Raw genomic sequence first — 55,533 nt, 5'->3', positions numbered from 1 at the left:
CACCGCGGAGGGCAGCCTCGCGCACGTCACCCCGCGCGAGCTGACGGCCGGTGAGATCGAGTCCACGGTCAAGGACTTCGCGGCGGCGGCCGTACGGGCGATGGCGGCCGGGTTCGACGGTGTGGAGATCCACGGCGCGAACGGCTACCTCATCCAGCAGTTCATCGCCGAGAACACCAACCGCCGCACCGACCGGTACGGCGGCTCCCTCGAAGGCCGCCTGCGCTTCCCGCTGGACGTGGTCCACGCGGTCGCCGAGGCGGTCGGGCCGGAGCGCGTCGGGCTGCGCGTCTCGCCGGACAACGACGAGAACGAGATCGCGGAGGCCGATGCCCGTACGACGTACCGCGAACTCGTCGACCGCGTCGAGCCGTTGGGCCTGGCGTACCTGCACGTTCTGGAGCGCGGCCGGTACGGCGCCGTCGCCGACCTGCGTACCCGCTGGTCCGGCACGCTGATCGCCAACCACAACGGCCCGGCGGCCAGCGACCCGGTGGCCCAGGCCCGGCTGGTGGCGGAGGGGCACGCGGATGTGGTCGCGTTCGGCCGCCTCTTCATGTCCAACCCGGACCTGCCCGCCCGGCTGGCCTCCGGCGAGCCCCTGGCCCCGCCGCCGAACCGGCGCGTGTACGGCGGGGGAGCGGACGGCTACACGGACTACCCGACGGCCGCACAGGCGAAGTTCGCCGCCGTGTAGGGGCGTCGGGTGGTACGGGGAAGGGGTGGCCCGGTACGGGGGTCCCGACCGCCCCTTCCCCGTACCGGTAACCCCATGGCGGTAACCCCGTACCCGTAACCCCGTGCCGGACGTCAGGCCGCGGACCGGCGCAGGTCGGCGAAGAACGCCCGGACGTCGCCCACCAGGGCCTCCGGCGCCTCCATCGCCGCGAAGTGGCCGCCGCGCTCGAACTCCGTCCAGCGCACGATGTTGTTCGCGCGCTCGGCGAGGTGGCGCAGGACGATGAAGTTCTCCGCGGGGAAGGCCGCGAACGCGGTCGGCACCGGCGACGGCTCCGGCGGCCTGCCGCCGTACGGGCCGTGGGCGCGCTCGTAGTACAGGCGCGCGGAGGAACCGGCGGTGCCGGTCAGCCAGTACAGCATCACGTTGGTGAGGAGGTGGTCGCGGTCGACCGCCTCCTCCGGCACGTCCACGGAGTCCGTCCACTGCCTGAACTTCTCCACGATCCAGGCGAGTTGGCCCACGGGTGAGTCGGTGAGGCCGTACGCGAGGGTCTGCGGGCGGGTCGACTGGATGTCCGCGTACCCCTGCTCGTCCCGCGTCCACGCCCGCATCCGCTCCCAGGAGGCGAGGGTGCGCGCACGCTCGGCCGGTGCCAGCGCGGCGAGTTCGTCCTCGGTCGGCTCGGACGACGCCCCCGCGCCGGGGATCATGTTCAGGTGGACGCCGATGACGTTCCCGGGCCGCAGCCGGCCCAGCTCGCGGGAGATCGCGGAGCCCCAGTCGCCGCCCTGCGCTCCGTAGCGCGCGTACCCCAGCCGCTCCATCAGCTCACCGAACGCGCCCGCCACGCGCACGTGGTCCCACCCCGGCTCCGGGGTGGGCCCGGAGAGACCGAAGCCCGGAATGCTCGGCAGGACCAGGTGGAAGGCGTCCCCGGGGTCGCCGCCGTGCCCCCGGGGATCGGTGAGCGGCCCCACGACCTTCTCGAACTCCACGACGGAGCCGGGCCAGCCGTGCGTCACGATCAGCGGCGTGGCGTCCGGCTCGGGCGAGCGGACGTGCGCGAAGTGGACGTTCGCGCCGTCGATCGTGGTGGTGAACTGCGGCCACTCGTTCAGCCGGGCCTCGGCCGCGCGCCAGTCGTACGCGTGCCGCCAGTGGTGCGCGAGGTCGCGCAGGTACCCGAGCGGCACGCCGTACTCCCAGCCGACCCCCGGCAACTGGTCCGGCCAGCGGGTCCGGTCCAGGCGGTGGCGCAGGTCCTCCAGCTCACTCTCGGGGACGGAGAGGCGGAAGGGCCGGATCCCGGCGTCGGAGTGAGGTGTCGTCATGGTGCGGGAGCCTACGCGGGCCCTGTTCGGAGGGGGTGCGGCGGTGACGGCGGCCGTGTCAGGCCGGTGACAGGCGGGCGACAGGCGGTGCCGTGAAAGTAGGGCCATCGACAGCGCACGGACCGCCCACGAGGGGCGGGCCGGCCTGCGGGACACGGGAGTTCACGACCATGGCGATCAACCTCACCGCCCAGGACAAGGCCACCCTCCGCACCGCCGCCTACGGCGCCGTGGCGCTGCTGGCCGCGACGGGCGCGGCGCACCGGATCGCGGCGAAGGGCAGCATCGCCCTCGCCTCCGCGACCGGCCCGGTGGGCCACGTACTGGCCGAGAAGTCGGGGAGCATCAGGTTCGAGGGGAAGACGGTGGCGGCGATGGCGGACCAGGTGCTGCCCGCGCTGACGGAGTCGATGCGGCTGCTGAAGGCTCAGGACGCGGCGGACGCCGCCGACTTCCGGGCCACGGTGGTCCGCGCCCTGGAGACCGGCGCGCAGGCGGGCAAGGGCGCCTCCGGCCCCGTACTCGCCGACATGACCGACAAGATCACCTCCGCCCTCGACGCCGCCTGACGGCGGTCGCGGTGGCCCGCGCGTGCGGAGGCGCGGTGGGGCCGGATCCCGAGCGGATACGGGGTCCGGCCCCACCACGTACGGCCCCTGAAGCCGCCTCAGGATCCGTGCGCGCGCCGGTTCCGCGCTCGGCGCGTGCGCCGTGGAAGCGGCGGTGCATGGGGGGCCTTACGTCCTTTCGGGTGGAGTCCGGCATGGAAGGCCTGCGCCTGGGTAGGCGCGCCCCGATGCTGGCTGCTTCCGTGGCCGGCGACACGACGTTCGAACCCTGGACGCGTGGGAGGGGACACGACATGACGCTCACCATCGCGGCCACCGGCCGCGGCACCCGGTCCGGGGCGCTGCCCGAGATCGCCGATCCGTCCCGGATGCCGACGAGTGACGCCCGCACGCTGTCCCGGCAGTTCTTCGCCCGGCTGTCCGCGCTGGAGGAGGGCACGCCCGAGTACAGCTACGTGCGGAACACGCTGATCGAGATGAACATGTCCCTCGTGCGGTACGCGGCCGGACGCTTCCGGAGCCGTGGCCCCGAGGAGATGGAGGACATCGTCCAGGTCGGCATGATCGGCCTGATCAAGGCGATCGACCGGTTCGAGCTGACCCGCGAGGTCGAGTTCACCACCTTCGCCATCCCGTGCATCGTCGGCGAGATCAAGCGGTTCTTCCGCGACACCACCTGGGCCGTGCACGTGCCGCGCCGCCTCCAGGAGGCCCGCGTCGAACTGGCCAGGGCCACCGAGGAGTTGCGCACCCGCCTGGGCCGCACCCCGTCGGTCAAGGAGCTCTCCGAGCTGATGTGCCTGGCCGAGGACGAGGTCCGCGAGGCCCAGGTCGCCTCCAACGGGTACAACTCCCACTCCCTGGACGCCACGATGAGCGCCGGCGAGGACGGGGAGACCGCCCTGCAGGACTTCATCGGCATCGAGGACCAGGCCCTCGGGCTCGTCGAGGACTTCCAGTCGCTCGCCCCGATGATCGCCGAACTCGGCGAGCGCGACCGGTACATCATCCACCTGCGGTTCGTGGAAGAACTCACCCAGGCCCAGATCGGCGAGCGCCTCGGCGTCTCCCAGATGCAGGTCTCGCGGCTGCTCTCGCGCACCCTGTCGCACCTGCGCGAGGGACTGCTCGTCGTCCAGTGAGCGTGCGGAGTGCCTCGCTCACCCGTCGGTGAGCGGGGCGGCCGGACCCAGGAGTCTTGTTCACCCGTCGGCGAGCGAACCCGCCGGACCCAGCGTCTTGCTCACCCGCCGGCGGGCGAACCTGCCGGACCCAGCGCCAGCTCGGCCGTCACCTGCTTCCCCGTGCCCAGGGGCACCACCCGCAACTCCCCGCACAGGCGCACCACCAGGTTCACGCCGTGGCCGCCGATGCGGAGGGGGTCGTGGGCCCGGGGCGTGGGCGGGTGGGCGGAGCCGTCGCGTACGGTGATCCGCAGGACGCCGAATCCGCGTCCGGCCTCCGGCAGTTCCCCGGAGGGGCGGACCAGCTCCAGGTCAAGGCCGCCCGGGCCGGGGGCGTGGCGAAGGGCGTTGGTGACGAGTTCGCTGACGACGAGCTGCGCGTCCTGGCTCGTGCGCCCCTCGGAGCCGTACCCGGCCCGCGCGAGCAGGGCCCGCACGGCGTCGCGCGCCTCGGCTATCAGGGGCTTGTCGGCGGCCCAGACGGTGCTGTGCCGCAAGGGGGTGCCCAGCAGCGGCCGGTGGGCGGCGCCGGTCATGGGGGCGGCGGCCACGGGGCGTGTCCCGTGGCTCGTTCCCTGCCGTGTGGTCATGTGGTCCTTCTCGTTCGCCGCTCGCGCACACCCGCCGGCGCGACGCGGACGAGGCGTCGCGGTCAGCTGGTGGGCGAGGGGCCGGTGTCGGCCACCGTGAAGTGCTCCAGCGTGCCGCTCAGCGACAGCAGGCGGCTCACGGTCGGCGGCAGCGGGCCCAGGAGGATCAGCTCGCGGCCCGCGGCCTCGTGGCGGCGCAGGGCGCCGAGGAGCGCGTTGAGGAGCATGCTGTCGGCGAAGGAGACCCGCGAGAGGTCGACGGCGGTGGTCGGCAGCCCGGCCCGGTCGGCGGCCTCCCAGGCCGCCTCGAACTCTTCGCTGTCGTCCTGGTCCGTCTCCCCGCGCACGGTGACGAGCAGCACCTGATCGCGGCGGGTGACGTGCACCTTCGGGTTGGGCAACGCATGCATGGCGGCATCCTCGCATCCGCCCGCGCCGCTCCACCAACCCGCACCCCGGTACGCGTACCGGACGTCACTTCCGCACCGGGTGCTACCGGTGCGGGTTGCCCTGGTCCGGGTCGTCGTCGATCGTCTGCCAGGACTTTCCCCGCTGGTCGGGGGCCGAGCCCGCCGCGGGGTCGGCGCGGACGTCGCGCGCCGCGCGCTGCCGGGTGCGACGGCTGCCGTACACGAAGGCGGCCAGGAGGGCCACGACAACGACCACGCCGATGACGATGAGCCAGAGCGAGGTGCTGGAGCTCGAGGCCAGTTCGAGCTGTCCGTGGGATCCGAGGGACCCGAGGGAGAGGTTCATTCTCCCCTGGTAACCGGATCGGCCCCGTTCATCCCTTTAAGGGGCCAAATGGACCAGCGGGGCCCGGGGCCGGGTCCAGGGCCCGGCCCCGTTCAGATCCCCGTCCTTGTCCCCGCCGGAGCCGCCGGAGTCGCCGTGGCCGTCAGGACCAGGACCGCCTGGTCGTCGTCCCCCTCGGATCCGCCGGTGAAGGCCCGCACCGCACGCGTCACGGCGGCGATCACGCTCTCGGGATCGGCCGGGCGCGAGGCGTCCAGGACCTCCAGCAGCCGTTCCTCGCCGAACTGTTCACCTCCGGGCGCACGCGCCTCGGTGATCCCGTCGGTGTAGAGGACCAGGCTCTCGTCCCGCCGCAGGTGCAGCCGGACCGTCTCCAGGACCGGCCGCGGGGTCACGCCGAGCAGCGGGCCCTCGCCGATGACCGGACGGGGTGCAGCGTCCTCGGTCAGGTGCAGCGGCAGCGTGTGTCCCGCCCGGACCAGGTCGAGGTCGAGGCCGTCGTCGGCCCCCTGGGTGAAGTGGCCGTAGACCAGGGTGACGAAGCCGGTGCCGTGGCTCTGCGGCCGGTCGGACAGCGCCTTGTTGACCGCCTGCACGACGGCCTCGGGTCCAGGGAGCAGCGGCGCCACGGCGCGTGCGGTGTGCCGCACCAGCGCGGTCGTCGTGGCCGCCGTGGCGCCCCGCCCGCAGACGTCGCCGAGCATGAACGCCCAGCCGCCCGCCGGCAGCGGGAACACGTCGTAGAAGTCGCCCCCGACCTCGAGGCCCTCGCCCGCCGGGTGGTAGTACGTCGCGATCTCGGCGCCCGGGGGCCGGGGCACCTCGGACAGCAGCAGCCCGGCCTGGAGGTCGCGGGCCAGGGCGACGCGCTGGGTGTGCTGGTGGGCGTTGAGCGCCGCCGAGGCGCCGCGCCGGGCCAGTTCCTCCGCGAGGGCGACGGTGTGGCCGTCGAAGGAGTCCGCGTCCGTCGTCAGCAGGGTGAGCGTGCCGAAGACGCGGCCCCGGTCGCGCAGCGGGACGCACAGGTAGCCGGTGACCCCCAGGTCGTGCCAGGGGCCGGGCCCGGTGGGCGTCCGGCGCGCGACCTCGCTCAGCCCGGAGGCCAGGACGCGTGCGACCGCGTCGTCGTCGGCGTCGTACACCGGGATGTGCGCGGCGAGCAGCGCGTCCTCCCGCTCGGAAGGGGCGCTGACCGCGATCCTGCGCAGCCGCCCCGCCTCCACGACGTCGACCGCGCACAGCGGCGCGAGCCGGGGCGTGCACAGCGCGGCAAGGCGGCGCAGCGTCTGCTCGTGGTCGAGGTCGGCGGTCAGGACGGTGCTCGCGTCCAGCAGGAACGCCAGGTCGGCGCGGGCGGCGGCCTCCTTGGCCTCGGCGGCCCGGCGGGCCCGCTCCGCCTGGTGGCGCTCCACCGCGAGCGCGGCGGTCTCGGCGAACACGCGGGCCAGCGCCAGGTCCGCGGCCTGCGGCGCCCGGGGCACGCGGTGGTACATCGCGAACGTGCCGAGCAGCGAGCCGTCCCGGGCCAGGATCGGCGTCGACCAGCAGGCGGCCAGCCGCGCCCGCTCGGCCAGCGCGCGGAAGTCGTCCCAGAACGGGTCCGTGGCGATGTCCGCGACGATCACGGGCGCCCGGCGGTGCGCGGCCGTCCCGCAGGAGCCGACGCCCTCGCCGGTGGCGATGCCGTCGATGGCGCGGTTGTAGAAGTCGGGCAGGCTGGGCGCCGCCCCGTGCCGCAGGTGGCGGCCGTCGGCGTCGGCGAGCAGGACCGAGACCAGGACCTCGTCGGGCGCCAGGTCCTCGATGGCCCGGGCCATCCCGTCCAGTACGCCCTCCAGCGGGGCCTGCCGCGCGATCTGCTCCAGCAGCACCCGGTGCTCCGCGGTGAGCCGCTGGGCCTGGATGAGCTGGGTGGTCTCCACGCCGATGAGCCGTACGCCGATCACGTTCCCGCCCTCGTCCAGGCGCGGCTCGTAGGTGAAGTCGAAGAACGCCTCGCGGGCGTCCGCCCCTTCGCCGAGCACCACCCGGGCGTTGCGGCCCGCGTGCGGCTCGCCGGTGCGGTAGACCCGGTCGAGGAAGGACAGGAAGCCCTGCGGCGCCAGTTCCGGCACCAGGTCTCCCAGGGGCAGCCCGGTGCGGGCGCGCTCCGGTCCCCCGATGGCGGCGAAGAAGGCGGGGTTGGCCGCTTCGACGAGGTGGGCGGGCCCGGACAGTGAGGCGAACACGGCCGGGGAGCGCCCGAACAGGGCCCTCAGGTCGTGCTCGGCGCCGGTGGACGCGCCCTCGCCCGGCGCGGCGACCACCGGGGCCGACGGGGACATCGGGGCCACTGGGGTCAGGGTGAGGCCGGGAGCGTGTCGCTCCCCGGGGGCCTGCGTCATGGTCGTCCTACCTTCCACTCGCCACCGGCGACGCGGAGGGAGTGCCCCCTTCCGGGGACCTCACTCCGTCCGCGCCGGGGGCGCTCGCGGCGAAGGCCAGCGCCTCGCGCACCGTGGCGTGCACCGGGATCACCTGGTCGAGGCCCGTCAGGTCGAAGACCCGCGCCACGGACGCCGGAACCGCCGCCAGGCGCAGCGCCCCGGTGCGCGAGCCGAGCCGCTGGTAGACGGCGATCAGGCAGCTGATGCCGGAGGAGTCGCAGAAGGCGAGCCCCGTGCAGTCGACGACGACCAGCGCGGGATCCGCGCCCGCGGCCTCCAGCGCGCCGAAGGCGGTGTCCCGCAGCCGCACGGCGCTGTCGAGGTCCAGCTCGCCGTGCACCGCCAGCACGCAGGAACGCCGCGGGTCCTGTCCCGTCCATCCGACCCGCACCGAGAGCATCCCGGCTTCCTCCCACCCGCTCCGACCCGCGGGAGCGCTCCGACCTGCAAGAAACGACGCTGGCCGACTCGGACCGGCCCGACCGACCCGATGATAGGGGCGCGTCGCGGCGGTGCCCTACGGCACCTTGCTCGCGCCCGGGCGGCCGTGCAGCGGCGGCTGGAAGCACGCCGTGACGTCCTTGCCGCGCGGACAGCGGTACATCATCCACTCGTCGGCGACCGCGTCCACGAGCATCAGCCCGCGCCCGCCCAGTGCCGACTCCCCGGCGTCCTTCTGCTCGGGCATCTCGGGCGAGGAGTCGTGCACGGTCACGTGCAGGCACTCCTCGTCCCAGGTCAGGATGAGCTGGGCGTTGCTGCGGGCGTGCACGTGCGCGTTGGTGACCAGTTCCGACACGGCCAGCACGACCGAGTCCAGCAGGTCCGGCGCCGTACGCTCCCAGCCGAGTCCGGCCAGGTGGTCCCTGGTCCAGTCGCGGGCCACCTTGACCCCGCTGCTGATGGGCAGGGAGCGCGCCCATCCGACAGCCCTCAGAGACGACTCTTCTGCCATGGGGTGCCTCCTTCCCTCGCGTGAGTGGTCCCCCCACGCCTGCCCCGTGAACGGAGGACGCAACATCCGAAGAGGTGTGGCTTTGGGCACGGGTGTGGTCCGGTGGCGCGCGGGCGCACGGGCTTCCCGTCCCGGCGCCCCCAAATGGCCGCTTTTGTCGTTTGTCGGTAGGTTCGCTGGTGTTGTTCCCGGACTACGGAAGGAGCCTGTCCCATGAGTGGCGACAGCGCGATGGACAAGGTCAAGGGCAAGGCCAAGGAGTGGGCGGGCAAGGCCACCGGCGACGACCGGATGGCGGCCGAGGGCCAGACCGACCAGGCCAAGGCCAAGGCGAAGGATGCCGTGGACAAGGCCAAGGAGCGCGTCGAGGGAGTCGTGGACTCCCTGCGCAACAAGCGCGACGATTCCTGACGACGTCCACGACGTCCGCGACGACTTCTGACGGCGTCCGTGCGACGACCTGACGACGTCCGTAGGACTCGGCCCGTACGACACACGTCCCGTGGGGCGGCTGCTCGTACGGGCAGGTGGCGGCCCGGCCCGTGAGGCCGCGGGCCGCCACCCGTCACGCCCCCGGCCCCACCCCGGCACGAGAGGACAACACCATGGCCTTCTTCTGGTTCCTGCTGCTGGTCGCCGTCGTCCTGGGCTTCATCGGCGTCCTGGTCAAGGGCCTGCTGTGGCTGCTCTTCGTGGGCATCGCCGTGTTCCTGATCGCGCTGTTCCTGCTGCGCGGGCGTGGACGCGGACGGCGGGCGAGGCGCTAGTACCGTAGGCCCAGCGCCGGGCCTACCGAGCCGTGCGCGGCCTCAGCGGTGCGCTCGGCGACGGCGGTTCGCCGCTCACCTTCGTGATGATGTCCGCCGCCACCTCGCGCAGCTTCACGTTCCGGTTCTGCGAGGTGCGGGTCAGGATCTCGAAGGCCCGCCCGGCGGTGCAGCGCTGCTGGCCCATGATGATGCCGAGCGCCTGGTCGATGACGCTGCGCGAGTCCAGCGCCGCCTGGAGGTCCTCGCTGAACTCCACCTGGGCGTCGATCTTGAGCGCGATGCCCAGCGCCCCCGCCGCGTACCCGGCGAAGACGGCGGCCTGGTCGCGGACCGCCGGGGTGAAGGCCGCCACGTTGCGCGCGTACAGGTTCATCACGCCGGTGGTCTCGTTGCCCGGCGGGACCAGCGGCAGCGCGAACATGCTCCGCACCCCGTGCTCCGCGGCCCGCTCGGTGAACGAGCCGAACCGGTCCTCCGCCCGGATGTCGTCGATGTGGTGCGGTCTCCCGGTGCGCAGCGTCTGCAGGCAGGGGCCCTCGTCGACCGCGTACTGCTGCTGGTCGAAGGCGAGGACGAGCGCGTCGCTGGCGGCGGCCGTGGTGTAGCGGCCGTCCGAGCGCAGGGTGATCGAGCAGTGCACGGTCTCGACGGGCAGCGTGTCGGCCGTCAGCCGCACCAGGTCGTCCAGGAAGACCTGGAGCCGGTCCGTGTCCAGGAGCAGGTCCTGGAGCTTGGTGAGCGCCTCCTCGGCCCGGACGGCCGGGGTGGTCATCGACGGGTCGGTCATCGGCGCGGCTTCCTCTGCGGGGTGTGACGGGGTGTGGCCGGGGTGACGGCTGCGCGGGGTGCTGCGGGCGGGTACGCCCGCGCGCGTCCGCGCGGACGCGCGGCTCTGCGGGAAGGGTAACCCCGCCGGTACGGAACGGGGACTCCGAGCCCCGAACACCTCCGTGACGCGGTAGACAGGAATTGCGCCGCTGTTACGGGGCAGGCAGAAAACAAGCGCGTGAGCAGGGGGCTTCGCGCGCGTGTTCGGCACGACGACGGTCCGGGTAGGGCCTGGGCAAGGCCTGGGGGCGGGCCCGCACGAGGGGACGGGTGTGGTGTGAAGCACATGGGTACGGAAGACGGCGACGAGGCGGGCCGGACGGCCGGTGCCGCGCCGCCTCCCGCGGCGGCCCTGTCAGGGGTGTTCGCCGCCGACCCGGAGGTGGGCGGCGACCTCGCCGCCGTCGACTGGTCGGCCACGCCGCTGGGGCCGCCGGCGGAGTGGCCGCAGAGCCTGCGGACCGCGGTGAGCATCCTGCTCTCCTCGCGGTTCCCCATGTGGATGGCCTGGGGCGAGGAACTGACCTTCTTCTGCAACGCCGCCTACCGGCGCGACACCCTCGGCCGCAAGTACCCCTGGGCACTGGGCCGTCCCGCGAACCAGGTGTGGGCGGAGATCTGGGGCGACATCGGCCCCCGCATCGACGCCGTCCTGGGCACCGGCGAAGCCACCTGGGACGAGGGGCTGCTGCTGTTCCTGGAGCGCTCCGGCTACACCGAGGAGACGTACCACACCTTCTCCTACAGCCCGCTCCGCGACGACACCGGCGACGTCGTCGGCATGCTCTGCGTCGTCAGCGAGGACACCGAGCGGGTGATCGGCGAGCGCCGCATGGCCACGCTGCGCGACCTGGGCTCCGACCCCAGCGTGATCCGCACCGAGCAGGAGGTCCTGGCCTTCGCCGACCGCCAGCTGGAGCACAACCGCAAGGACCTGCCCTTCACCCTGACCTACCTGTACGACGACGGCGACGGCGCCACCGAGGCCCGGCTGCGCGGCCGCAGCGGCATCGCCGCCGAAGGACCCGCCACGCCGCCCGCCCTGACCGTGCGCGGCCCGGCCGGCGTCTGGCCCGCCGCCGCCCTCGCCGAGGGCGAGCCCGTCCTGGTGGAGCTCACGGGCGAGCCGTTCCGGGGCCTGCCCGGCGGCGACTGGCGCGAGCCGCCCGTACAGGCCCTCGCCGTACCGCTGCTGCGCCCCGGCGACACCCCGTACGGCTTCTTCGTCGCCGCGCTCAACCGCTACCGCGCCCTCGACGACGCCTACCGCGGCTTCGTCGAACTGACCGCCGGGCACATCGCCTCCGGCATCGGCAGCGCCCGCAGCTACCAGGCCCAGCAGCGCAGGGCCGAGGAACTGGCCGAACTCGACCGGGCCAAGACCACGTTCTTCTCCAACATCAGCCACGAGTTCCGCACCCCGCTCACCCTGATCATGGGGCCCGTCGAAGAGCTGCGCGCCCGGGTCCCCGACACCCAGGACGGCGTCCGCGCCGAACTCGACGCCATCCACCGCAACGGCCAGCGCCTGGGCAAGCTCGTCAACACGCTCCTGGACTTCTCCCGCATCGAGGCGGGCCGCATGCAGGCGCGCTACGAGCCCGTCGACCTGGCCGCCGTCACCGCCGAACTCGCCAGCGTCTTCCGCTCGGCCGTGGAGAAGGCCGGACTCGACTTCACCGTCGACTGCCCGCCCCTGGACGAGCCCGTCCACGTCGACCGCGGCATGTGGGAGAAGGCGGTCCTCAACCTCCTCAGCAACGCGCTGAAGTTCACCTTCGACGGCGCCATCCGCGTCACCGTCGGCCGCGAGGCCGGCCACGCCCTGGTCACCGTCACCGACACCGGCGTCGGCGTGCCCCGCACGGAGATGCCGCGCCTCTTCGAGCGCTTCCACCGCATAGCGAACGCCCGCTCCCGCTCCGACGAGGGCAGCGGCATCGGCCTTGCCCTGGTCCAGGAACTCGTCGGCCTGCACGGCGGCACCATCACCGCCGACAGCACCGAGGGCGAGGGGACCTCCTTCGCCATCCGCATCCCCTTCGGCACCGCGCACCTCCCCGTCGGCTCGGTGGTGCCCGAGGCCGACCGCCCGGTCGTCACGGCCACCGCCACCCCCTACGTCCAGGAGGCGCTGCGCTGGCTGCCGCTGGGCGAGAGCGAGGAGGAGACCGACACCGCCGCCGGCGGGCCCCCGCCGCCGTCCGACGCGCGGATCCTCGTCGCCGACGACAACGCCGACATGCGCGGCTACCTCACCCGCATCCTCACCGGCGCCGGCTACCAGGTCACCACCGTCACCGACGGCGCCGACGCGCTGCGCGCCGTCCGCCGCGAGAGCCCCGACCTCGTCGTCAGCGACGTGATGATGCCCCGCCTCGACGGCCTGGAACTCGTCGCCCGGCTGCGCGCCGACACCCGTACCGCCTCCGTGCCCGTCCTGCTGCTCTCCGCCAGGGCCGGCCAGGACGCCTCGATCGAGGGGCTGCGGGCCGGAGCCGACGACTACCTCGTCAAGCCCTTCGCCGCCGCCGAACTCCTCGCCCGGGTCCGGGCCAACGTCGAACTGGCCCGGCTGCGCAGCCACCACGTCCGCTGGCGCACCGCCCTGATCGACTCGCTCCAGGAGGCGTTCTTCGTCTGCGACGAGTCCGGGGCGGTCATCGAGATCAACGCCGCCTTCTCCGACATGCTCGGCTACGGCCCCGAGGACCTGCCGTACGTGCCCGTCCACCCCTGGTGGCCCGACGCCGCCGGCGACCCCGACGCGTACCGCGAGGTCGAGGAGGCCTTCGGCGGGCTCCTGGAGCGCACCCAGGGCTCGTACACCATCCCCGTCACCCACCGCGACGGCCACCGGCTGTGGGTCGCCGTCACCTACAACAAGGCCCAGGACCCCGACACCGGCGGCCGCGTCACCGTCGGCACCTTCCGCGACGTCACCGCCGAGCACTACGCCGTCCAGCGCGAGACCGCCCTCGCCACCCTGACCACCGCCCTGTCCGGGGCCGCCAGCCTGCCCGACGCGCTCGCCGCCGTCCTCGCCGAGCTCAAGACGCTCTGGCGCGCCCGCGGCGTGACCGCCGCCGTCTTCGAACGCGCCGGCCGGCCCGTCCTCACCACCACCGACCCCGGCGTCACCTGGGCCGACCTGCCCCCGGAACGCCAGGACCGGCTCGCCGCCCTGTGCTCGGGCCCGCCGCTCACGGCCGTCGCCCACGAATCCGGGGCCGGCATCCAGCTCGAACACCCCGAAGGGCCCTTGTCCCTCTGGATCGACCTGGGCGAGCACCGGCCCTTCACCGACGAGGACCGGCTGCTGCTCTCGCTGCTCGCCGGACACCTCGCCCAGGGCCTGGTCCGCGCCCACCAGATCGACCAGCAGCGCGAGACCGCGATCGCCCTGCAGCGCGCCATCCTCGGCCCGGCGACCCTGCCCACCGGATTCGCCGTGCGCTACGAACCGGCGACCCGGCCCCTCGAAGTCGGCGGCGACTGGTACGACACCGTCAACCTGCCCGAGGGGCGCATCGGCATCGTCGTCGGCGACTGCGTCGGACGCGGCCTGGAAGCCGCCTGCGTGATGGGGCAGCTGCGCAGCGCCTGCCGGGCCCTGATGCTCCAGGACCCCAGCCCCGCACGGGCGCTGATGGCCCTGGACCAGTTCGCCGCCGGAGTGCCCGGGGCCCACTGCACCACCGTGTTCTGCGGCGTCCTCGACCCGGCCACCGGACAGCTCACGTACTCCAGCGCCGGACACCCCCCGGGCATCCTCGCCCACCCCGACGGCACCACGCTCCTCCTGGACGAGGGCCGCTCGCTGCCGCTGGCCGTACGCCCCGGGCGCGAACGCCCCGAAGCCGTCTGCACCCTGGGCGCCCGCTCCACCCTGCTGCTCTACACCGACGGACTCGTCGAACGCCGCAGGCGCCCGCTCAACACCGGCATCGAGCAGGCCGGCGACGCCGTGCAGCGTGGCCGCGAGACACCCGTCGACACCCTGGCCACCGACGTCATGCGGCGCCTGGCACCCGCCGACGGTTACGACGACGACGTTGCCCTGCTGCTCTACCGCCACCCCGCCCCGCTGGAGCTGTCCTTCCCCGCCGACTCGGCCCAGCTCGCGCCCGTGCGCAAGCTCCTGCGCAGCTGGCTCGCCCAGTGCGAGGTCTCCACCCTCACCGTGCAGAACGTCCTCGTCGCCGCCGGAGAAGCCTGTGCCAACGCCGTCGAGCACGGCCACCGGCACAACCCCGGCGAGGCCGTACGCCTACGGGCCGAGGCCCTCGTCGACGCGCTGCGCCTCACCATTGCCGACAGCGGCCGCTGGAAGGACCCCGTCCCCGAACCCGACGCCCACCGCGGCCGGGGCCTGGGCCTGATGAGGGCCCTCGCCCAGCACGTGACCATCACCCCCGGCCCCCTGGGCACCACCGTCGACCTGGAAGTGAGGATCGCCTGATGTCCACACCGCTCACCCTCACCCCGGACCGGCACCCGGACGGCACCCCCCGGCTGACCGTCAGCGGCGAGATCGACATGAGCAACGCCGCCTCCCTCGCCGACGCCATCGACGGCGCGCCCGGCCCCCTCGTCGTGGACCTCACCGACGTCGAGTACCTCGACAGCGCGGGCCTCAGCGTCCTCTTCGCCCACGCCGAACGCCTCGAACTCGTCGTCACCCCGCTCCTGGAACCCGTCCTCACCGTCTCCGGGCTCGCCGCCCTGGCCAAGGTCCGCGGCGCGGACGGCGACGGACCCCCGGGCCCGTGACCACCGCCCCGCCGCGGCGTGCCGGGCGCGCGCGGGGCGGGACTTTCGCAGCACGCCACGCCACGCCCCGGCCCGGCCCCGCACGTCAACACCGGGGGCCGGGCCCCACGGGCCCCCGGCCCACCGAACGGCGGCCCCACCGCTACCGTGCACCACAGAGCAGCGCCGCCCAGCCCCACGACAGGAGTGATGGCACCGTGCCCGACACCCTCGGCCTCGCCGTCCGCCACACCGGCGAACGCACCGCCGTCCTCACCGTCACCGGAGACGTCGACCTGCACACGGCCGGCACCCTGCGCGCCTACGCCCAGGACGTCGTGCAGGCGGGCGCCCCCGAACTGGTGCTGGACCTGGCCGGGGTGGACTTCGTGGACTCCACCGGGCTCAGCTCCCTCATCGCCCTGCTGCACACCACCCAGGGGGCGGGCGGCTGGCTCCGCCTCGCCGAGGTGCCCGGCCGCCTGATGCGCATGGTCACCATGACCGGACTCGTTCAGGTGATGCCCGTCCACACCACCGTCGAGGACGCCCTCGCGGGCCGTACGCCCCACGTCGTCACCGGCGACGACATTGACGGTTCCACCCCGTCGGACTGACGCGACCCGGCCCCGCGCCGGTGCCCCCGGCGGACGCACGCCCGCGAGAGGCGGCCACGCGCTCCCGTACGCGTCCCAGGCCCCCGGACCCGTAGGGAACACGGCCCCGGCCGTGCCATGCTCGGACCATGACTGACCGCGAGGAGCCTGCCGAGGCGGCACCGGTGAGGAGCGCCTGCGCCCCGCCGTCCGCCGACGGCCCGTTCTCCTCCCGCCACTACGTCTTCCCCCGGCAGTCCGACGCCCCCGCCGAAGCCGCGCCCGCCACCCGCGCGTCCGCCGTCCAGGAGGTCCTCGACGGCCTGCCCGGCTCGGCGATCTTCCTGGCGCCGGTGTACGGGGACGACGGGGGAGTGAGCGACTTCCGGATCCTGGCGGCTACCCCCGACGCCGTCGACATCGGCGCCCGGCGCGGCAAGGAACTCGTCGGCCTCAGCGTCCTGGAGACCTACCCCACCGTCGCCGGGACCGAAGTGTGGCAGGGCTACCTCCAGGCGCTCGCCGGAGCGCGCTACGAAGGAGAGCCCTTCGAGTACGAGGAAGTGCTCGCCGGCATCCCGCGCCTGTCCCGCTTCGCCGTGCGGGCCACCCCCTGCCAGGGCGGCCTCATCGTCTCCTGGGTCCGCCTCGACAACGGCGAACGCGAACAGCGCCGGCTCACCGTCATGCAGCGCCTGGGCCACATGGGCTGGGCCGACTGGGACCTCGTGCGCAACGTCATCAGCTGGTCCGAGGAGGTCTACGCCATCTTCGGCCGGGACCGCGCCCTGGGCCCCATGACCCTGGAGGAGATGCCCGCGCACGTCCTGCCCGAGGACCTGCCCGCGCTCGGCGGGACCGTACGCCGCCTGCTCGCCCACGGCGAAGCAGTCGACCACACCTTCCGCGTCAACGACCCCGGCGGCGACGGCACCCGGTACGTGCGCATCGTCGCCGAGGGCGTCGCCGACGCCCGCGGCACCACCGTCGAGGTCCACGGCTTCTTCCAGGACCGCACCCTGGAGAAGCGCGCCGAGGAGCAACTGCGCGCACAACAGCGGGCCGCCCTCGCCCAGCGCGACGTCCTCGTGGCCGAACGCGCCCTCGCCGCGCGCCTCCAGCACGCCCTGCTCCCGGTCTCCCAGCGCTCACTGCCGCTCGCCGGACTCACCGTCGACGTCGCCTACCAGCCCGTACAGGAAGGCCTCAACGTCGGCGGCGACTGGTACAGCGCCGTCGAACTCCCCGACGGCAACGCCCTGCTGGTCGTCGGCGACGTCGCCGGACACGGCCTCGACGCCGTCGCCACCATGGCCCAGCTCCGCTTCACCGCCAAGGGCATGGCCGTCACCGGCACGCCCCCCACCGTCATCCTCGACCGCCTCAACACCCTGCTGCTGCACACCTCCGTACGCGACTTCACCACCGCCACCATGGTCCTGGGCCACTACGACCCGGCCGCCTCCCGGCTCACCTGGGTCCAGGCCGGGCACCCGCCGCCGCTGCTCCTGCGCGACGGCCGGGCCCGCTACCTGCCCGCACCCTGCGGCCTGCTCCTCGGCGCGGCCCCCGCACCCCGCTACGAGGCCGCCACCCTGCTCCTGCGCCCCGGCGACCACCTGCTGCTCTACACCGACGGCCTGGTCGAGCAGCCCCGCGAGTACCTGGACGACGGCCTGGCCCGGCTCGCCCGCACCGCCGAGGCGTGCGCCGCCGACTCCCGCTTCCTGGACGGGATCCTGGACGCCCTGGTCACCCCGGACGACCGCCGCGACGACATCTGCGTGCTGCACGTGAGCGTGTGAGGCACGTCAGGGTGTGAGGCACGTGAGCGCGTGAGGCCCGTCAGGGTGTGAGGCACGTCAGCGCGTGAGGCCCCGGCCCGCGCGTCGACGCGGACCGGGGCCGGACCTCCGCCGGTGAGCGCCTCAACTCCCCGTGCTGCGCAGGTTCTCGCGCACCTTGGCGATGGCGAAGCCCCAGCCCTGCTGCACCGTCGGCTTCGCCGGCACGGCGATCTCGTCCGGGTTCGTCAGCACGTCCAGCAGCACCGGACCCGGCTCGGCGAACGCGAGGCGGACCGCGTCGTCGAGCTCCTCCGCGCGCTCCACCCGGATGCCCCTGATCCCCATCGCCTGCGCCACCGCCGCGAAGTCGGGGTTGTCCAGGACGGTCCCGAACTCCGGCAGACCCGCCTGCTCCTGCTCCAGCTTCACCATGCCGAGACGCTGGTTGTCGAAGACCACCAGCTTCACCGGCAGCCCCTCGGTACGGATCGTCATCAGGTCACCGAGCAGCATCGACAGGCCGCCGTCCCCGCAGAACGCCACGACCTGCCGCTCCCGGTCGAGCAGCTGCGCCCCGATCGCCTGCGGCATCGCGTTCGCCATCGACCCCAGGTTGTACGAACCGATCAGCCGCCGCGACCCGCGCATCTCCACGAACCGCGACAGCCACACCGTGGCCATGCCTGTGTCCGAGGTGAACACGGCGTCGTCCGCCGCCGCCCGGTCGAGCGCGGCGGCCAGCGCCTCCGGGCGCACCAGGTGCGAGCGGTTGTCGAACGCCGAGCGCACCTTGCCGACCAGACCCCGGTCGTGCCCCGGATCGGCCAGCTTCGCCTGCCCGTGCCGCCACTGCGTGAACTTCTCCCGCGCCGACTCCAGGTGCTTGCGGTCCTCCCGCGCCGCGACCCGCGACAGCAGCCCGCGCACCGTCGGACCGACGTCCGCGACCAGACCCACGTCCACCGGCACCCGGCGCCCGATGTGCTCGGCGACCTGGTCGACCTGCACGACCTTCTTGCCCTCCGGGTACCAGTCCCGGTACGGGAAGTCCGTGCCGAGCAGGAGCAGCGTGTCCGCGTGGTCCATCGCCCAGGCCGCCGCCGGGTTCCCGATCAGGCCCGTCTGGCCCACCTGGTAGGGGTTGTCGCCCTCGAACCCCTCCTTGGCCTTCAGCGTCAGCACCATCGGCGCCGCGAGCCGCTCCGCCAGCGCCAGCACGTCCGCCCGCGACTCCCGCGCGCCCCGGCCCACCAGCAGCGTCACCTTCCCGCCCGCGTCGACGAGCCGCGCCGCCTCGTCGAGCGCCGGGTCATCGGGCCGCGTCGCGGAGTCCGCCACCGACAGGCGCACCGGCCGGTCCGTGGGCAGCTCCTGGTCCCCGATGTCGCCCGGCACGGTCAGCACGGCCACCCCGCGCCGCCCGATCGCCGTGCGCACGGCCACCTCCAGCAGCCCCGGCAGCTGCTCGGCGGAGGTGACCGTGGCCCGGAACACCGCGACGTCCTTGAACAGCAGGTCGTTGTCGACCTCCTGGAAGTAGTCGGTGCCGATCTCGGCGCGCGGCACCTGCCCGGCCACGGCGAGCACCGGGGTGCCGCTCTTGGCGGCGTCGTACAGGCCGTTGAGCAGGTGCACGGAGCCCGGCCCCACCGTCCCCATGCACACCCCGAGCGCGTCGCCCAGCTGCGACTGGGCACCGGCCGCGAAGGCGGCGGCCTCCTCGTGGCGGCAGCCCACCCAGTCCACGGAGTCGGAGGAGCGGATCGCGTCGGTCAGCGGGTTGAGCGCGTCGCCGACGACGCCGAAGACGTGCCGGACACCGAGCTCCTCGAGGGTGTCGACGAAGAGACGGGCGACGGTACGGGCCATGGGGGTTCCTCAGGTAGTAGGGACACAGCTTGAAGCCCACCGGCTTGCCCCGGCCGGTTCGCGCATCCGCGCCAGGAACCGCACCAGCTCGCGCGGGGTGGTGAACTCCCGGTGGTACGGCGGCGAGACGACCGTCTCACCCTGCGGCACGCCGCGCACCCGCGCGATGCTGCGCGTGTCACGGTCGAAGGGGCGGCCGTCGAAGTGGCGCTCCACGAAGTACTGCTGGAGCTCGGGCCGCACCGCCTCCAGGAGGAAGCGGGCGTACCCGAGGACCGGGTAGTCGCGCACGCGGCCCCGAAACGCATCATGCCGGACCGAATCTCCCGGATCGGGCGCCTGATGCCCGTCGTCCGGGTCACACCCGGTGACCCGGACGACGGGGCACGGACGCCCGATCAGCGCGTACCACGGCCGGTGAACAGGGGGATCAGTGCGTACGACGACCGGTGAACAGGCGGTACAGGAGCAGCACGATCACCGAGCCGATGATCGCGGCGATCCACGTCGACAGGTGGAAGAACCCGTTGATCGAGTGCACGCCGAAGATGACCTTGCCGAGCCAGCCGCCCAGCAGACCGCCGACGATGCCGATCAGCATGGTCACGAGGCAGCCGCCCGGGTCCTTGCCCGGCATGAGGGCCTTGGCGATGGCGCCCGCGATGAGGCCGATGAGAATCCAGGCGATGATGCCCACGGTGTTTCCTTTGCTGTCGAGGGCCCGGTGACCTTTCCGCCGGGCCGCTGCCGACCGGACGCTCCACGCGGAGGCCCGGCAGCACACGGATAACCGTTCGAGCCCCGCTCATTCGGGACCATGGTCCCGACTTCCGCCAGGGCCCGCCGAATCCACCCGTACGGCCCCCGGAAGCCGCTGCGCTACCCGACGCCCGCGCCGTCCCGGCCGTCCTGACCGTCCCGGTCCGACGGCGCCCTGCGCACCACGAGGACCGCCCGGTCGTCCTCGTGCTGCGTGGCCCGGGCGCACGACATCAGCGAGTCCGCCACGTCGTCCGCCGACGCGCCCGCCGACGCCTCCACCGTGCGGCAGGCCAGCGCGATGCCCGCGTCCAGGCTCAGCCGGGGACCCTCCACCAGACCGTCCGTCACCAGCGCCAGCGTCTCGCCCGGCGCCAGGAACCCCCGCGTCAGCGGATAGCGCGTCCCGTGGTCCACGCCCAGCGGAAGCCCGCCCGGCGTGTGCGGGGCCGACGTGCCGCCCGCCCCGCACAGGATCGGCGGAACGTGCCCGGCCCTCGCCGACAGCATCCGGCCCGACGGCTCCACCAGCGCGTAGAAGCACGTCGCGAAACCCGTCGCGCCCATCTGCAGCATCAGCTCGTTCGTCCGCTCCAGGACGCTGTCCGGCGAAGGGTTCTCCCACGCGTACGCGTGCATCGCCGTCCGCACCTGACCCATCAGCGCCGCCGCCTGGATGTGGTGGCCCTGCACGTCACCGATCACGCACGCCACCCCGCCGTCCGGCAGCGCGATCACGTCGTACCAGTCCCCGCCCACGTCAAGACCCTCGTTCGCGGGCACGTACCGCGCCGCGACCTCGAAACCGTCGACCGCGGGCAGCGTCGACGGCAGCATCGTCCGCTGCAGCGCCCCCGCCAGCTCCAGCCGCGCCGCACTCAGCCGGATCCGCTCCCACGCCTGCCCGGCCAGCTCCGCGATCACCTCAAGCAGCGTGCGCTCGCGCTCACCGAGCCGGTGCGCCACGTCGTACGTGATCACCCAGCCGCCCAGCGGCCTGCCCCGCTCCGCCGCGAACGGCACCATCACGAACGACTCCGCCGTCGTCGCGTCCAGCAGGCCGTGCGCCTGCGGCCAGGCCGCCCGGTACGCCTCCCGCGACCCGATGACCTCGATCCGTCCCGTACGCACCGCACGGGCCAGCGGCTTCGGCGCGTCCAGGCGCATCCCGTCCAGCGAACGGGCCATCGCGAGGTCGATGCCGTCCCCGAACGTGACCCGCATCCGCCCGCGCTCCACGAACGCCAGCAGCGTCCCCGTACCGGCGAACGCCGGCGCCACCCGGTGCAGGATCGCGTCGGTCAGCTCCTCCTCCGACTTCGCCGCCACGAAGGCCGCCGCCAGCTCCCGCACCAGCCGGCTCTGCAACCGGTGCTCGCGCGTCAGGCTCTCCTCGCGCTCGACCGCGTCCGTGTGGTCCACCGTGTGCCCCGCGATGCGCCGCGCGCCGTCGAACCCCAGGCGCACCGAGCGCGACACCGTGCCGAGCCAGCGGTAGCCGCCCCGGCCGTCGGGATAGCGGAACCGCACGTCGGCCACCTCGCGCTCGCCCCGGCGCAGCGACCAGAAGACCGACTCCACCCGCGCCACGTCCTCCGGGTGCACCCGCGCCAGCATCCTGCGCAGCGGAAGCGGCCCCGACCGGGCCTGCCCGTCGCGGTCCGGCGACTTCGCGATCCACCAGAAGCGGTCGCGCTCCTCGTCGTACGCCCACACCGACTCGCCCCGCAGCCCCGACACCGCGTGCAGCACCGCCGCGTCCTCCCAGGCGGCCGCCGACGGGCGCTCCAGCCCCACGGCCACGACCAGACGCCCGCCCGCACCACCCTCCACGACCCGCGCCGACACCGGACACAGGACCGCCTCCAGCGAGCCCCGCAACAACAGGGGCCGCGGACCCACCGGGGCGCCCGCCCGCGCGGTGGCGGCGTCGTGCAGCAGCCGCTCCACCGCCTCCGCGTGCCCGTCAGGGGCCAGCGCAGACAGCGGCAGCCCGACCAGCTCACGCGGATCGGACCCGAGCAGCTCGCCGACCCCGGGCCCCACCTCGACGACCACCCCGTCGCCCTCGGCCCCGGCCACGCACTCGACCAGGAGGTGGGGCGCGGGGGGTTCCGAAACCGGTCTCTGCGAGTGGTTCGTACGAGCGGTGAGCGCGGGCGCGGGTGCGGGTGCGGGTACGTGGGCGTGTGCGGGTGTTGCGGACCGGAGGTTCATGTCGTGCCGTCCAGGAGGATCGAAGGTGGACGCGACCACCCACTCAAACGGACGGCCCCGCACCGCACCCACGGGCTTACGTCCGTACCGTGACCAGCCGAACGACCCCCGTTTCCGGGCCCAAGGTCCCGTGACGGGGGCCGGTGGCGGGGCGTCTTCCACGGAACGGGTTCACGCGGGCCGCCGTCCCCTCGCCGGTCCTCCGGTGGCCCACCGCACGCGCTGGTACGCGCGCGGTGGGCCACCGGGAACGGGATCAGCCCGCCTTCGGCGTCACGTAACCGCTGATCTGCTGGGCGGGATTCGCCCAGCTGCCGACCTTGTACGACTTCCAGACGCGCTTGCTCACGCTGCCGTTCCCGCCGCCCTGGTTCCCGCCGTACACGGTGATCTGCTCACCCTTGACGGCCACCACGATGGCCACGTGGTCGTCGCTGACCTTCGCGGTCTGCTGGTTGTACAGGATCGCGTCGCCGACCTTCGGCGTCGCGTGCATCGGCGCGTAGTTCTTGAAGCTGGAGGCCAGGTCGTTGAGCTTGATCATCTTGCCGCCCACGCCGTTCTTCCACCACACCCAGCCGACGAAGTCGGCGCACCAGGCGTGCGCGGCCTTGCCGTTGCCCGCGCAGCTGCCCGTCTGCTTCGTGCCCCGGCCCCAGTAGCTGCCCTTGCCGTTCTTGCCGCACGGGCCGGCCCCGTTCTGGCCCACGGCCATGTCCGCGATCTTCGAGCCGAGCGAGGCGGCCTGGGCCGTACCGGAACCCGTGACGGATATCGCGCTACCGGCGAGGAGGGCGATCGCGATGCCCCGTGCCGCGTGCGAAGTGAGCGTACGCATGACTGCTCCATGGGTCGTCAGCCGTCGCGGGGACGGCCGGTTCGAGTGGGATGCCGAAACCCTCGGCGGAGCGACGGGGCCGGGCCAAGAGAATCCGTGTCCGGGACAGTTCGGAACGTCCTCGGACAGCGTCCGGGCAGGTCAGCGAGGTGAGCGGGACGGAGCTGCGTCGGCGTGAAGGTGTGACGGACCCTCAAGACGCCCTACGGAGAAGGGAATTGACGGCAGCAGCCAGCCCGCGGTGGAGCCTGGCCCGATAGCGCCTTGATCCGCCTCCGCGCACCGGGGCAGGCTGACGGCGGGCCCCGACCGGGACGGCCGGGCCCTCCGGAGGACGGACGGGGGAGTGGTGACGGATGAAGCGCCGGGAACGGTCGCACCCGACCGACTGGAGTCGCCCGCCGACTTCGTAGCCGGGCTGCGCCGGCTCAAGGACGACGCGGAACTCACCTACCGGGCCATCGAACACCGCTCCCACGCCCACGGCCGGGTCCTGCCGTCGAGCACCATCGCCAGCGTCCTCCAGCGCACGTCACTGCCGCGCCGCGAATTCGTCGAGGTGTACGTGCGCACCTGTACGGGAGACGCCGCGGAGGCCGACCGCTGGGTGGCCGCGCGCGCCCGGCTCATCAGGGCGGAACGGGCCGGGCACCCGGCAGCCGCACCGGACGGAGCGGATGGAGCGGACGGAGCGGATGGAGCGGTTGACTCAAGAGGGCGGCGGGCCAAGGCGCGCGGCGCCCGCCCGGTCGTGCGGCGGGCGCTCACCAGCGGAGCCGTACTCGCCTTGATGCTGGCCCTCAACGCGTCGGGCGGCGCGGCCCCCACGGCCGACCCCCTGCCCGCGCCGGCCGACGGCCCGTACGTCATCCGCGCCGTTCGGTCCGGACTCTGCCTGACGGAGGCGCCGAAAGGAGGCTACGGAGAGGTCCTGCAGGGGCGCTGCCAGGACGTCTTTCCGCCGATGCGGCTGGAGCGCGCGGGCGGGGACACGTACCGCATCCACACCGAGCACCCGCAGTTCGGGCCGGGCTGCATGGGGGTGAAGGGCGGGGCGACCCAGCCGGGGCCCCACGTCTACGACGACTACTGCTCGGGAACGGGATCGGCCACCGACCTGGACCTCGTGGCGACCGCGGGCGGCTACCGGCTGCGCTGGAGGCACAGCGGCCTGTGCCTCGCCGTACCGGGCAAGGCACAGGAGCAGGCACAGGCACAGGCGGGGGCCGGTGCCGCCCGGGCACGGGCGTCCCAGTTGCCCTGCGACGAAGCAGGACACGATAAAGGAACGGAGAACGTCTTCGCCTTCGTACGACGCGAGTGAACGCGGGTCGGCCTGTACGCACGGCGCCAGTGAACGACGCCGATCAGGGCGCGGCCGCCGGTCAGCCCGCTTCGGCCCCCTGCACGATCCGGGTCAGGTCCTCGCGCGACCAGCCGGTGAGGGACGAGACCTCCGCCCAGGCGTCGAGGTCGTCGCGCGACTCGCCCAGGGCGGCCCCCACCTCCGTCTCCAGGTCGGTGCGGGCGGCGTCCAGGGCGGCGACGGCGTCCTGGTAGCGCTGGAGGGCAAGTTCGATCTTCGCGGTGTCCACGCGGACATTGTGCCCGGCCCGCGCCGCCTCCCACGCCCCCGGACCCCGGCCCCGACGTGGCGAGCGACACACAGCGCACCCCCGCGCACCCCGCATGCGGCACCCCCGCGCGTGGCACCAGCACCGGCATGCAGGTGATACGACCGTCGTCGCCGCTCCTCATCGCCCGACGACACCTCCACGCCGCCGCGCAGTCGATCGGCCGCGCCCGGTCCGGGCCCGGCCGGGAACGCGACCTGGCCGCCCAGGCGGCCAAGGCCGCCCTCGCCGCCTGCCTCGCCTGGGCCGTCGCCGGCTGGTGGCTCGACGCACCCATGGCGTTCGTCGCCCCCTGGACCGCGATCGTCCTCGTCGAGTCGACCGTCTACCGCTCCATCGCCCACGGACTCCAGCAACTCGGCGCGATCGCCACCGGCACCGTCGTCGCCACGACGGCCGCCCTCCTGCTGCACTCCACCATGCTCGCCATGGCCCTCGTCCTGCCCGCCGTCGTGCTCGTCGGCAACTGGCGCCGCCTCGGCAACCAGGGCGTCAACGCCGCGACCGGTGCCCTGTTCGTCCTCGTCAGCGGTCCCGTCGGCATCCCCAGCTCCGCCGCCCGCCTCGCCGAAGCCGTCTTCGGAGCCGCCGTCGGCATCGCCGTCAACGCCCTCGTACGCCCACCCGTCTACCTCCGCGACACCCGGGCCGCACTGCGCGACGCCACCCGGGAGGCCCACGACATCCTGCTCGCCGTGGCCGACGGACTCGCCGGGGACCGCTGGGACACCGGCGAGGCGAGCGCCGTGCACGAGCGAGCCCTGCGCCTGTACCGCCTGGTCGAACAGGCTCACGAGGCCATCGGCCACGGGCGCGAGAGCCTGCGCGCCAACCTCCGGGGCGCCGCCGACGGCCAGTGGACGCCCGACGAGGACTACGACGACGCCGTCCTCGTCCTCGACTACGCGGCCGTCCACACCGCGGGCGTCACCCGCACCCTCCTCGAAGTCACCCGCGGCGACGGCCCCACGGCCCGCCCCCACCCCCAACTCGCTCGCCACTACGCCGACTTCCTCCGCCAGAGCGCCCGGGCCCTCGACCTGTACGGCCGCAGCCGCTTCGGACACCACGGAGACGAGGAACTCCACAGCGCGGTCGAGGACCTGAACCGCACCCTCGACGGGCTGCGCCTCCAACTCGCCCAGGCCACCATGTCCGGCCTGGAGGACATCGCCACGTACGGAACCCTCCTCGCCCACGCCCACCGCCTCGCCACCCAACTGGCCACGCCGCGCGCCTGACGTCAGGTCCCGTACCCCGACCGCCTCAGGCCACGACAGAAGCGCTGTCCCCCGTGGTCTCGAACGCGTCCAATGTCCCCGTGACCTCCATCAGCCGCTTCAACGCCCACGGAACGTGGGCGAGCACGACGTGACGCAGGCGGAGCGTCGCCAGGAGGTGGTTGAGGAGCGGGGAGTCGCAGGCGCTCAGGTGCCTCAGCTCGAAGACGATCGGCCCGTCCTGCGCACCCAGCCCGCGAGCGGTGGCGGCGGTCAGTTCGGGCAGGTCGTAGTACGTGAAGCAGCCGTGCAGCTCGATGATCCAGACGGAATCCTTCCGGTAGGAGGCGACGACGGCGGATGGAAGCATGGGGAACCGGCCTTCTGTGCGCGGCCGTGGCGGACCGAACGGCACGCCACGCACCGGTACGAGCCACCCACTCTCGCGCAGATCCCGGCGATGGTGCCCGGGGCATGTGCCTTGTTCGTCCTATCCGGTGAGATGGGGAAAGCGCTTGCGGATGGCGGGTGTGCGGTGACGTACGGGGCCGGCGCCGCCGAGGGCAGGGAGGTCGAGGAAGGCTGAGGGCCCAGGTCCCGGCCGACGTGCCGGCCGGGACCCGGAGTGGCTCAGTCGGCCTGCTTGCCGGGCTGGTTGTCGGCCTGCTTGGGCAGGCAGAACATCAGGGCCCACATCAGGGCGAGCAGGCCGCCGACCCACCACAGCACGGTGACGAACGCGTCGCGGTTGACCGCGCCGTCGTGGGAGCCGCCGGTGACGGCGAAGAACACCACGGCGGTGAGCGCGGTGCCCAGCGCGATGCCCAGGTGGATGGCGGTGTTGAACAGGCCCGAGGCCGAGCCTGCGTCCTCGTGCGGGACCCTGGCCAGCGACAGATCGGCGAGCGGGCCGGAGACCATGCCCAGGCCGAAGCCGATCAGTACCACCGGAGCGGTCATCGCCAGCAGGGTCAGGTCGGCCTGGTGGCTGGCGATCTGGAGCCCGTAGGCGACCATCGCGGCGGTCGCGATGAGGGCTCCGGCCTGCGGCAGACGACGGGCGAGACGTCCGGCGGTCTTCGCCGCGATGGTCGCGCCGCCCAGTTCTCCCACGGAGAGCAGCACGAAGGCCACGGCCGCCTCAAGCGGGCTCATGCCCAGTCCGCGCTGCAGGTACAGCGTCCAGGTCATGAAGAACAAGCCGCACAGCAGGCCGTGCATCAGGTCCGTGGCCATGCCCCCGGAGAACTGCCTGACCCGGAAGAGGGACAGGGTCACCAGCGGGGCGTTGCCCTGCCTGCGCCGCTGGTGGCGCAGGAAGACACCGAGGCAGAGGAGGCCGGCGGCGAGCATGGCGAAGCACCACAGCGCCCAGCCGTGGGCGTGGCCTTCGGTGAGCGGGAAGAGGACCAGGACGATGGCCAGACCGGACAGCAGCATGCCGGTCAGGTCGAGCCGGTCGGCCTTCCGGACGGTCGACTCGGGGATGAATGTGCGTCCCAGGAGGAGTACGGCCAGTCCGACGGGCACGTTGACCAGGAAGATCGGCCGCCAGGACAGCCCGAACAGGTCGGCCTGGGTGAGCACGCCGCCCAGGACCGGGCCCAGGACGTTGGCGATGGCCAGGACGGCCCCGTACAGGCCGAACGCCTTGCTGCGGTCGTGGCCCTCGAAGGTGACGTGCATGGTAGCCAGGACCTGCGGGATCATCACGGCCACGCCGACGCCCTGGAGCAGGCGGGCGCCGATCAGCACGCCAGGACCGGTGGCCAGGCCGCACAGCAGCGAGGCGGCGGTGAACACGACGGTGCCGATCAGCAGGACCCTACGCCGGCCGTAGCTGTCACCGAGCCGTCCGCAGGTGATCAGCCCGACAGCGACAGGGAGGGAGTAGGCGGTGGTCAGCCACTGCACCGCGGTCGGACCGGCACCGGTCGACTCCTGGATCGCGGGCAGGGCGGTCAGGACGACCGACTGGTCGAGCATGTTCATCAGCTCGGCGGTCAGCAGCACCAGGAGGGCGATCCAGGCCCCCATGGCCATCTTCGAGGGGCCAGGTGAGGGGTGGGTCAGGGCCTGGGTCAGGGCCTGGGTCTGGGTAGTGGTGGTGTGCTCTGGCTCGTTGTCGAGTGCGGAGGAAGACAAGACGGGAACTCCTGATCCAACGGGACCGGGGAGCCCTGCCGCCGGCCGCACCGGGGCCGGAGAACACCGAAGCCCGGGGCAGACGGCAGAGCTGCACCCGGGACAGAAGACTGCGGGGAACGGTGACGCAACTCAGGCCAGCGCGACGTCCGCCCCCGGACACGTGCGACACATCAGCACGCGGGGAACGCGGACGACTACATGGCCTGGTTGATAAGAAGTCACCTCAAGAACGACACACAGAAGGAACAGGAAACCCGGCTCACTGCCACCGAGACCTCGGCACAGGAACCCGACCACGGTACGACACCCCCGGCCCCGGCCGCACATCAGAGCTGGTCCAGCCCGTGCTTTCATCGTGCCGCCCGCTCGGGGTGCGGGGTGGCGGATCGGCTCCAACTGGGCTGCTTCGTAACCCTGTTAACGCTGGCGTTGTTAACGCTGACGTCGCATGTGTCGTCTACGCTCTTGCGAGCGGATTCACACCAGTCAGGTGCATGATCATCGCACGGAGACAGGGGTCGGGCAGTGACTGCAGTGGACGTGGTGCGGGAGTCGGCCCGAGCCGGTCGGATCGTGCTCTTCGAGGAGTCGGCACGTGACGGGGCGCAGGCCAAGACGTTGATGAGCGCTGGTTTCCGGGTCCGGCTGGCTCGGGAGCAGGGGGCGGTGTTCGGTGCGGACGGGCCTCGGCACGTGGTGTTCGCGGCGGGTTTCCCCTCGGTGTGTGCGCAGGAGTTCGAGGCGACGCGGCAGGTGGCTGTCGAGGCGCAGGATTCGGTGAGTCCAGCGGCGATCTGTCGGGGCACGGTGCAGGACGTGCGGTTGGCGCTGAGCGCGGTCCGGGGTGCGGCGCATGCGCGGGTGATGGTGATCGTGGCGGCGTCGGAGGCGACGGCCCGTGCTCTGGTGCACAGCGGTGCCCGTGAGGCTCTGGCCGGTGGTCTGGATGTCGTCAAGGCGGCAGTGGACCTGGCGGACGGCGTCGCGGTGGACGTCTGCCTGGTGGACGCGCCGCGTGCGGACCACGCGCTGGTGGCCGAGTACGCGGGTGCGATGACGGCGCAGGGTGCGGGGACGATCGTGCTGGCCGACACCGTCGGGGATCTGCTGCCCGGTCAGACCCGGGCCCTGTTCAGGCAGGTGGCGGCCGGGGCAGGGTCAGAGGCGGTCCTGGTCTCACATCTGCACAACGACCTCGGTCTGGGCCTGGCCAATACCCTGGCCGCGCTGGAGTCCGGGGTGCGGGTGGCGGCCTGCTCCTGGCTGGGCATGGCCGAGCGCAGTGGCATGGTGGCCACCGAGCAGCTGCTGTTCCTGCTGGCCCACGATCCGGTCAAGGCCGCCCAGGTGCTCGGGCCCGGTTGCGAACCGTGGTGGACGGTTCCGGACCTGACCCGGCTGCCGGGGATCGCGCGGATGGTGTCCGCCGAGACCGGCGTTCCGCTGACCGTCACCACACCCGTCGTGGGCACCGGGGTCGCCACGATCTCCACCGGTACCCCCTTCACCCACCCGCAGACCTTCCAGCCCTACGACCCGCAGCACCACTTGGGCGTGGCCCCGACCGTGGTGCTGACCCACCTCGCCAGCCAGCGCGTCCTGCGCGCGGTCGCCGAACGCCTCGGCCACGACCTGGACCCGAGCCAGACCCGTACCGCCCTGGCCTGGGTCAAGGACCGCGCCTACCGCCTGAACCAGGCCGTCGTCGCCGACGCCGACTTCGCCGCCTACCTCGACGGCCTCACCGCCGCCACCGCCACCACCGCACCCGCACCCGCTTCCTGAACGGACATCTCATGCCGGCCACCGCCCTACTCGACACTGGCCCCGCCGCCGACGCCCTGACCGCCGGAGGGGCCGCGATCCTGCCCAACCCCAGCCCGCTGACCTACGTCGTCGCCGCCACCAGCCCACAGGCCGTCAACAACGCCAAGGCCCGGCTCGCCGACCAGGAAGTCGCCCTGTGGGTTCACCACGACACCACCTGGACCGAGCTCACGCCCGCACTCGACCTGACACCCGCCGATCTCAGTACGGCGCTGAACCTGCTGCGCAGCGAACTGGTCACGCTGCTGGTGCCCGTACGCACCGATCCCCCGCCACCGGCCTGGGCCCTGCCCGCCCTGCGCGACGGCTACCTGCTGCTCTTCGGCGCCCGCTGGCAGCCCCTGGCCCCCCTACTGGCGCGCTTCCCCCACCTGTACGTCAGCAGCGCCAACCGCACCGGACAAGCCCCAGCACCCACCGCCGCCCGCGCCGCAGCGATGTTCGGACCCGGCATCCCCGTCACCGACGCCGACCACCTGCGCGACACCGACACCCCCCACGCCGCCACCACCATGCTGCGCATCGCGCCCGACAGCGCTCTGACTCACATCCGCCACGGTGCCCAAGACCGTGCACACGGAACGGACCCCGCCCGCTACATGGAATACCTGCATGGAGCAGGAGACCGGGCACAGTAGGCCGCGACGGCGCCTTCTCTACCGCAACCACTCACACCCGTTCAACGGCCCGGCAGGGCGCACCAGGCGATGCCCGGCTCCCACAGGCTGCCCAGGACCAGCCGGTCCCCGTGCACGGCGGCGCTGGTCGGCATCCGGTACCCGGCCCCCGCCCGCGCCAGATCCCGCACCACCTGCCCACGCCCGTCCAGGGCCAGTACACGAACGGTGCGCCGCGGCACGGTACGCACCCGGCGCGTCGCCCGCCCCAGGCCCTCCCGCACCCGCCCGGGCATCCGGTGCACCAGCTCCAGAGCGCCCTCGCGGGGCTGGGCCAGCGCCGTCCAGAACGTACCGTCGGCGGCCCGCGACAGATTGTCCGGGTAGCCCGGCAGCCCGTCCGCGAACACCTCCGAAGCACCCGCGCGCGGCCCCTCAAGAGCGACCTTCAACAGCCTGCGCGCCCCGGTCTCACAGACCACGGCGTACGAGCCGTCGGGGGACAGGGCCACGCCGTTCGCGAACTGCAGCCCGTCCAGCACCACTTCGGGCTCATGGTCATCAGGCCCCAGCCGCAGCAGCCGCCCCGAACCGACGTGCTCCAGGATGTCGCTGCGCCACTCCGCCAGGCTGTGACGGCGCGTGGACACGGTGAAGTACACGGACCCGTCGGGCGCGGCGCACACGTTGCTGCACTGCCCAAGGGCCTGGCCGCCGGCCCGCTCGGCCAGCACCTCGCTCTTGCCGCCCGCCACCCGCAGGATCCCCCGCTCGGCGTCGGCCACGAGCAGGGTGTCGTCAGGGAGGAGTTCGAGGCCCAACGGACGCCCACCGGTCCGCGCGACCTCCTCGATGCGCCCTGCGGACAGGTCCACCCGCAAGATCCGCCCGTCACCGGTGCCGGTCCACACCTGTCCTTCGGTGTCGACGACCACGTCCTCGGGACCCTGCTCGCGCGTGTGACCGCTGGTGCGGAGGATACGGAGGGGTGGGAGGGGCTCGGGGGTTACGGGTGAGGTGACCGGATTGGTGACGGACATCAGAGACTCCCCGACAGATGACGGACGGCACACGACAGATGACGGACGGCAGATATCAGTTGGCAGATAACGAATGACACATAGCGGATGGCAGATATCAGATGACAACGGACCGCTGACGACTGACAGATAGCCGCTGACGGCTGACAGGTAACAGATGACGGATGGCATCTGACGGCCGACAGATATCAGGCGACAGGCGACAGGCGACCGAGGACAGGTGACGGATGACCGATGACAGTCGACGGATGACACGAAAGCAGAGCACGCGTGACGGATAACGCTCGCCGCACGAGCACCCGTTCATGGCTCGCCGTGCGTAGTGCCTCATGCGTCCGCCCAGCGTACGGCGCGCCCCGTCCCGATGACCCCGTACATCAGGACTGATCGCCCACCCTCCTGAACCGCAGCACCGAAGGCGTCGCCGGGTCGGCAGGCTCGGGGTGCAGTCCGGCCTCCGCGAGTTCCGCGTCGAGGAGTTCGCGAGGAAGCGGTCGCATGACGAAGGTCTCGCGGTGGTGGCGGACCCGACGTCCGGCGCGCTCGACCACGTAGTCGAACCGGGTCAGGATCCGTCCCCGGTCCGGTGCCGTGGTGAGCGTCCGGCCGTACTCGTCCTCGCCGACCCGTACCCGCCCCAGCACCACCACTTCCTCGCCCTCGGGCAGGGCGGCGGGCGGCTCGTCCAGTACCAGTAGGCCGTCCGCCACCAGCGCCCGCCGCACCGCGCGCCACAAGGCCCGCCGTTCGCCGTCCTCCAGGGTCGGTACGACGTTGTGGCACACCGCCACGTCGGCGGCGTCGCGCAGTCCGCTGTCCGGCAGGGTGCAGGCGTGCACGGTCACACGGCTGCGCGCGTCGGCGCCGAGGGCGGACAAGCGGCTCATCAGGGCGGTACGCATCGGAGCTGCCGGTTCCACCGCGTGCACCGGAGCTCCCGTGCGGCCCAGGGCCATGGCGGTGACGAGGCCGCTGCCCGCGCCGACGTCGAGGACGCCCTTGCGGGCTTCGGCCACCGTGTCCCCGTACGAACGGGTGATCAGCCGGAGGTCCGGTTCGGCCTGCAGGATGTCGTAGAACTCCGCACTGACCCCGTACTCGACGTGCTCGGTCCCGACGTCGTCCCCGCACGCGGCTCGCTCGTCCTCGGGTCCGCCGTGGGGCTGTGTCATGTGCCGCGCCTTTCCTTGAATCCTGAATCCGTGAATCCTGCTGAGTAATGGCTGAGTAGTGGCTGAGTACTGGGGTTCCTGCCGACCTCTGTTCCTCCAGGCCTACCCCGCCGTTCGCATTCCCGGCGGTGCGCCGTGCTGCGAGCGGGTGAGTGGCGGGCGACGCGGGCCCAGGGCCCGGGCCCGCGCTTTTCCTCCGGAGCCCCGCATCCGGCAGGATGCTCACGACATCGGACCGGGACGGACCGGACCGGGCTCGAACGGAGCCGTACGCGCGCGTGGGCGTACGGCGGCGCGGCAGGCGGGGCGGAGCAGGGGCATGGGCAGGGGCATGGGCGAGGACGATCAGGGCAGCGGCAGCGGCCACGGCAACGACGGCGAGCGGGCGTACAGACCTGCCGCGCCCGCCGACGGGGGAGTGGCGGCGCGCCGGTTGGCGCGGGTGGCGGTGCTGGCGGCGGCAGGGGCGTTCGTCGTCCTGGTCCTCGCCCTGGAGAGTGGTGGTCTCGAGGTGGCCGCCGCCCTGGTGCTCGGGCTCGCGCTCGGCGCGGTCGGGGTGTGGGGGCTGCTGGCCTACCGAGGTGTGGTCAGGGTGCTGGGGGCGTTGCTCGCCCTGGCGGTGCCGGTCGCGGTCGGGGCGTACCTCATCGTCGACGGGTTGTGGCTGATGGCCCTGGGCCTCGCCGCCTGCTGGGTCGCGACGCTGGCCTGCGCGCGGGCCGCGCTGCGCCGCGCGAACCCGGAGCGGCGGCGCCGTCCGGTCGTGGCCGCCCGTCCCCGCAAGCCGGTCCTGATCATGAACCCGAAGTCGGGCGGCGGGAAGGTGGAGCGCTTCCGACTGGACGAGCGGGCGCGGGAGTTGGGCGCGCGAGTGATCCTGCTCGACCCGTCCGAACCGGTGGACGTCACCGCGCTCGCCCGCGAGGCCGTCGCCGGGGGAGCGGACCTGCTCGGGGTGGCCGGCGGTGACGGCACCCAGGCGCTCGTGGCCGCCGTCGCGATGGAGCACGACGTGCCCTTCCTGGTCGTCTCGGCGGGCACCCGCAACCACTTCGCCATGGACCTGGGCCTGGACCGCACCGACCCGGCACGCTGCCTGGACGCGCTCACCGACGGCGAGGAACTCCGCGTCGACCTCGGCTTCGTCGTGAGCAAGGGATCCTCCACAGGCAAGGGATCCTCCACGACCAGGGGCTTCGACGACGCCAGGCCCTTCGTCAACACCGTCTCCTTCGGCGTGTACGCGGACGTGGTCCAGCACCCCGAGTACCGCGATGCCAAGGCGGGCACCGCCCTCAGCCTGATGCCGGACCTGCTGGTCGGCGAGGGCGCCCAGCCCGTGGACGCGAGCGCCGACTCCACGGAGCTGATCGCGCAGCAGGCGCTCCTGGTCAGCAACAACCCGTACGCGTCCCCGGACGTCCTCGGCGACACCGGCCGCCGCCTCCGCCTGGACACGGGCAGGCTGGGGGTGCTCGGCCTCCGGGTGCAGAGCGCGGTCGAGGCGGCGGACCTCGCGGTGCGCGGTACGCAGTCCCCGGGCCTCACGGTCACCACCGCGGACCGGGTCGAAGTCACCGCCAGCGCCGAGGAGATCGCGGTCGCGGTGGACGGCGAGGCCCTGCGCATGCGGACGCCCGTCGTGTGCGCCCTCCGCCCCCGCGCCCTGCGCGTCGTCGTCCCACGCCACCGCCCCGGCGTCCCGGCCCCGGCCCCACGGCTCGACTGGCGCCGCCTGCTCGAACTGGCCCTGAGCCGCCCGCCGCACACGCCGTCGGGGTGATCGCGGGGGGCGGCAGCCCCCCGGGGGCGGCCTCACCGCACCGGCCGGAGCAGCCGCACCAGCCGGTTCCCCCGCACCAGCCGGTTTCCCCGGACCAGCTGATCAGACCGTCTGGGCAGCCCGGGCGCGGTCGGAGAGGAGCCGGGTGAGCATCTGGAGGTCTTCGCCGCTGTGCGGGGCAGCCGGTCTGACCGTCACCGACCGCACGCGGCTCCGATCTGCTGCAGGCTGCGCGCGTTGGGCTGTCGTTCCCCGGCAAGCAAGGCCTTGAGCTGCGAGTACGTCACCGACGTCGGCGTCGGCGCCTGGCTAGATCGGCAGGCCGATCACCCCCCACCCCCGCCGCTCCGCCTCGCCGACCACCTCGGCCCAGCCCGTCACCAGCTCGGCGAACTCCTCGAAGCCGGCGATCCACTGGCCCGGCCCCCGCCCCGCGAGCTCCTCGTACGGGACCCGTAGGTCCTCCAGCCCCGGGGCGGCCTCGTGCCACCTCCGCCGCAGCCGCGCCACCGTCGCCGGGCCGCGCACGACCAACGGCCCGGACCTCCACAGGCCCTCCAGCGTGGGGAACACCCCGGGGTCGACCTGTTCCGCATCGACGTCGGACCGCGGCCCCCACCAGATCAGCCCCTCCAGGAACTCGTCCAGCGCCGCCCGCACCCCGTCCCCGGCGGCGCCCCGGACCTTCTCCCAGCCCTCCGCGGCCCAGAAGTGCGGCTTGTACGAGCCGAGCGTGCCCGGGAACTCGTACCGCCCCAGCCAGGCCCGCTCCGACCCGGCGGCCGGCCACACCCACCCGCCGACGACGTCACCGCCTCCACCGGGGTCGTCGTCCGCGTACGCCGACTCCTGCACCACCCGCAGTCGGTCCTCCGGGGCCAGGCTCATCACACGCGCCCAGTCGGCGACCAGGACCGTCATGTCCACGCCCATCCGGCGATGCTAGCCACCGGCCGGCACCGCCGCAGCGGGGTGTCCTGTCCCTTCCGCGCCGGGGGTAGGCCTCGTACTTGAGGTCGTCCGGACCGGGGCCGTACGCAGCCGTTGGCGCGGACGGGCTGTGTGGCTCCCGAACGGGCTTCGGGCCGTCGCTTGGCTACGGCATGCCACATCGTTCTCGCGGAACAGTCCGCCGGGCGCGCCTGCTTCCTCACCCCCCAAGCCCCCAAGGCCGCTCGCGGGACTCTGGGCCGGCAGGGGGAAAGCACTCTGTCTCGATCTTGTGCTGGCGGGTGATAGGGAAGGGGTTCTGCATGAGATCTTGGTACACGCCATTCGCGCTGGTGGCCGCGCTCATGGCCGCGGCGACGAGCAGTCCCCTCGCGGCATCGTCGGCGCTGGCCACGGACTTCAACGCGGCCGCTCGCTCTGGCGTCGTGGTGCAGCGTGACGTATGGGCGCCGCGTGTCACGTCCCCGACCACAGGTACCGTCTGGACGGTCGGCACACAGCAGACCATCACGTGGGACGTGACGAATCCGCCGAGACAGATCACCAATCCGCGCGGGGTGATCTTGCTGAGCAAAGACGGCCTTGCAGACGTAGATCACCCTCTGGCCCGGAACTTTCCCATCAGGGCCGGCAAACAGCAGATCACCGTCCCGAACGTTCCTCCGGGCTCGCACTACAGAGTCATTCTCATTGGTAGTGGTGACAACTCTTCTCCGTCGTTCACGATCGTGCGTCGCGGCAGCAAGACCAGTGCTGCAAAGGGCGGTTGAGAGGGGCCAGCGTACGGTCGACAAGCAGGCCAGCACGGTACGGTCAGGTCGACACAACTGCCGCGCACGAGCGCGCCGGAGCCGAGGGCCGCATCTTCGGCGAGGCAACCGAGCTCCTCGAGAACCAGCTCCTCCACGACGCGGACGTCGGCGCATCGCCGCTCCCCGCACCAGCCCCGAGGCCGCCTCTGACGAAGAGGCCCACGCGCGACCAGCCTGACTGGCGGCAGCCCGCACGCTACGCGAACGGCCGCCGAGGCAAGCTCCGTTGGATCCATGGGTCCCCGTGGAAGTCCCTCGCGTACATGCCGAGTCTGGCCCGCCGGGCCCCGGAAGGCACGGAGAACGGACTCGTGGCGCAAAGCCCTTGCGCAATGGTCAAGAAACGTTGACCATTACTCGCATGCCCACAGACGATCTCCCCGCAAGCGAGGGAACCGCACCCGATCTGCCGACAGGCGCTCTGCCCGCGGACGACCTTCCCGAGACCTTCCGCGTCACCACCGACGAGCAACTGCGCGCCGTCTCCAACCTCACGCGCCACAGGATCATGGCCACCCTCCGCTTCGAGCCCGCCACGATCACGCAGATCGCCGAGCGGGTGGGCCTCGCGAAGGGGAGTTCCAGCTACCACGTGCGGCTCCTGGAGCGGGCCGGCCTGGTGAAGGTGGTGCGTACGCGGAAGGTGCGCGGGGTCACCGAGCGGTACTACGCGATGGCCGCCCGGACGATCGAGGTGCCGGACCCGGGCGAGGGGGCGCCGGACCTGCTGATGCGGCACGCGGTGGCGGACCTGGAGGCGTCCCCGGCGGAGAGTGAGCGGCACGTCGGGATGTCCCATCTGCGGCTCACCGACGAACAGTTCGCCGAGCTGGGGGCGCGGCTGCAGGCGCTGGCTGACGAGTACCGGGAACTGTCCGACCCCTCGCTGCCGGACGCGTCGTTCGTCTTCGCCCTGTTCCATCCCGCCACCCGCGAGCAGTCCGGAGAGGACGCCAAGTGAGCACAGAAGCCGCAGAGACCGCAGAGACCGAAAGCATAGAGACCGTAGGAAAGAGAAAGTTGCCGACGGGCTTCGGACGGCTGTGGACCGCGCAGACCGTCTCCTCGCTCGGTGACGGAGTGTCACACGCCGCGCTGCCGCTGCTCGCCCTGACCCTCACGCGGGACCCCCTGGCACTCGCCGTCGTCACGGCCGCCGGGACCCTGCCGTGGCTGCTCTTCGGCGTGCTCGGCGGTGCCCTGGTGGACCGCTGGGACCGGCGGCGCACCATGTGGGTGGCCGACGTGCTGCGTGCGGTGCTGCTCGCGGTCCCCGCGGGGGCCGCGGCGCTCGACGCCCTGAGCATTCCGCTGCTCGCGGCCGTCGCCTTCCTGCTCGGCATCGGCGGGCTCTTCTTCGACACGGCCGCCACGGCCTACCTGCCCGACCTGCTCGGCCGCGACACCGCGCTCCTGGAACGCGCCAACTCCCGTCTGCGCGGCGCCCAGACCGCCGCGTCGGGCTTCGCGGGACCGCCCGCGGGCAGCGCCCTGCTCGCGCTCGGGCGGGCGGTTCCGCTGCTCGCCGACGCGGTGTCGTTCGCCGTCTCCGCACTGCTCGTACGGTCGCTGCCCGCCACGCCCCGGCCCGTGCCGCAGGTCCGTGAGTCGCTGCTGCGACAGGCGCGGGCCGGTGCCTCGTACGTCTTCCGGGACCGGTTGCTGCTCGGGCTAGCCCTGCGTCCGGCGGTCGGGAACGTCGCCTTCGTCGCCGTCGAGACCGTGCTCGCCCTCTTCGCCCACGACCGGCTCGGCACCGGCACCCTCGGCTTCGGCCTGCTCCTCACGGCGGAGGCCACCGGCGGGCTGCTCGGCGCGGCCGTCGCCTCCTTCCTGGGCCGCTGGCTCGGCACCGGGACCGCGCTCACCTGCACGGCCGCGCTGGAGGGCCTCGCCGTCCTGGGCCTGGCCGCCGCGCCGAACGCGTACGTGGCCGGTCTCGCCCTCGCCGTCTGCGGAGCGGGCATGGGCGCCACGATGGTGCTCGCCCCCTCCCTGCGCCAGGCCGTCGTCCCCGCCCACCTGATGGGCCGGGTCGCCTCCACCTCGCGCATGCTCGCCATGTGCGCCGCGCCGTTCGGTGCCTTCCTCGGCGGCTGGCTGGCCACCGCCTACGACGTACGCACCCCGCTGTACGCCGCCGCGGGCCTGCTGCTCGCCATGACCGCGGTCACGTCGACGATGACGAGCAACCGCCGCGTCGAGTCGGCCCTGCGCACCGCCGCCGAGTCCGACGCCCCGGAGTTCGGTGCGCGCGCTTCAGCGATGTCGTGACCAGGGCCGGCGGAGGTCCGGCCGTGGGCCCCGCTCTGGGTCCGGGGCTGGGTCCTGGGGCCCATCCCGCGCGGCAAGCACATCGCTACTTTCACGTGTATGCCGTTAAGACACCCTCGTCAGGGCTCGCGCGTGCGCACAGGCAAGACCGGCTCCGGTGGCCTTCCGCGAACGCGGGCCCGGCTGCTGGGCCTTCGCTCCCGCGGACCGTCCCGCGGCCGGGCGCACCGCCAGTCGGGGCAGACCGCCGTGGAGTACCTGGGCCTGGTGCTGCTGGTCTCGGCGATCATCGGGGCGCTGGTGGCGACAGGCGTCGGACAGACGCTGACGGACAAGGTAGTCGCTCAGATCACGTGCCTCACCGGTGGTCCCTGCGAGACGGGTGGCGAGGAAGCGGCGGCAGACGGGCCGCCGGACGCGGAACCACCGCCAGGCGCCGACGTTCCCGTGGACGAGGTGTCGTCTCCGGCCGAGCCGCCGGCACCGCCTGAGAAGACGCAGGCGCAGATCGAGTTCGAGGCGGCCCAGCAGGAGCTGGAGGCGGCGAAGAACGACCAGCGCACCAGCGAGGACAAGGCGAAGGCGACGGCCCTGGAGCTCGCGGAGATCCTCGCCGACGAGCTGGGACTGAAGAACCCCTTCGAATGCGTGATGAAGCAGGAGCTCGCGACCTGCGGACAGGCCGTCATCGACGTGCTGACGGGCCTGATCGGCGGCGTGGCGGGGAAGTTCGCGAAGAAGTACTACAAGCCGTGGGACTGGAAGAAGGGAGCGAGCAAGGTCAAGAAGGTCCTGGAGCTGGCCTGGGACCTCAAGGGAAAGATCGGCAACGTCTTCGACGCCCGTGGCAAGGTCAAGACCGCCGAGGACAAGTTCGCCGCCGCGAAGGCGAAGCTCGACGCGGAGAACGCCAAGCCGAAGCCGGAGCCGCCGAAGAAGCCGGAGCCGTCGAAGAAACCGGACGAGCCCGAGAAGCCGGAGGACGACGAGGACGAGGACGAGGCCTGCGCGGTCCCGCACAGCTTCCTCGCCGGTACGCCGGTCCTCCTCGCAGACGGCACCCGCCGCGCGATCGAGAAGATACGCGTCGGTGACCAGGTCCTCGCCACGGACCCCTACACGGGCGGCACTTCGGGGCGGCGCGTCGTCGACACGATCGTCACCCGCGGCGACAAGCACTTCACCCGCCTCGCGCTGAGGACGGCCGACGGTGCCGCGACGCTCGATGCCACGGACACCCACCCGTTCTGGCTGACCGACGAGCGGCGCTGGGCCGACGCGGGCGAGATCGGTCCGGGGGCCCGGCTGCGCGCCCCGGACGGCACCCCCGTGCGCGTGTCCACGGTCGACCGCTACACCCGCACCCGGATCACCTTCGACCTCACCGTGCAGGGCCTGCACACCTACTACGTGGGCTCCGGCACCGCGAACGTCCTGGTGCACAACTGGGACTGGAGCTGTGGCAGGACGCTCCTGAACGAACCCACCAACCCGCTGGCGCAACTCGCGGCGAAGCTCCGCCAGCTGCAGAAGGTGGAGGGGGGCGGGAACGTGGCGATCTACGCGATCGAGCAGAACGGTAAGACCACTTACGTGGCGGCCCGCAACGAGGTGAAGGGCAAGCACTCCGAGCGAATCATCAACGACTACCTGGCAGCGAACAAGATCAGCCCTGACGCGGTCGTCGCCATCTACTCGGAACGCCAACCGTGCACCAGCAAGCCCAACCTCTGCGCGACGCGCCTCGTACAGTTCAAGAACGCCCAGAACAGCATTTCCTGGAGCCTCGACCCCGATGGGCCGACGACCCAGAACATGAACAAGACGAAGATCGCCCAATCCCAGGACACGGTGCGCGCGACCAGGAAGGACATCACGGAGACGATCATCTGGTGCTCCGGGCCCGGGCAGTGCGGTCCGCTGTGACGTGACCGGCCGGACCCGGGAGAATGGGATACGGGCCACGGAAGAGCGAAGACCCACGGAAGGTACGGAACGGATCATGGAGCGCACGCCCGAAGAAGCCCGCCGGGACTACCGCCTCGCGCTGGAACTCCCCTTCACCAAACTGATCGGCCGGGCCGGGAGCGGGGTCCAGGCGTCGCGCGCAGGAGACGCGTCCACCGGCTGGCGCATCCCCGGGGACCAGGCCGAGGCGCTCAGGAACTGGGGCGTCCCGGTCTTCGCGCCCGACAAGCCCGATTCCGTGCTGCTGGCCGGAGCCGTCCAGGCGGCGAGCGGCCCGGAGATCGAGTCGCACGACCTGGTCGGATACCGCCTGGGGCGCTTCTGGGAACACACGGTCGCCGCGGTGGAGCCCGACGGCCGCGTCGTCGGCTTCCCCGACGAGCTGGGGGACGTCGTTCCCTTCAACTCCTCGGTGCGGGCCTTCGTGGAGATCGCCTGGCGGTGGTACTTCGCGCAGAGCGCCCTCCTCGTGCTCTACGCGGCGGACGACGAACAGCTGGGCCCGATGCTCCAGGACGCGATCGACAAGGCGCACGCGATCGATCCGTGCGGTGCGGCGCAGGACCCCGACGACTGGTGGTGGGAGGGCGTCATCGGCACCTGGTGACGCCGGGGGCCGCCCCGGCGTCACCCGGCCGCCCGGCTCAGCTCGCCGCCGACGCCAGGGCCTCGTCGATGCCCTTGAGGAAGGCGGGGAGGTCCTTGGGGGTGCGGGACGTGACCAGCGTCCAGCCGTTCGCGCCGCACGAGAACACCTCCTCGTCGACCCAGGTGCCGCCCGCGTTGCGGATGTCCGTGGCGACCGAGGGGTACGAGGTCAGGGTCTTCCCCTCGACCACCTCCGCCTCCACCACCAGCCACGGGCCGTGGCAGATCGCGGCGACGGTGCGGCCGGACGAGGCGAAGTCCCGGACGGCCTGGATGGCCAGGGCCTCCAGGCGCAGCGAGTCGGCGTTGATCGTGCCGCCGGGGATCAGGAGCAGGTCGTAGTCGTCCGTCGAGACGTCGGCGAGCGCGTGGGTCGCGGGGACGGTCCGTCCCGGGTCGCGGTCGCCCACGAGCGTCTCGATGTCGCCGGACTCGACCGCCGCGATGTCGACCTGGGCGCCCACGTCGCGCAAGTGCTGTACGGGGACGACGAGTTCGTCCTGCTCGACGCCGTAGTTCGTGGTGATGGCCAGGACGCGTGCGGGGGTGGTGGTCATGGTGCTGCCTCTCCTTGGGGCTTGGTGAGATGTCGGGGGGTGTGGGGTTCCGGGATCGGCCACGTCCGCCCCTCGGGTCGGACGTGGCCGAGGTGGTCAAGTCGTCAATGCCTTGCTGTACTTGGTGGCGCTCGCCCGCTTCCACGCGGCTGGCAGTTCGGCGCGTCGGGCGCGCGCCCTGCGGCGTTCCTCGCCGTACAGCAGGCCCCAGGTGAACGACGGTTCGCCCGATGCCTCCGCCCTCAGTGCCAGGTCGCGGAGCAACTGCCGTGCCACCACGCTGTCCTGGTGTCCGCCGAGCACCTGCTGCACCGCCTTGACCCGCTTGCCGAAGCGTTTCGCCGGCTTGCCCAGGGCGGGCCGGGCGACCTCGGCCGCGTACCGTACCTTCTTCGCCGCCTTGCGGGCCTCGTGCAGCGCGCGGTCCAGTTCGGCCGTCTCCGCGTCCTGGGGGAGGGCGAGTGCCCGTTCCGTGCGGGACCTGAGCCGGCCGTACTCCTTCAGTACGGCCCTGCGCATGACCTTCCCCGGCTTCGCGTTCGCCTTGCGGCGCAGGGGCGGGCGGGTGGTCAGCGCGTGCAGTGATGCGAGGAGGCGGTCGTAGCGCGGATCGGTCAGGGCGGCGAGGCTGCGCCGGCGGCTGTGCTCGCCGCCGGCCGCGTCCCACACCTGGAGCCGGGCCCGCACGGGCCCGAGCACGTCCTGCGTCGGCACGTCGTCCAGCGCCCGCGTCAGTCGCCCGCGCAGCACCTCGTGGTCGCGCTCTTCGCCCAACTCGCCGGCCAGCCACTTGAGTTCGTCGCGCACCGGGTCGGTCGCGCGGCGGTCGAGGACGGAGCGGTACGAGCGCAGCGCACTGCGCAGCCGGCGGCAGGCGACCCGCATCCGGTGCACGGCGTCGGGCTCGTCGCGACGCACTGCCGGATCCAGCCGTACCAGGTGCTCGACCTGGTCGGAGACGTACGCCACGACGTGTGCGCCGGGGGAGCCCTTCACGGCCCCGGCCGAGGAGGAGCCCTCGGGTGGCGAGTGGCCCGTGGCCCGGGCGGCGCGCACCAGTTTGGACGGGTGCTCCGCCCGCCGGATGCCGCCCTTGCGCAGCACCCGTTCCACGGCGTCCAGGAGCGGCGGCTGGCCCGCGGCCAGCTCCAGCTCGATCTCGGTCCACGCCGCCTTCCGGCTCCCGCCGGTCAGCGAGCGGGCCCGGACCCGGTCGAGGCTCAGCTCGGCCAGGACCGTCCCCTCGGCGTCGCGCAGCTCCCGGACGGTGCGTTCCGTACGGATGCGGATCACGGGTCGCAGCGGGGCGCCGCGGGTGCGGGACCGGACCAGGTCGGCGAGCTCCCCGGGCACGTGCTCGGACAGCGGGCTGCGGATCTCCTCGCGGCCGTCCCCGCCCAGCGGGAGCTTGAGGTGCCAGCCCGCGTCGCCGCCGCCCGTCCGGTGCCGCAGCGTGGCGTCGCTCCCGGCCAGCCGCAGGTCCTCGGTGTCGTAGTAGACCGCGTCGAGCCGCTCGGTGTGCGGGGCGACCGAGGCGATGCCCGCCACGCCCGTGAGGTCGGGCAGCGACGCGTCGCCCTTCCCCCGGGACCGAGGGCCCCGGGTGGTGGTCTCGTACTTCCGTTCCACCTCGCGCGTCGAAATGCTCATACTCTTCACGTTGACAGGATCTTCGGGATCAAACACCTCGGATCCGTCCGATCCGATCACCTCGGACTCGTCTGATCACCTTGGAACCGTCCGATCCGATCGCCGCAGATCCGTCCGGTCGCCTCGGATCCGCCCGATCCGAAGGCCTTGGACCCGTCCGATCCATCCCTCAGCCGGAGCGCCCGCCCCGGGTGAGGTAGGTGACCGCGCCGCCCGCCAGGACCCCGCCCGCCACCGCGAGGGCGTATCTGCGCGCCCGCGCGACCCGGCTCGACAGGGGCATCCGGTACGTCAGCGCCGTCGCGGCCCGCCGCAGCGCCCGCGCGTCCAGGGGCACCGGCTTCCCGGGCCCGCCCCGCCGCAGCTGGAGCGCCGCCAGGGAGGGGCGTACGGACACCTGGCGCACGGAGACGGCGTCGTCAGCCACGACCTCCCGCAGCCGGGAGCCGCGCGCCCGGCGCGGGCCGCCGCTTCCCGGGCCCCGTTCCCGGGGCGCCCGGGCCCTCGTGCGGCCACCGCGCTCCCGCGGCCCTCCTGCGTCGCCGTGCGCCACCGGTCTCACCCCGTCGTGTAGGGCCCCGTCGGGAGGGGCCGTCGTGTCGTCGGGGAGCGGGTACCTCGTCAGGGCCACGGCAATCCTCGCGGTCGTGCTCGGGGCGGGACGTCAGCGCGGCAGCGTCCACCCCGGTGTCCAGGTGCCGCCCGCGTCCTGTCCCGCCGCCGCGGTGGCGAGGTGGGTGCGGAGGGTGGGCAGCGCGGGGTGCGGGTTGTCGCGGTGCCAGATGAGGGAGTGCGGGTAGACCGGTGTCGGGTCGGTGACCGGGATGCGGCGCAGTCCGTGGCCGGCGGGCCAGATCAGGCGGGAGTGCTCGCCCATGAAGGTGGCCAGGGCCGGGGTGTCGGCGATGGTGTCCAGGAGCGCGTCGGAGCCGAAGTTGGGCCCGGTCACCTCGATGGTGAGGCCGAACTCGGCGACCAGGTCGTCGTAGTAGGCGCCCCACTCGGTGCCCGGCGCGATGCCCGGCATCCAGATGCGGTGCCCGGTCAGCTCGGCGACCGTGACCGACCGGGCGTGGGCCAGCGCGTGCGCGGGGCCGGTGAGCAGCTGGAGGGGCTCGTCGAGCACCCGTACGGCCGCGACGTCCTCGGGAAGGGGGTGGCCGGGCGCGTTGACGGCGCGGAAGGACGCGTCGATCGCGCCCGAGCGCACGGCGGCGGTCGCCGCCTCGATGTCGTGCAGCATCACCACGTCGAGCTCGACGTCGGGGTGCGCGCGGTGGAAGGCGCGCATCAGGCCCGACTGCGCGCTGCGCGAGGCGAGCACGTCGACGCGCAGCGGGCGGCGGCCGGGGCGCACGGACGCGCCCGCGCGCTCGGCGACGCGCAGCAGCTCGCGTGCGTGGGGCAGGAAGGCCTGCCCGTCGATGGTGAGCTCGGCGCCGCGCGCGGCGCGGGTGAACAGCCGTACGCCGAGGGTGCCCTCCAGCGCGGCGACGCGCTTGGAGACGGCCTGCTGGGTGATCGAGAGGTCGGCGGCGGCCCGCTGGAAGCGGCCCGATTCCGCGACGGCGACGAAGGTGCGCACTGCTTCGAGGTCCATGCCGACCCACCCTATTCAACAACCGATGGTTGTGGATGAGGGGTGAATGGGTTGTTTGACCTGGCGTTGTCCGGCCCGCTTAGCTCTGCTCGGGCAACCCGGGATTGTTCCCGCGGGATCGCGGGCGGTGCCGAAGGTGCGACGTCGGACGGGACACGGGACAACGAGGGAGTGCGCCGGGATGGTGGGCAGGAGGCGGCTGGGCCGGCGGTTCGGCTGGCTGTGGGCGGCGTACGCGGTGAGCGCGTACGGCTCCGGCCTCGGGTTCGGGGCGCTGCCGCTGATCGCCGTACTGGTGTTGCACGCCGGCCCCGCCGAGGTGTCCGCGCTGTCCGCGGTGGGGCCCGCGGTCGGGGCGCTGGTCGCGGTGCCGCTCGCGCCCTGGGTGGAGTTCCGGCGCAAGCGCCCGGTCATGATCACGATGGACCTGGTCCGGTTCGCGGCCATGGCGTCGGTCCCGGTCGCCTACGCCGCCGGACTGCTCGGCTTCGTCCAGCTGCTCGTGGTCTCGGCCGTGGTCGCCGCCGCGAAGATCTCCTTCAACGCGGCGAGCGGCGCCTACCTCAAGGCCCTGGTGCGGCCCGACGACCTGCTCGTCGCCAACGCGCGGTTCGAGTCCACGAACTGGAGCTCCATCGCGATCGGACCGCCGCTGGGCGGAGCGGCGATCGGGCTGTTCGGACCGGTCACCACCGTGGTGGCCGACGCGCTCAGCTACCTGCTGTCCGCGCTGGGCGTCACCGCGATCGGCGGCCGCGAGGAGAAGCCGCGGACGACCGGCGGGACGCCGCTGCGGGCGGGCGCGCTGCTCGACGGGTGGCGGCACATCATGGGCCACCCCGGCCTGCGCGCGCTCTACCTCAACCAGCTGCTCGTCGCCGGCCTGATCATGGCCACCGAACCGGTCCTCGCCGTACTCCTGCTGCGCCAGCTCCACTTCCCGCCCTGGCAGTACGGCCTCGCCTTCGCCGCCCCCTGCCTCGGCGGGCTCATCGGCTCGCGGCTGGCGCGCCGCGTGGTGGCCCGCCACGGCACGCACCGGGTCTTCCGGACCGTCGGCACCCTGCGCGCCGTCTGGCTGATCGGCCTGGCCTTCGTGCGTCCCGGCGTCGTCGGGCTCGTCACCGTGATCGCCGTCGAGCTGGCGATCATCGTCAACATGAGCCTGTACAGCCCGGTGCTCGCCACCTACCGGCTCGAACACACCCCGGACCACCTCGTCGCCCGCACCCTGTCGGCCTGGTCGATCGGCCAGCAGGCGTCCATCGCCGTCCTCACCGCCCTCGGCGGGCTGCTCGCCGACGCCACGGGACCGCGCACGACCCTCACGGTCGCGGGGCTGCTCATCCTCGCCACCCCGCTCCTGCTGCCGCGACGGGAGCGCACACCGCTGTCTCACCCGGCCTGATCCGCCACCAGCCGCGACAGCTCCACCCGCGACCGGACCCCGAGCGTCGCGAACACGTTGCGCAGGTGGTGGTCCACGGTGCGCACGCTCAGCGACAGCTGGTGCGCCACCTCCCGGTTGGTCGCCCCCTCCGCCACGCTCCGCGCGATCCGCAGCTGCTGCGGCGTCAACGAGGCCAGCGCGCCGACCGGCCGCCCGGTCCCGGCCGTCGCTCCGGTGGCCCGCAGCTCGGCCCCCGCGGCCTGTGCCCACACTCGCGCCCCGCACCGCTCGAACGCCACCAGCGCGTCCCTCAGGTACCGGCGGGCCCTCACCGGGTGACGCTCACGGCGCAGCCACGTGCCGTACAGCACCAGGGTCCGCGCCCGCTCGAAGTCGCCGCCCGCCTGCTGGTGTTCGGCGAGCGCCCGCTCGTACCACTCCTCTGTGCGGGCCTCGGGCGCCCCCTCCAAGGCGCTCAACAGCGCCTCACAGCGGGCAAGTTGGGCGGGGGCCTGCGGATCGGCGGCGAAGTCGGGCCGCCGCCGGAACTCTTCCAGCGGGCCCCGCGCGGGCCCGGGCGCCCCCGTGCGGGCGAGCGACTCCACGAAGCACGGCACCGCGAGCATCCGGACCGCGAAGTGACCCTGCCGAGGGCCGGGGCGCACCACCGGGGCCAGCCGCGCCGCCGCCTCCACGACCCGCCCGCGCGCCAGGTCCGCACGCGCCAGGGCCCACTGGGTCAGCGTCGACGCCTGTACGAGGCCGTGGCCTCCCGCGACGGCCTCGGCGACGGCGGCGTGCGCGGCCACGGCCCGGCCGTCCCGGTCCAGGGAGGCGACCAGGGCGAGCACGGCGTGCTGGTGCGCCAGCACGTTGCGCTGGCCTCCGGCGGACGCGCACCGCACCCCGTCCTCCGCGTACACCCGGGCCCGGGCGTGGCGGCCCGCGCGCAGCTCCGCGTACGCGAGGAGTTCCAGGGCGCGCGGCACGAGGGCCGGCAGGCCGTGCGCACGCGCCTGCGCGAGGGCCCGCCCCGTGATCCGGGACGCCGCCGCGAGGTCGCCCAGCACCAGCGCCGTCGCTCCCGCGCGCAGGAGCTCCTCGGCGTCGTCCTCGTCCGAGCCGGCGTCGACCACGTGCCGCAGCGTCACGGCTCCGGCCGCGAACCGGTCCGCGTCCCCGCGCAGGACCGCGCACATGCCGCTGCGCTGGTGGGCCGCCACGCTGCCCGCGCCGACCGGCCCCCGTCCCGCGCCGGCGCAGTCGGCGCACCGGCCGTCCCGTTCCGAGCAGACGGCCTCGCGGTACGCCGCCGCGTCCCCCAGCGCCCACGACGCCTCGGCCGCCTCCAAGCGGGCGCTGAGCGAGGCGGCCGGGTCGTGCGGGGCGAGCAGGCGGGCCGCGACCATCAGCGTCTCGCGGGCATCGGCCACCGGTCCGTCGCGCAGCGCCACACGGCCGCGCACGTGCGCGGCGCGCGCGAGGGTCGCGCCGTCGGCCGGCAGGGCCTGTGCCGAGGCGGTCAACTCCGAGGCGCGGCCGGGCAGTCCGTCGATCAGGGCGCGCTCGGCCGCCGCGACGAACAGGGCGGCCTGTCCGCGCGGATCCTCGGCGCCCAGGGCGTTCTGCGTGAGCCGGGCCAGGCGGTCGCGCGCCGTGTCGAGCGCCGACGCGAGCCGCCGGTGGGCCAGTTGGCGCACGGCGTACGGCACGCGGTCGCGCACCAGGGAGTACGGCAGGGCCGGTGCGAGCCGCATCGCGCCCCCGTGCCGCTCCACCAGCCCGGCCGCCTCGGCGGCCGCCAGCGCGCCCGGCCCGATCCCCGCGGCCGCGCAGGCGGCCAGCACCGCGTCGAGGGGGGCGCCCGGCGCGCGGGCCCGGTCCTCGTGCCCGGCCGCCACGAGCAGCACGGCCGCGCGCACGTCGGCGCCGAGCGCGACCAGCAGGGGCGGCACGGTGGGGTCCGGGTGCGGCGCGAGCCTCCACTCGGAGAGCGTCGCGCGGGCGGAACGGGCCGTTGGCGCGGGCATTTCCGTCACGTTACCGGCCGGTCAGCACGCGCGGAAGAAGTGCGTCCGCCGCGCCCGGCCGGACGACGCGGGAGGCCGCCAGGGGCGGTCTCCCGCGCTCGTGCCGGGGTGCCGGGCTACGAGGTGTGCGGGCAGTTGCCCCGGTACTCCTCGATCGTCGCGCCGGGCGACGGCAGCGGGCACAGGAACTGCTCGTACCGGGTGTCGTCGTCCACGAAGCGCTTCAGCCACGCGACGCTGTACTTCGCGATCGTCGTGTTCGAGGAGTTCGGCGTGAAGTGCGTGGCGTTGTTGAGCTCCAGGTACGCGCGGTCCAAGGTTCCGGGAAGGCTGCGGTAGAACGGCTCGGAGTGCGTCGCGACCGGCGCGATCGTGTCACCGTCCGCGCCGACGACCAGCGTGGGGGTCCGCACCTCCGGCCAGCTCGTGTCCAGGTTCCAGCCGGTCAGCGGGACCGCCGCCCTGAGCGTCGGGCGGCTCTTGGCCGCCTCCAGCGTGCCGCCGCCTCCCATGGAGTGGCCCACCACGGCCAGGCGGCTCGCGTCGATCCGCCCCCGCACCGCGCTGCGCTGCGTCAAGTAGTCCAGTGCCGCCAGGAGTTGACGACCCCGGCTGGCGGGCTGGTCGAGCGTGGTGAGGGTGTCGATCGTGAACACCACGAAGCCCTGCGACGCGAGCCGGGGACCGAGCCAGGCGATGGAGGACTGGTAGGCCGTGTAGCCGGGGGAGACGGCGACGGCCCCGAACGTCCCGTCGGCCGTGGACGTCGGGTAGTAGACCGTACCGCCGCCGAACCCCGAGACGCTCAGCGAGGAGACGCTGGTCTGCGAGACGGCGTACGGGCCGCGCACCGCCTCGATGCTGGTCACGGTCGGCGCGGGCCCGCGCTCGTACGGGTTCTCGTCCGCCGCGCTGGCGCCCGGGGCCGGGACGGCGATGAGTGCGGCGGCGGCCGTGAGCGCCGCGAGCAACGTGCGGAGGGCGCGCCCGCGGCGCGCCTGGTGCGTGCGGGTCAACTGCTGCACGGTGGAAGCCCTTTCGCAGGGGATGGGGCAGCCACCTTGGCCCCGGGCCGGGGCGCCGGGCATCGGCGAAATCACCGGCCGCGCCCGGCGGCGGCGCGTGGGACCGCCCGTACGTTCCTGGTTGGAGCGGGAGTTACACCCCTGGTTGGACGCGTCGCGGCAGGTGGTCCCCGTACGTTCGACAGGGGTGCCGGGCGGGGTGAATCCCTTCGCCCGGGCGCCGTTCAGATCAGCCGAGTCCGGCCGGTTCGCGCCGGCCACGGGGGACCACCATGCATGCTCCTGTCCACGGAAACCGTACGCGCCGCGCGCATCGCACCGGCCTGAAGACGGTCCTGAAGCCCTACGTCCTGGGCGCGGCCGTCGCCGCCGCCCTCCTCACCTCCACGGCCTGCCAACCGGGCGGGGACAAGGACACGGGGGCCTCCGGGACGCCCGGCAGCCCGAAGGCGACGGACTCGGCGCTGCCGGGCGGCGCCCCCTCCACCTCCGCCTCGCCGAGCACCAAGGTCCCGCTCCCGCCCACGGAGTCCACGGGAAAGAGCGGCGACGGAGGCAAGGGCGGCACGGCCGTCCCGGCCTGCACCATGGAGGAACTCGCCGTCTCCGCGCAGAAGGAGCCGGCCGATAGCAAGGACGCCCGCCACCTGCTGATCACCGTGCAGAACGTCGGTGACAGGACCTGCGACGTCTACCACTACCCCTTCGTGAAGATCGGCGACGCCAAGCGCACGACCCCCGTGATCCAGGGCAGCAGCCCGGACCCCGGGAAGCCCATGCGGCTCGGGAGGGCCGAGGAGGCGTACGCCGCGCTGCTGGTGGCCGGGGGCAAGATGGACGAGTACCCGGCGACGAGCGTCACGCTCACCCTCAGCGGCCGCAAGGTCGGTACCAAGGTGGGCAAGTCGGTCGACGTGCCCCTGCCCGTGCAGACGCTGTACGGGGACGACGGCCAGCTGGTCACGTTCTGGACGACGGCGTCCGGGGGCGCGCTGGACTTCATCATGTCGAAGTGACGGGTGGGGGCCATCCCCAGTGACGCGGGGTGCCCCGGTGCGGTGCGGACCGGGGCACCCCGCGTCATGTCATGGTCGAGGGGCGGGTGACGGGACCTCAGGCGGTCGGCGCCGTACGCGATCCCGTACGGGACCGGGCCGGGGCCCTGCCGCCCCGGCGGGGCCAGTGCAGCAGGGCGACGGAGAGCAGGGCGGGTCCGCAGGTCAGGGCGAGGAACGTCATCGGCACGCGCCCACCTCGTGCGGCAGCGCCGCGCCCGCGTCCGCTGCGGATTCGTACTCGCTCGGCACGGAGTCGTACTCGTCCGGTAGTTCCGGTAGTACGGAGTCGTACTCGCTCGCGATCCTCAGCGGCCGGTGGCACGTGGGGAGGATGTCGAGCATCCGCTCCAGCTGGGCGGGCGGCCGCACCACGGTGCAGGTGCCGCCGGAGTGGTGCCAGGCGTCCAGGACCCTCAGCAGCGCGCTGTCGCAGAAGTCGAGCGCCCGGCAGTCCAGGACCAGGTCCCGGTAGCCGAGGGCCGAGGCCATGCCGAGCGTCTTGCGCAGCGGGGAGACGCTGTAGTGGTCCGCCTGCCCGCCCAGGGCGATACGGAGGGTGTGCGGTCCGTCGACGGTGCAGGTGAGGGCGACTATGTCCCCGGGCGCGACGTCGGCGCCCGCCCCCTCGACGATGACGTGGGCGACGACGGGAGCGGTGGCCAGTATCGGGCTGGTCGATTGCGTACTCATGCCCCGCACAACCGCGTCCGCCCCCCTCGCGGACACGCCCGGCGGGCGGGGTTCACCCCTGCCGCCCGCCCGGTTCCCCGGCAAGGAGGAAAGCGCTCACCCACACGAGTTGAACCGGGCGCCGAGTGCGTCACAACCGCCTCGCGGCCGGTGGGAGCGCCCGCCCCGCGGTGCCTACTTCTTCGTGGCCTTCCGCGCCGCCTCCGCCTCGCTGGAGGCGTCCGCCGTGCTCAGGGTGCCGCCCGCGGTCTCCAGGTGCGCCCGTACGAACCACTGGAACTGCTCCAGGTCGCGCAGCTGGCCGATCAGCAGGTCCTCCGTGGCCGGGTCGATCTCGCCGACCGTCTTGATCGCGGTGCGCAGGCTCTCGATGAGCCCGGTGTAGACCAGGTCGAGGGCGCCGAGGTGGGCGATCGCGTCGGCGCGGCCCACGCTGTAGTCGTCCCAGCCGCGCGCGGACACCAGGGCGCCCGGTGTGCCGGTGGCGACGCCGCCGAGGGCGGCGATGCGCTCGGCCACGTCGTCGGCCATCAGGCGGACGCGGTCGACCTGCGGGTCGACCATCTCGTGGACGGCGATGAAGTGCGGGCCCACGACGTTCCAGTGGACGTGCTTCAGCGTCAGGTGCAGGTCGTTGAGCGCGTGCAGGCGCTCCTGAAGGAGGTCGATGACGGTCCCGGCGTCCTCGACGGCGATGCCGGGGACCGTGTAGCGGGGGATGCTCGCCGTCTTGCCCGGGGCCTTCCCAGGGGTCTTCCCGGGGGTCTTTGGGGTGTTCTTCGCGTTGTTCTTGGAAGCCACGGCTGCCACTCCAATCACGTTCGACCACGACGTTTCGTCGTCTGTTCGCCGTCGCCGTGGGAGCGGTGGGGCCCGAGGGCCGGTGCTGCCCGGCGACACGTGTCCGGTTGTCCGACTTCGTACGCGATAAACACACAGCCTCCCGATGAACACGCAGCCTCCCGGTACGCGCAGTGTCCCGATGCACGTCGGGAATCGTCCCGTGGCGTCCGGACGGGCCCGCCCACCGCGCCCCGCCGCCCGCGCCGCACGATGATCGCTGCATGGAGGCCAGCGCACACGACGCACCCGACGCGACCGGAGGAGCCGGATCCGCTCCCGCCCCCGTCCCAGCTCCCGAGCGGCACGCCGGCTGGAACGAGCTGTTCTTCGACCTCATCGCCGTCGCCGGGGTCGGCCAGCTCGCCCACCTGCTGCACTCCGGCCCGACCTGGGGCGACCTGGCGCTCTACGGGGTCCTCTACGCGGCGTTCTGGATCACCTGGGCCGGCTTCGTCGTGTACGGCGACGTGGCCGCGGGCACCGCCCGCACCAGCGTCCTGCTCGGCGCGATGTCCGGCATGGCGGTGATGGCGGCGGCCGTGCACAGCATCGGGTCCGGCGGTACGGACACGGTGCAGGCGGTCTCGTTCGTCCTGGCCTACGCCGCACTGCGCTGGCTGGCCGGGCGGGTCTGGCAGCGCGGCAGCGTGGTCACCGACTGGCCGCTGGCCCAGATCGGCACCGGGGCCGCGCCCTGGCTCGCCTCGCTCTTCGTCGACGACCCGTGGCGCTACCGCCTGTGGGCGCTGGGGATCGCTCTCGACCTGTTCGCCCTCTTCGCCTTCTCCCGCGAGCGCGCGCTGCGACAGGCGCAGGACCGGCGGGTGCGCGAGGACGCGCGCCCGCAGCACGGCCGCCGCCAGCACGTGCCCGAGGGCAGGCCGCGCCTGCACGAGGCGCACACCGACGCCGCCCACCTGGCCGAACGCCTCGGGCTCTACGTCATCATCGTCCTGGGCGAGGGCGTCATCCAGGTCATCGACGCCGCCGCCGACCTGGAGGACTGGACGCCGCGCCTGGCCGCCACCGGGGTCGCGGCGCTGGCGCTCCTGGCCTCCCTCTGGACGCTCAGCCTGCTGTACGGCTCCAACGGCGTCCCGCACCTGCGCAGCCGCGTCCTGTCGCCACGCCTGGTGATGCTGCTGCACGCGGTGTCCACGGCCGCCCTGGCCGCGCTCGCCGCCGGACTCGGCATCGCCGTCGCGCACGCCGACTCCGTGCTGCCCGCGCCCGCGCGCTGGCTGGTGTGCGCGGCCCTCACCCTCTACTTCACCCTTGGACTGCTGGCCGCGCTGCCCGCGCGCCCCCGCCCGGCCTGGATCGCGGCCTGGGCCCTGCCGTGCATCCTGGTGCCCCTCGCGGTGGCCGCGTTCGGCGCCCGCCTGCCGACCTGGGGCGTGGTGCTCGCCCTGTTCGCCACGGTCGCCTGGCAGATCCTCTACCACTCCGGCCCGCCCGGGACCACGGACGCCGAGGACCCCGCCTGAAGCGCGTCCGGGAAAAGGGACGGGAAACGGAAAACGGGGCCGCGCCATTCACGGAAGGGAAAGGAATGGCGCGGCCCCGTATTCGGAGGCGTCAGTGCTTGAAGGCGTCCTTCGTCTTCTCCTTGGCCTCCCGGGCGTCTCCCGTACGCCTTTCGGCCTGGCCCTCGGCGGCCATGCGCTCGTTGCCGAGGGCGTTGCCCACGGCTTCCTTGGCGCCGCCCTTGGCCTGCTCGGTCTTCGCCTTGGCCTTCTCGCCGGCACTCATGGACATGCCTCCTCATTCGCTGGAAAGCCGCTGTCGCGGTAATCATCGCGTGCCCCGGCACCCTCCCCGTAAACAGGCCTTTCGATCGCGTGAACAATTCCCGCGCTCCCCTGTGGCCGGGCCGCCTCCGCCCGTACGGTGGGTGCGCGACCCGGCCTTCCGGTGGTCCGGTCCGACACAAGGAGTGGCTCGTGCAGACAAGGAAGCTGGGCGATCAGGGTCTGGTCGTGTCGGCGATCGGATACGGCGCCATGGGCACCGCCACGGGGTACGGCCCCGCGGACGACGACCGCTCGGTCGCCGCCGTCCGCCGCGCGCACGACCTCGGGACCACCCACTTCGACACCGCCGAGATGTACGGGTGGGGCGAGGGCGAGAAGCTCCTCGGCCGTGCCCTCGCACCGGTCCGCGACGAGGTGACCATCGCGACCAAGTTCGGCCTGACCCGCGAGGGCGGCCGCGACTCGCGCCCCGACCACGTCCGCGCGGTCGTCGACAACAGCCTGCGCCACCTCGGCACCGACACGATCGACCTGCTCTACCAGCACGCGCCCGACCCGGACGTCCCCGCGGAGGACGTCGCGGGCGTGGTCGCGGAGCTCGTGGCGGCGGGCAAGGTCAGGTACTTCGGGCTTTCCAACGCCGACGAGGACACCGTCCGCCGCGCCCACGCCGTGCACCCGGTCTCCGCGCTGCAGGAGGAGTACTCGGTGTTCGCCCCGCACGACGTCGCGCCGCTGCTCCCCGTCGCCGAGGAGCTCGGCATCGGGCTCGTCGCCTACTCGCCGCTGGCCCGCGGCTTCCTCAGCGGCGCGGTGACCTCGCGCGAGCACTACACCGCCGACGACTTCCGCCAGCGCCTCGCCTGGTGGAGTCCCGCCCACTACGACGCGAACGCCGCCCTCGCCGGTGAACTGGCCGCGTTCGCCGAGTCCAAGGGCGCCACCCTCGCCCAACTCGCCCTGGCCTGGCTGCTCGCGCAGAAGGAGTACGTGGTCCCCATCCCCGGCTCGCGCGACCCGGAGCGGGTCGCCGCCAACATCGCCGCCGAGGGCCTCGACCTCACCGCGCGGGACCTCGTCCGCATCGCGGAGATCGTGCCCGCGGGCGGTGTCGGCGGACGGCGCAGGGAGTAGGCCCCCGGCGGCCCCCCCGGGCCGCTCACACGGGCGCTCACACGGCGGCCTTCGCCGATCCGTCCCCGCCGCCGTTCCCGCTCCGGTGCCCGCCCCCGTCCTCGCTCGTGCCCGTGAGGTGGGCGAAGACGACCACGTTGCCCCGGTAGCGGTGCGCCTTCTCGTCGAAGCCACCGCCGCAGGTGATCAGGCGCAGTTCGGGGCGTCCCGCGTCCCCGTACACCTTGTCGTCCGGGAACGCGTCAGCGTCGTACACCTCGATGGCGTCGATCGCGAACGCGGCGGTCGTGCCGTCGGCCCGGGCCACGTCGACGGTCATGCCCTTGCGCAGGGCGCCCAGGTCGTAGAAGACGGCCCGGCCCGAGGGCACGTCGACGTGGCCGCCGATGACGGCGGTGCCCTTCTCGCCCGGGGTGGCCCCGGCCGCGTACCACCCGGCGAGACCGGGCTCGGCCTCGGGCGGCGACGCGAGGCGGCCGTCCGCGTCCAGGCCCAGGCCGACCAGCGGGGCGTCCACCCGGATCTGCGGGATGCGCACCCGGACCGGCTCCGACCGGGGGAGGGCCCGCGGTCCGCCGCCCGGCGCGGGGGCGGCGCGCTCGGCGGGACCGGCGCCGTGCCGGGTGCCGAACCCCTGCTCGGCGCCGGGCTGCGGCGGGCCCGCCGCGCCGTCCGGGCGCAGGGCGGCGAACACCAGCAGCCCCAGGACCACCACCCCCCACACCGACAGCCACCCGGAACGCGTCTGTTGCCTCATCGTCCCTCTTCCTGGAGCCGGTCGTACGGAACCCGGGGTACG

52 protein-coding genes and 1 pseudogene (1 of these 53 only partly in view) are annotated in these 55,533 nt (G+C 73.3%); 23 read left to right on the top strand and 30 right to left on the bottom strand.

Translation table 11 applies throughout. From position 1 onward, the window contains the following. Window positions 1-697: the 3' portion of an alkene reductase gene (locus ABT160_RS13795; protein WP_351647144.1), read on the top strand. 398 nt of this gene lie to the left of the window's left edge; only the last 697 of its 1,095 coding nucleotides appear in the window; its start codon lies off the left edge, out of view; it ends in the stop codon at window positions 695-697. A 113-nt stretch (window positions 698-810) separates the two neighbouring features. Here ABT160_RS13795 and ABT160_RS13790 read toward each other — a convergent pair whose 3' ends face one another. Continuing rightward, window positions 811-2,013, bottom strand: coding sequence for an epoxide hydrolase family protein (locus tag ABT160_RS13790; RefSeq protein WP_351647142.1), 1,203 nt, complete (start codon window positions 2,011-2,013; stop codon window positions 811-813). A 170-nt stretch (window positions 2,014-2,183) separates the two neighbouring features. Between ABT160_RS13790 and ABT160_RS13785 the strand changes: the two genes are divergently transcribed. Further along, complete coding sequence (locus ABT160_RS13785) at window positions 2,184-2,582, top strand: hypothetical protein (protein ID WP_351647140.1); 399 nt, start codon at window positions 2,184-2,186, stop codon at window positions 2,580-2,582. Window positions 2,583-2,875: 293 nt separating this feature from the next. Continuing rightward, window positions 2,876-3,724 (top strand): RNA polymerase sigma factor SigF, encoded by an 849-nt coding sequence (locus tag ABT160_RS13780; RefSeq protein ID WP_351647138.1) that lies wholly within the window; start codon window positions 2,876-2,878, stop codon window positions 3,722-3,724. Between the two features lie 101 nt (window positions 3,725-3,825). Here ABT160_RS13780 and ABT160_RS13775 read toward each other — a convergent pair whose 3' ends face one another. The 6 genes from ABT160_RS13775 to ABT160_RS13750 form a co-directional block, all read right to left on the bottom strand. Continuing rightward, window positions 3,826-4,356 (bottom strand): ATP-binding protein, encoded by a 531-nt coding sequence (locus ABT160_RS13775; protein ID WP_351647137.1) that lies wholly within the window; start codon window positions 4,354-4,356, stop codon window positions 3,826-3,828. A gap of 62 nt (window positions 4,357-4,418) precedes the next feature. Then, a complete protein-coding gene (locus ABT160_RS13770) occupies window positions 4,419-4,766 on the bottom strand; it encodes an STAS domain-containing protein (RefSeq protein WP_351647135.1) in 348 nt (115 codons plus the stop codon). An 82-nt stretch (window positions 4,767-4,848) separates the two neighbouring features. After that, a complete protein-coding gene (locus ABT160_RS13765) occupies window positions 4,849-5,112 on the bottom strand; it encodes a DUF6479 family protein (protein WP_351647133.1) in 264 nt (87 codons plus the stop codon). 92 nt (window positions 5,113-5,204) lie between these two features. Further along, window positions 5,205-7,496 carry a SpoIIE family protein phosphatase gene (locus tag ABT160_RS13760; protein WP_351647131.1) on the bottom strand — a complete coding sequence of 764 codons (2,292 nt, stop codon included), beginning with the start codon at window positions 7,494-7,496 and terminating at the stop codon, window positions 5,205-5,207. 7 nt (window positions 7,497-7,503) lie between these two features. After that, on the bottom strand, window positions 7,504-7,938 hold the full coding sequence (locus ABT160_RS13755) for an STAS domain-containing protein (RefSeq protein ID WP_351647130.1): 435 nt from the start codon (window positions 7,936-7,938) through the stop codon (window positions 7,504-7,506). 117 nt (window positions 7,939-8,055) lie between these two features. Continuing rightward, entirely contained in the window at window positions 8,056-8,493 is a 438-nt protein-coding gene (locus ABT160_RS13750; protein WP_351647128.1) for an ATP-binding protein, read from the bottom strand. A 213-nt stretch (window positions 8,494-8,706) separates the two neighbouring features. Here ABT160_RS13750 and ABT160_RS13745 point away from each other — a divergent pair, with 213 nt between their 5' ends. Both ABT160_RS13745 and ABT160_RS13740 read left to right on the top strand, forming a co-directional pair. Then, on the top strand, window positions 8,707-8,904 hold the full coding sequence (locus ABT160_RS13745) for a CsbD family protein (protein ID WP_351647126.1): 198 nt from the start codon (window positions 8,707-8,709) through the stop codon (window positions 8,902-8,904). A gap of 194 nt (window positions 8,905-9,098) precedes the next feature. Further along, entirely contained in the window at window positions 9,099-9,260 is a 162-nt protein-coding gene (locus ABT160_RS13740) for a hypothetical protein (RefSeq protein ID WP_351647124.1), read from the top strand. Between the two features lie 22 nt (window positions 9,261-9,282). Here ABT160_RS13740 and ABT160_RS13735 read toward each other — a convergent pair whose 3' ends face one another. Next, on the bottom strand, window positions 9,283-10,050 hold the full coding sequence (locus ABT160_RS13735; protein ID WP_351647122.1) for an ANTAR domain-containing protein: 768 nt from the start codon (window positions 10,048-10,050) through the stop codon (window positions 9,283-9,285). Between the two features lie 327 nt (window positions 10,051-10,377). Here ABT160_RS13735 and ABT160_RS13730 point away from each other — a divergent pair, with 327 nt between their 5' ends. The 4 genes from ABT160_RS13730 to ABT160_RS13715 all read left to right on the top strand — a co-directional run bounded on the left by ABT160_RS13730 (window position 10,378) and on the right by ABT160_RS13715 (window position 17,244). Then, entirely contained in the window at window positions 10,378-14,553 is a 4,176-nt protein-coding gene (locus ABT160_RS13730; protein ID WP_351647120.1) for a SpoIIE family protein phosphatase, read from the top strand. Beyond that, window positions 14,553-14,864, top strand: a complete 312-nt coding sequence (locus tag ABT160_RS13725) for an STAS domain-containing protein (RefSeq protein ID WP_351647118.1) — start codon at window positions 14,553-14,555, stop codon at window positions 14,862-14,864. The genes ABT160_RS13730 and ABT160_RS13725 overlap by 1 nt, the downstream gene beginning before the upstream one ends. Window positions 14,865-15,061: 197 nt before the next feature. Next, window positions 15,062-15,460: an STAS domain-containing protein gene (locus ABT160_RS13720; RefSeq protein WP_351647116.1), complete on the top strand. Its 399-nt coding sequence runs from the start codon at window positions 15,062-15,064 to the stop codon at window positions 15,458-15,460. A gap of 128 nt (window positions 15,461-15,588) precedes the next feature. Beyond that, a complete protein-coding gene (locus ABT160_RS13715) occupies window positions 15,589-17,244 on the top strand; it encodes a PP2C family protein-serine/threonine phosphatase (protein WP_351647114.1) in 1,656 nt (551 codons plus the stop codon). Window positions 17,245-17,367: 123 nt separating this feature from the next. On the opposite strand, the gene ABT160_RS13710 is transcribed toward ABT160_RS13715, so the two are convergent. The 5 genes and pseudogenes from ABT160_RS13710 to ABT160_RS13690 all read right to left on the bottom strand — a co-directional run bounded on the left by ABT160_RS13710 (window position 17,368) and on the right by ABT160_RS13690 (window position 22,909). Next, window positions 17,368-19,095 (bottom strand): thiamine pyrophosphate-dependent enzyme, encoded by a 1,728-nt coding sequence (locus ABT160_RS13710; RefSeq protein WP_351647112.1) that lies wholly within the window; start codon window positions 19,093-19,095, stop codon window positions 17,368-17,370. A 22-nt stretch (window positions 19,096-19,117) separates the two neighbouring features. After that, window positions 19,118-19,263 (bottom strand): annotated as a pseudogene (locus tag ABT160_RS47140) (glutamate synthase-related protein); the annotation flags it as partial. Between the two features lie 262 nt (window positions 19,264-19,525). Beyond that, on the bottom strand, window positions 19,526-19,792 hold the full coding sequence (locus ABT160_RS13700) for a GlsB/YeaQ/YmgE family stress response membrane protein (RefSeq protein WP_351647110.1): 267 nt from the start codon (window positions 19,790-19,792) through the stop codon (window positions 19,526-19,528). A 182-nt stretch (window positions 19,793-19,974) separates the two neighbouring features. Further along, window positions 19,975-21,936 carry a SpoIIE family protein phosphatase gene (locus ABT160_RS13695; RefSeq protein WP_351647108.1) on the bottom strand — a complete coding sequence of 654 codons (1,962 nt, stop codon included), beginning with the start codon at window positions 21,934-21,936 and terminating at the stop codon, window positions 19,975-19,977. Between the two features lie 391 nt (window positions 21,937-22,327). Beyond that, window positions 22,328-22,909 (bottom strand): CHAP domain-containing protein, encoded by a 582-nt coding sequence (locus ABT160_RS13690; RefSeq protein WP_351647106.1) that lies wholly within the window; start codon window positions 22,907-22,909, stop codon window positions 22,328-22,330. Between the two features lie 349 nt (window positions 22,910-23,258). Here ABT160_RS13690 and ABT160_RS13685 point away from each other — a divergent pair, with 349 nt between their 5' ends. After that, window positions 23,259-24,233 (top strand): RICIN domain-containing protein, encoded by a 975-nt coding sequence (locus ABT160_RS13685; RefSeq protein WP_351647105.1) that lies wholly within the window; start codon window positions 23,259-23,261, stop codon window positions 24,231-24,233. 61 nt (window positions 24,234-24,294) lie between these two features. Here the strand turns inward: ABT160_RS13685 and ABT160_RS13680 are convergent, their stop codons facing one another. After that, a complete protein-coding gene (locus ABT160_RS13680; protein WP_351647103.1) occupies window positions 24,295-24,504 on the bottom strand; it encodes a hypothetical protein in 210 nt (69 codons plus the stop codon). Between the two features lie 128 nt (window positions 24,505-24,632). On the opposite strand from ABT160_RS13680, the gene ABT160_RS13675 reads away from it, so the two are divergent. Then, complete coding sequence (locus tag ABT160_RS13675) at window positions 24,633-25,784, top strand: FUSC family protein (RefSeq protein ID WP_351647101.1); 1,152 nt, start codon at window positions 24,633-24,635, stop codon at window positions 25,782-25,784. A 25-nt stretch (window positions 25,785-25,809) separates the two neighbouring features. Here ABT160_RS13675 and ABT160_RS13670 read toward each other — a convergent pair whose 3' ends face one another. Both ABT160_RS13670 and ABT160_RS13665 read right to left on the bottom strand, forming a co-directional pair. Beyond that, the gene (locus tag ABT160_RS13670) at window positions 25,810-26,133 is read right to left on the bottom strand and encodes an STAS domain-containing protein (RefSeq protein ID WP_351647099.1); all 324 of its coding nucleotides are present in this window, start codon (window positions 26,131-26,133) and stop codon (window positions 25,810-25,812) included. 260 nt (window positions 26,134-26,393) lie between these two features. Further along, complete coding sequence (locus ABT160_RS13665) at window positions 26,394-27,908, bottom strand: MFS transporter (protein ID WP_351647097.1); 1,515 nt, start codon at window positions 27,906-27,908, stop codon at window positions 26,394-26,396. A gap of 528 nt (window positions 27,909-28,436) precedes the next feature. Here ABT160_RS13665 and ABT160_RS13660 point away from each other — a divergent pair. Then, window positions 28,437-29,696, top strand: a complete 1,260-nt coding sequence (locus ABT160_RS13660; RefSeq protein WP_351647096.1) for a hydroxymethylglutaryl-CoA lyase-like TIM-barrel protein — start codon at window positions 28,437-28,439, stop codon at window positions 29,694-29,696. A gap of 11 nt (window positions 29,697-29,707) precedes the next feature. After that, the gene (locus ABT160_RS13655) at window positions 29,708-30,376 is read left to right on the top strand and encodes a hypothetical protein (protein ID WP_351647094.1); all 669 of its coding nucleotides are present in this window, start codon (window positions 29,708-29,710) and stop codon (window positions 30,374-30,376) included. A 41-nt stretch (window positions 30,377-30,417) separates the two neighbouring features. Here ABT160_RS13655 and ABT160_RS13650 read toward each other — a convergent pair whose 3' ends face one another. Both ABT160_RS13650 and ABT160_RS13645 read right to left on the bottom strand, forming a co-directional pair. Continuing rightward, window positions 30,418-31,395: an SMP-30/gluconolactonase/LRE family protein gene (locus ABT160_RS13650; RefSeq protein ID WP_351647093.1), complete on the bottom strand. Its 978-nt coding sequence runs from the start codon at window positions 31,393-31,395 to the stop codon at window positions 30,418-30,420. A 377-nt stretch (window positions 31,396-31,772) separates the two neighbouring features. Then, a complete protein-coding gene (locus tag ABT160_RS13645) occupies window positions 31,773-32,567 on the bottom strand; it encodes a class I SAM-dependent methyltransferase (protein WP_351647092.1) in 795 nt (264 codons plus the stop codon). Window positions 32,568-32,886: 319 nt separating this feature from the next. On the opposite strand from ABT160_RS13645, the gene ABT160_RS13640 reads away from it, so the two are divergent. After that, window positions 32,887-34,350 carry a diacylglycerol/lipid kinase family protein gene (locus tag ABT160_RS13640; RefSeq protein ID WP_351647090.1) on the top strand — a complete coding sequence of 488 codons (1,464 nt, stop codon included), beginning with the start codon at window positions 32,887-32,889 and terminating at the stop codon, window positions 34,348-34,350. 309 nt (window positions 34,351-34,659) lie between these two features. Here ABT160_RS13640 and ABT160_RS13635 read toward each other — a convergent pair whose 3' ends face one another. After that, complete coding sequence (locus ABT160_RS13635) at window positions 34,660-35,283, bottom strand: hypothetical protein (RefSeq protein WP_351647089.1); 624 nt, start codon at window positions 35,281-35,283, stop codon at window positions 34,660-34,662. Window positions 35,284-35,603: 320 nt separating this feature from the next. Between ABT160_RS13635 and ABT160_RS13630 the strand changes: the two genes are divergently transcribed. From ABT160_RS13630 to ABT160_RS13610, 5 genes are all read left to right on the top strand, one after another. Beyond that, on the top strand, window positions 35,604-36,071 hold the full coding sequence (locus tag ABT160_RS13630) for a Ser-Thr-rich GPI-anchored membrane family protein (RefSeq protein WP_351647087.1): 468 nt from the start codon (window positions 35,604-35,606) through the stop codon (window positions 36,069-36,071). Between the two features lie 463 nt (window positions 36,072-36,534). Then, the gene (locus ABT160_RS13625) at window positions 36,535-37,074 is read left to right on the top strand and encodes an ArsR/SmtB family transcription factor (RefSeq protein WP_351647250.1); all 540 of its coding nucleotides are present in this window, start codon (window positions 36,535-36,537) and stop codon (window positions 37,072-37,074) included. 59 nt (window positions 37,075-37,133) lie between these two features. Further along, the gene (locus tag ABT160_RS13620; protein WP_351647085.1) at window positions 37,134-38,387 is read left to right on the top strand and encodes an MFS transporter; all 1,254 of its coding nucleotides are present in this window, start codon (window positions 37,134-37,136) and stop codon (window positions 38,385-38,387) included. A 132-nt stretch (window positions 38,388-38,519) separates the two neighbouring features. Further along, window positions 38,520-40,313: a polymorphic toxin-type HINT domain-containing protein gene (locus ABT160_RS13615; protein WP_351647083.1), complete on the top strand. Its 1,794-nt coding sequence runs from the start codon at window positions 38,520-38,522 to the stop codon at window positions 40,311-40,313. A gap of 76 nt (window positions 40,314-40,389) precedes the next feature. Further along, window positions 40,390-40,962 carry an SUKH-4 family immunity protein gene (locus ABT160_RS13610; RefSeq protein WP_351647081.1) on the top strand — a complete coding sequence of 191 codons (573 nt, stop codon included), beginning with the start codon at window positions 40,390-40,392 and terminating at the stop codon, window positions 40,960-40,962. A gap of 37 nt (window positions 40,963-40,999) precedes the next feature. Here the strand turns inward: ABT160_RS13610 and ABT160_RS13605 are convergent, their stop codons facing one another. From ABT160_RS13605 to ABT160_RS13590, 4 genes are all read right to left on the bottom strand, one after another. Further along, complete coding sequence (locus ABT160_RS13605) at window positions 41,000-41,560, bottom strand: type 1 glutamine amidotransferase domain-containing protein (RefSeq protein ID WP_351647079.1); 561 nt, start codon at window positions 41,558-41,560, stop codon at window positions 41,000-41,002. A gap of 96 nt (window positions 41,561-41,656) precedes the next feature. Next, window positions 41,657-43,210: a CYTH and CHAD domain-containing protein gene (locus ABT160_RS13600; protein WP_351647077.1), complete on the bottom strand. Its 1,554-nt coding sequence runs from the start codon at window positions 43,208-43,210 to the stop codon at window positions 41,657-41,659. Between the two features lie 169 nt (window positions 43,211-43,379). Further along, window positions 43,380-43,637, bottom strand: a complete 258-nt coding sequence (locus ABT160_RS13595) for a hypothetical protein (RefSeq protein WP_351647075.1) — start codon at window positions 43,635-43,637, stop codon at window positions 43,380-43,382. A gap of 237 nt (window positions 43,638-43,874) precedes the next feature. Next, complete coding sequence (locus tag ABT160_RS13590; protein WP_351647073.1) at window positions 43,875-44,810, bottom strand: LysR family transcriptional regulator; 936 nt, start codon at window positions 44,808-44,810, stop codon at window positions 43,875-43,877. A gap of 181 nt (window positions 44,811-44,991) precedes the next feature. On the opposite strand from ABT160_RS13590, the gene ABT160_RS13585 reads away from it, so the two are divergent. Then, window positions 44,992-46,218 (top strand): MFS transporter, encoded by a 1,227-nt coding sequence (locus tag ABT160_RS13585; protein ID WP_351647071.1) that lies wholly within the window; start codon window positions 44,992-44,994, stop codon window positions 46,216-46,218. Here the strand turns inward: ABT160_RS13585 and ABT160_RS13580 are convergent. Both ABT160_RS13580 and bdeA read right to left on the bottom strand, forming a co-directional pair. Next, window positions 46,206-48,230 (bottom strand): LuxR C-terminal-related transcriptional regulator, encoded by a 2,025-nt coding sequence (locus ABT160_RS13580; protein WP_351647069.1) that lies wholly within the window; start codon window positions 48,228-48,230, stop codon window positions 46,206-46,208. The two genes, ABT160_RS13585 and ABT160_RS13580, sit on opposite strands and share 13 nt — an antisense overlap. A 116-nt stretch (window positions 48,231-48,346) precedes the next feature. Beyond that, a complete protein-coding gene (gene bdeA / locus ABT160_RS13575) occupies window positions 48,347-49,255 on the bottom strand; it encodes a bis(hydroxyethyl) terephthalate hydrolase (RefSeq protein ID WP_502984222.1) in 909 nt (302 codons plus the stop codon). A gap of 272 nt (window positions 49,256-49,527) precedes the next feature. On the opposite strand from bdeA, the gene ABT160_RS13570 reads away from it, so the two are divergent. Continuing rightward, complete coding sequence (locus tag ABT160_RS13570; protein ID WP_351647068.1) at window positions 49,528-50,271, top strand: DUF4232 domain-containing protein; 744 nt, start codon at window positions 49,528-49,530, stop codon at window positions 50,269-50,271. 97 nt (window positions 50,272-50,368) lie between these two features. Here ABT160_RS13570 and ABT160_RS13565 read toward each other — a convergent pair whose 3' ends face one another. The 3 genes from ABT160_RS13565 to ABT160_RS13555 all read right to left on the bottom strand — a co-directional run bounded on the left by ABT160_RS13565 (window position 50,369) and on the right by ABT160_RS13555 (window position 51,723). Next, window positions 50,369-50,500, bottom strand: coding sequence for a hypothetical protein (locus tag ABT160_RS13565; protein WP_351647067.1), 132 nt, complete (start codon window positions 50,498-50,500; stop codon window positions 50,369-50,371). Beyond that, window positions 50,491-51,003, bottom strand: a complete 513-nt coding sequence (locus tag ABT160_RS13560) for an STAS domain-containing protein (protein WP_351647065.1) — start codon at window positions 51,001-51,003, stop codon at window positions 50,491-50,493. The genes ABT160_RS13565 and ABT160_RS13560 overlap by 10 nt, the downstream gene beginning before the upstream one ends. 174 nt (window positions 51,004-51,177) lie before the next feature. Continuing rightward, window positions 51,178-51,723 carry a Dps family protein gene (locus ABT160_RS13555; RefSeq protein WP_351647247.1) on the bottom strand — a complete coding sequence of 182 codons (546 nt, stop codon included), beginning with the start codon at window positions 51,721-51,723 and terminating at the stop codon, window positions 51,178-51,180. A gap of 344 nt (window positions 51,724-52,067) precedes the next feature. Here ABT160_RS13555 and ABT160_RS13550 point away from each other — a divergent pair, with 344 nt between their 5' ends. Next, window positions 52,068-53,333, top strand: a complete 1,266-nt coding sequence (locus tag ABT160_RS13550) for a low temperature requirement protein A (protein ID WP_351647064.1) — start codon at window positions 52,068-52,070, stop codon at window positions 53,331-53,333. A gap of 91 nt (window positions 53,334-53,424) precedes the next feature. On the opposite strand, the gene ABT160_RS13545 is transcribed toward ABT160_RS13550, so the two are convergent. Next, the gene (locus ABT160_RS13545; RefSeq protein WP_351647062.1) at window positions 53,425-53,598 is read right to left on the bottom strand and encodes a CsbD family protein; all 174 of its coding nucleotides are present in this window, start codon (window positions 53,596-53,598) and stop codon (window positions 53,425-53,427) included. A gap of 191 nt (window positions 53,599-53,789) precedes the next feature. On the opposite strand from ABT160_RS13545, the gene ABT160_RS13540 reads away from it, so the two are divergent. Then, window positions 53,790-54,734 (top strand): aldo/keto reductase, encoded by a 945-nt coding sequence (locus ABT160_RS13540; protein ID WP_351647061.1) that lies wholly within the window; start codon window positions 53,790-53,792, stop codon window positions 54,732-54,734. A gap of 37 nt (window positions 54,735-54,771) precedes the next feature. Here ABT160_RS13540 and ABT160_RS13535 read toward each other — a convergent pair whose 3' ends face one another. Continuing rightward, a complete protein-coding gene (locus ABT160_RS13535) occupies window positions 54,772-55,491 on the bottom strand; it encodes a class F sortase (RefSeq protein ID WP_351647060.1) in 720 nt (239 codons plus the stop codon). Window positions 55,492-55,533 lie beyond the last annotated feature (42 nt).

This window comes from Streptomyces sp. NPDC001941 (genome assembly GCF_040296945.1).
In the GTDB taxonomy this organism is placed as follows: domain Bacteria; phylum Actinomycetota; class Actinomycetes; order Streptomycetales; family Streptomycetaceae; genus Streptomyces.
The sequence above is the reverse complement of the archived record's forward strand: the minus strand, read 5'-3'. Positions and strand labels throughout refer to the sequence as shown.

Excerpts from the sequence above, each read along its gene's own strand:
- ABT160_RS13790 (WP_351647142.1), bottom strand. The coding sequence starts at position 2,013 with ATGACGACACCTCACTCCGACGCCGGGATCCGGCCCTTCCGCCTCTCC.
- ABT160_RS13785 (WP_351647140.1), top strand. The coding sequence starts at position 2,184 with ATGGCGATCAACCTCACCGCCCAGGACAAGGCCACCCTCCGCACCGCC.
- ABT160_RS13780 (WP_351647138.1), top strand. The coding sequence starts at position 2,876 with ATGACGCTCACCATCGCGGCCACCGGCCGCGGCACCCGGTCCGGGGCG.
- ABT160_RS13775 (WP_351647137.1), bottom strand. The coding sequence starts at position 4,356 with ATGACCACACGGCAGGGAACGAGCCACGGGACACGCCCCGTGGCCGCC.
- ABT160_RS13770 (WP_351647135.1), bottom strand. The coding sequence starts at position 4,766 with ATGCATGCGTTGCCCAACCCGAAGGTGCACGTCACCCGCCGCGATCAG.
- ABT160_RS13765 (WP_351647133.1), bottom strand. The coding sequence starts at position 5,112 with ATGAACCTCTCCCTCGGGTCCCTCGGATCCCACGGACAGCTCGAACTG.
- ABT160_RS13760 (WP_351647131.1), bottom strand. The coding sequence starts at position 7,496 with ATGACGCAGGCCCCCGGGGAGCGACACGCTCCCGGCCTCACCCTGACC.
- ABT160_RS13755 (WP_351647130.1), bottom strand. The coding sequence starts at position 7,938 with ATGCTCTCGGTGCGGGTCGGATGGACGGGACAGGACCCGCGGCGTTCC.
- ABT160_RS13750 (WP_351647128.1), bottom strand. The coding sequence starts at position 8,493 with ATGGCAGAAGAGTCGTCTCTGAGGGCTGTCGGATGGGCGCGCTCCCTG.
- ABT160_RS13745 (WP_351647126.1), top strand. The coding sequence starts at position 8,707 with ATGAGTGGCGACAGCGCGATGGACAAGGTCAAGGGCAAGGCCAAGGAG.
- ABT160_RS13740 (WP_351647124.1), top strand. The coding sequence starts at position 9,099 with ATGGCCTTCTTCTGGTTCCTGCTGCTGGTCGCCGTCGTCCTGGGCTTC.
- ABT160_RS13735 (WP_351647122.1), bottom strand. The coding sequence starts at position 10,050 with ATGACCGACCCGTCGATGACCACCCCGGCCGTCCGGGCCGAGGAGGCG.
- ABT160_RS13730 (WP_351647120.1), top strand. The coding sequence starts at position 10,378 with ATGGGTACGGAAGACGGCGACGAGGCGGGCCGGACGGCCGGTGCCGCG.
- ABT160_RS13725 (WP_351647118.1), top strand. The coding sequence starts at position 14,553 with ATGTCCACACCGCTCACCCTCACCCCGGACCGGCACCCGGACGGCACC.
- ABT160_RS13715 (WP_351647114.1), top strand. The coding sequence starts at position 15,589 with ATGACTGACCGCGAGGAGCCTGCCGAGGCGGCACCGGTGAGGAGCGCC.
- ABT160_RS13710 (WP_351647112.1), bottom strand. The coding sequence starts at position 19,095 with ATGGCCCGTACCGTCGCCCGTCTCTTCGTCGACACCCTCGAGGAGCTC.
- ABT160_RS13690 (WP_351647106.1), bottom strand. The coding sequence starts at position 22,909 with ATGCGTACGCTCACTTCGCACGCGGCACGGGGCATCGCGATCGCCCTC.
- ABT160_RS13675 (WP_351647101.1), top strand. The coding sequence starts at position 24,633 with ATGCAGGTGATACGACCGTCGTCGCCGCTCCTCATCGCCCGACGACAC.
- ABT160_RS13670 (WP_351647099.1), bottom strand. The coding sequence starts at position 26,133 with ATGCTTCCATCCGCCGTCGTCGCCTCCTACCGGAAGGATTCCGTCTGG.
- ABT160_RS13655 (WP_351647094.1), top strand. The coding sequence starts at position 29,708 with ATGCCGGCCACCGCCCTACTCGACACTGGCCCCGCCGCCGACGCCCTG.
- ABT160_RS13650 (WP_351647093.1), bottom strand. The coding sequence starts at position 31,395 with ATGTCCGTCACCAATCCGGTCACCTCACCCGTAACCCCCGAGCCCCTC.
- ABT160_RS13645 (WP_351647092.1), bottom strand. The coding sequence starts at position 32,567 with ATGACACAGCCCCACGGCGGACCCGAGGACGAGCGAGCCGCGTGCGGG.
- ABT160_RS13640 (WP_351647090.1), top strand. The coding sequence starts at position 32,887 with ATGGGCAGGGGCATGGGCGAGGACGATCAGGGCAGCGGCAGCGGCCAC.
- ABT160_RS13635 (WP_351647089.1), bottom strand. The coding sequence starts at position 35,283 with ATGGGCGTGGACATGACGGTCCTGGTCGCCGACTGGGCGCGTGTGATG.
- ABT160_RS13630 (WP_351647087.1), top strand. The coding sequence starts at position 35,604 with ATGAGATCTTGGTACACGCCATTCGCGCTGGTGGCCGCGCTCATGGCC.
- ABT160_RS13610 (WP_351647081.1), top strand. The coding sequence starts at position 40,390 with ATGGAGCGCACGCCCGAAGAAGCCCGCCGGGACTACCGCCTCGCGCTG.
- ABT160_RS13605 (WP_351647079.1), bottom strand. The coding sequence starts at position 41,560 with ATGACCACCACCCCCGCACGCGTCCTGGCCATCACCACGAACTACGGC.
- ABT160_RS13600 (WP_351647077.1), bottom strand. The coding sequence starts at position 43,210 with ATGAGCATTTCGACGCGCGAGGTGGAACGGAAGTACGAGACCACCACC.
- ABT160_RS13590 (WP_351647073.1), bottom strand. The coding sequence starts at position 44,810 with ATGGACCTCGAAGCAGTGCGCACCTTCGTCGCCGTCGCGGAATCGGGC.
- ABT160_RS13585 (WP_351647071.1), top strand. The coding sequence starts at position 44,992 with ATGGTGGGCAGGAGGCGGCTGGGCCGGCGGTTCGGCTGGCTGTGGGCG.
- ABT160_RS13580 (WP_351647069.1), bottom strand. The coding sequence starts at position 48,230 with ATGCCCGCGCCAACGGCCCGTTCCGCCCGCGCGACGCTCTCCGAGTGG.
- ABT160_RS13570 (WP_351647068.1), top strand. The coding sequence starts at position 49,528 with ATGCATGCTCCTGTCCACGGAAACCGTACGCGCCGCGCGCATCGCACC.
- ABT160_RS13560 (WP_351647065.1), bottom strand. The coding sequence starts at position 51,003 with ATGAGTACGCAATCGACCAGCCCGATACTGGCCACCGCTCCCGTCGTC.
- ABT160_RS13550 (WP_351647064.1), top strand. The coding sequence starts at position 52,068 with ATGGAGGCCAGCGCACACGACGCACCCGACGCGACCGGAGGAGCCGGA.
- ABT160_RS13545 (WP_351647062.1), bottom strand. The coding sequence starts at position 53,598 with ATGAGTGCCGGCGAGAAGGCCAAGGCGAAGACCGAGCAGGCCAAGGGC.
- ABT160_RS13535 (WP_351647060.1), bottom strand. The coding sequence starts at position 55,491 with ATGAGGCAACAGACGCGTTCCGGGTGGCTGTCGGTGTGGGGGGTGGTG.